The organism is Zunongwangia sp. HRR-M8, from assembly GCF_027594405.1.
Classification (GTDB): domain Bacteria; phylum Bacteroidota; class Bacteroidia; order Flavobacteriales; family Flavobacteriaceae; genus Zunongwangia.
Genome location: NZ_CP115161.1, coordinates 461,371 through 519,041, shown reverse-complemented (window position 1 = coordinate 519,041; position 57,671 = coordinate 461,371). Strand labels below are relative to the sequence as shown.

Sequence of the window (57,671 nt, the reverse complement as noted above, 5' to 3'; positions counted from 1 at the left end):
ACTTATCACCTGGTAGACTCTTATTTGGAAGAAAGAGGGAAATACCGTGAAGAACATCTAGCAATGGCCAAGAAAGGCGAAGGAAACGGAGAAATCGTAATGGCTGGAGCATTGGACAAGCCCGCTGATAAAGCGATTTTTATTTTTAAATCTGAATCTGAAGCGGCTGCAACGAATTTTGCTAAAAATGATCCTTACTTCAAAAATGGACTCATAAAAGAATATTCCGTTAGAAAATGGAATGTTGTAATTGGCAATTAAAATTTATATACACAGAAATGACACTTAGAAAGATATTATCAGTTTCAGTAATTGCATCAACGCTTTTTATTTCTTGTAAAGATAATAGCAATAAAGATAGCTCTGAGCAACCAGAAAAAGATAAACAAGAGGTTATAGAAAGCGAAAAAAAGCAGGAAACTAAAATAGATTCGGCTACGCTTACAAATAAATTAGAAAGCAATAACGAGCAGCTTCAATATATTTGCTACACTTCTGATAATGATAAAAACAAAAGAATTTGGATAGAACTCGGTGAAGATGGGAAAGCCAATAAAGTTAAGTACGAGGGACAGAAAGAAACTATCGACTTAAAATATACCAAAGAAGAATATTCTGAAGGTGGCGCTCATCCTACAATTACCAAATATTATGATGAGATCTATAAGGGTGAAGTAAACGGTACTTATACGCTCATACATTCTGGCGTTTGGGACTATGTGACTTATACTCGAGGTAGAGATGGGAAAGAGTTTAATTACACTATAGATCACGAGAAAGATCCTTACGGTAACAAACCTTGCTTTTAGTTCTTATCTAGAATAAGAAATGCGGAATAATTGATTTTTAAAGTTATTCCGCTTTTATCACTACTGGCATTTTAAAAGCAGTAGACACCGGGATACCGCGTTTACTGGCGGGATAGATTTTAGGTAAAGAATCGATACTTTCTCGTAACCAACTTTCTATTTTTGGTAATTGATTGGTTACTGTGCTATCGATTACTGAAATAGAATCTATTTCTGGTTTTCCTTTTTTGGTAACTTCAAGATAAATAAAAATAGTATCATCGATACTTTTACTTACTATGGGCTGCTGTTTTTCTAAATATGCATAGATATTTTCTGCAACTTTGGTTTCAAAACATCGCTTAGCGGCAGCAAGTTCGGTTTCTTGCTGACAATTTTCAAAGGCCGGATATTCATCGACTTCTTTCCAATTAAGGGCTCTGGATTCCTGCTCTAAAACCTCTTCAGAAGAGATTTTCTTAGTCTCAAAATTGCAGGAAATAATTAATAATACTAAAACTGGAAGTAATCTTCTTTTCATCAAATCTTCGGCTTGTAACTTCAAAAATAATCAAATTGCGCTTAACCCCAAGATTAGATGAATTTTATACTAATTTTCCTGCGTCGCCAGATCGGTAGATTTGCCCTCTACTTTAGCTAAAGAATCTTTTGTTTCGGCTTTCTCTATTTTTTCAGCTAACATGTGCTTTTTTTCCTTTAAATCGCTAATTCTATTTTTAGTTAAATACAACATATCTTTCGCGAGATAGTTAGGATCATCTCCATAATATTTATTCCAAAACGCCTGATAATAATTTATTTTGGTATCCAGATCTTTAAAATAATTATCGGCAGCAACTGCGCGCTCATACATTGCCCTAATATGGTCTGGATTTTCTTTTAATGCCTTCTGAAACCAATCAAAAGCTTTCTTGTGTTCTTCCAAATTTTTATAAGTCAATGCTAAACTAAAATACTCGGCTTCCATTGGCTGATCTTTAATTTTAATTGCCATAAGAAGATGTAATTCTGAATTTTGAAAATCCCCGTTTTGCGCATATATTTTCCCTAACAGATAGTGCGTACCAGAATTTCCCGGTTCATACAATAAAGCCTGCTTATAATTTTCAATAGCTTTTTCGAAATTACCGTCTTTATAATACGCAAAGGCCAGTTTTGAATGAATAAATTCACTCCCCTGCCCCAATGCTATAATCTTTTCGTAATGCGGAATAGCCTGATAAAATACCGCCATTACAGAATAGGTTTGCCCTATGATAGAATGTAAAGAAACGTTGTTTTCATTTTTTTCCAATCCAATTGTTGCAAATGCGATAGCTTCTTGATATTCCTTATTTTTAAGTCGATCTTTGGCTAATTTGTAAAGTGCATTTTGGTGATATTTATCAAGTTCTTGTGTTTTTGAGAAGTATACCATAGCAATGCTATCATTTTCCATTCTCTCGTTAGCCAATCCTCTCGAATAATAAAATTGTGCATTCTTAGGAAAACGACTGTTTAATTTAGTAAAAAGACTATCTGCTTTTTGAAACTCACCTAAACTCAATAGCGCTTCTCCATAATTTAAAGCAGTTAAAACACGAGTAGAATCTTTATGTAATATCTTCTGATAAGTTTTTAATGCTTCAGTATCATTATTATTTGCTTTGTAATACTTAGCCAAATCTGCCAGTATTCTTACGGAGGAAGTATCTTCTTTTTGCATTAAAGTAATAGCTTCCTCGTATTGACCTACGGCGTATAAACTATCGGCAACTTTGGTATTAGATTGGGCTAAAACACTTATTGAACTAAAAACGAGGAATAATATCAAAATGTGATTTCTCATAACTTGATTTAAAACTAAAGAGCCTCTAATGGAGTTGAGGCTCTTTTGTTATACATATTTATTTAGAATCATCTGACGCTGGCGGTGGCGGTGGAGGCAAATCACTTACTTTTTCAGCAACCCTTCCTTCGGTATCTCCTCCTTTTTGAAAAACTATTGGCAAAGAATAAACAACACCGGCAGGCTTTCCTCTTTGTTTCCCTGGTATCATTCGCGGAATTTCACTTACTACTCTCTTAGCTTCTTCTTCTAATTCAGGTAATGGTCCCCTAGCCTTAATATCTATAATATTCCCACTTTCATCTATTTTAAACTGAACAAGTATTCGAGCGATAGTTCCATCTTCAATTAAGTCTTCTCCAATTTTCGTATCAAAATTACTTGCCACAAATTTTGCTATTTTATCAGACATACATGTTTTACGTGCTTCATTAGTTTTCAAATCCTCGCAATCAGAAAATACGGGAACCTCATCAATAACAGAAAATGGCACATCTGTACCCAATGAAGAATTAAAAGGCTCAACTTCAACCACATCTTTCTTTTGGTTGCTTCCTAACATTTTATCTTCAACTTCTTTCAGTTGGGTAACTAATTGAATCTTCTCATCTGAAGTCAGATCATCCCTACTCTCTATTTTTGAGATTAGGTTATCAATATCATTTGATGGGTTTTGCGATGCCACATCACGATCATCAGAACAGGATACGTAAATAAGCATCATCGCTAATACTGGCACCACCAGTAAAAACTTGAATTTTGCAATTGTTTTTGATTTTGTCTTCTGTAACATAACTATTCGTTTTTTGATTAATGATTGATTAAAAAATTGATTGGTAAATGAAAAATTTTGAGTTTCAAAAGCGCTATTGAGCAACTGATTAAAATAATGCTTTTTAGAGGTTTGTTTTAGAACCTGCTCGTCGGCGATAAACTCATGTAATAGAGCTATTCTATTCTGAAAAACATATACCAAAGGATTAAACCAGAATAGTACTTTTAGCATTTCAAAAAACAACAGATCGAAACTGTGTTTTTGCGATACATGAATAAGCTCGTGTGCTAAAATCTGTTTTCGTTCTTCGACTGAAATTTCGCTTCCTAAAAAAACAGTTTTTAGAAAGGTAAACGCCATTCTGGAATTAGGAATTTCAATAATTCTGAAGTCTTTTTTCTCTTCAGCTTTATACTGAAACAGCTTTCCTAATACGCTCCATCTCTTAAAGAAAAGCAGCAAACTAATTAAAGATCCTAAGCCATACAATACCAACCACCAATTTATTGCTGTTGTCTTTTCAGCTTTAATATGTACCGTAGGTAATTGTTCAACTTGCGGCTGGTTACCTCCTATAAATACCTCGGGTAATTTGATCGTATTATTAATTGCCGTAACGGTAGATGCAGGTAACACTTCAGAAAATACACTAAAACTAGCAAAAGGAAGCGCTAATGATAACACGGGAGTTAGCAAAAGATAGCAACGGTTAGCTGTAAAGAAAGTTTCCTTTTTCAGAAACAATTCATACACCAGCAAAAATGCTAATTGAAATAATATTATTTGTAGTAAATATCTAAGCATCACTATTCCTCTTTATTAATTTCTTTTAAAATGGACTCCAAATCTTTGGTATCCATTTCGTTCTTCTTCATAAAAAAAGAAACCATAGTTTTAAAAGAACCATTAAAGTAATTATTGATGAGCTTGTTCATACTCTGGTCGCTATAAGTCTCTTTCTCGACAATAGGAAAATAGATATATCCCTTCCCCTTTTTTCGATGATCTACAAATTCTTTGTTTTCTAATATTCTAACAATTGTAGATACCGTATTATATGCCGGTTTTGGCTCTGGCATTTCTTCGATGATCGTTGCAACATTGGCTTCTTTTAGTTGCCAAAGAATCTGCATAATATCTTCTTCTGCTTTTGTTAATTGCTTCATCACAAATATTTTAATAGGGTCTTTTAGTAATTGATGAAGCTAATATAAACTAATCATTTAGTTTAAACTAATGTATTAGTTGTAAATTTCAATATTTAACATTTTAGGTGTTTATTATAAGAATAAAATTCAGAATTAACTTTAATAGAAAACTAACAATAATGATTTTAAAATATTCTATATTGAATTGACAAAAATTAGACAGATCCCATTATTATGAAACAGTCTCAGGACCCGAAAAAATTGCCATCAGCAATCGAAAATCTTGAAGTATTAAAGGAAAAATTCAGCACTAACAAACCACTTATTTTTTTGGATTTTGATGGTACTTTGGCGCCCATCGTAGAAAATCACGAAGATGCAGGAATGGATAATGAGACTAAAGAAATTGTAAAGCAACTATCCGAAAACTATGCTATTGCCGTAGTTAGTGGTCGAGGTTTAAGTGATGTTCGCAATAAGGTGGGCTTAAAGGATATTTATTATGCCGGCAGTCACGGATTTGAAATTGCAGGCCCTAAAAATTTTGAAAAGGATAATGAGGAAGCGCAAAAAATGCTTCCGGTTTTTGACAAAGTTGAAGAAAAACTTCAAGAAAAATTGAGTGCTATTAAAGGCGTTCGATTTGAACGTAAAAAGTTTACTTTAGCTATTCATTACCGCCAGGTTTCCGAAGAAAAAATCTCAGAATTTCATTCTATTATTGAAAATGTAGTTTCAAATTATTCGAATTTACATAAAGGTGACGGTAAAAAAGTAGTGGAAATAAAACCTAATATCGATTGGCACAAGGGGAAAGCTGTAAATTTTCTTCGGAAAGAATTAAGTACAGCAACCAATCCTTTTTCTATTTATCTTGGTGATGACACGACAGATGAAGATGCGTTTAGAGAAATGGAAAACGGCTACGGAATTTTAGTGGGAGAGCACGGAAATGATTCTTATGCCGATTATCGTGTTGAGAACATTACAGAGGTTAAACGCTTTTTAAAAGAGTTACTTTAATAGTTTAATAATCATAAAAACTCATGACATTAATCCTTATTACTTTAGCCGTGATTTTACTAATTGTAGGAATCGTTGGCAGTATTTTACCTGTACTTCCCGGTGTACCAATTAGCTGGTTAGGATTATTGGCGTTTTACTTAATCCCTGGTATAGAAATCGATTATTGGTTTCTTGGGATCACATTAGTTGTTGCCGTTACTATCTATATTCTGGAAATGGTGATACCTGCCATGGGCACTAAAAAATATGGCGGTAGCAAAGCGGGAATGATTGGTACAACCGTAGGACTAATCGTTGGAATTTTTACGCCAATCCCCTTTGCGATATTAATTGGTCCTTTTGTAGGTGCATTTATTGGCGAAATCGTAAATAAATCTGATTCAAAAACAGCATTACGTGCTGCTTACGGAAGCTTTATAGGATTTTTAGCTTCTACTTTTATGGAATTTATGGTTGCTCTTATTTTCTTTGTTCTTTTTCTCTATAAAGGTTGGGGGTATCGCGATTTTCTTTTTGGTAATAGTTAGTTTCAGCTTAAATAAAACGGGGAATAGAAATATCAAATTGGGTAGATTTCGTTTCCCTTTCTGAAGTAATTTCTATTTGCCCTCCCATAGACAAAACCAAATAACGCGCTAATTTTAATCCCAAACCGTAGGCATCCACACCAACCAAACTTTCTTTAGCCTTCATGTTCGAGCTCATGATATCTTCAATAGATTCCTTAGAGAGACAAGCACCATTAGCCTGTACCTGAATACTAAATTTTGCCATATCTAAAATACTAGTATTTTTTAATCCCAATACTACTTTTATTGTTGAATGATCACTACTGAATTTTATTGCATTAGATATCAGATTCCCTGCTACCTGAATAATACTCTGTTTCGAGAATTTCAAATTTTGATTTCCTGCCAGTAATTCAATATTTAATTTTATATGTTTTGTATCTCCTAAACCGGAATATAAAGCTATAAGCTTATCCTTCAATGAGGTCAATGTAATACTTCCTTTTTCATAGTGTAGAAAATCACTACTATTCTTCTCTAAAGTATTTCCAATAATATCAATCAGCTCGGAACTGCTTTGACCTGCAAGACTAAAATATTGCTTTAGCATAGATGGATCGTCTTCCCCTTCAGCAAGTTTACTTAAACCTAAAATACTGCTAACAGGACCACGAAGTTCGTACCCAAGTTCTCTTTGTGCAGAATGCATATCATGAAAACGACGATTAATCTCAGTCATTTTCTTTAAACCTTCCAGCTTTTCAATAATTTCAGCACCAATTAGTTTTAACATATAACGCTGGTCTTTTGAAATTTCCTGTTTAACTTCATCGATAACACATAAAGCGCCAATGGCATTTCCTTCAGAAGATTTTAAAGGAAGTCCCAAATAATAGCAATACTTTTCATCTAACGGCACATCAAAACGATCATCATCCCTAAAATTGTCGACTTCAAAAAACCCATCTTGACCTATGGTATATTGACAAACCGATTGCTCTCTTCGCATCACAGCAGTCCCCATGCCTGTGGCTGCAATAGACCATTGCCAATAAGAGTCTAAAATATTCACTAAGCACAAATTGGCCCCAGTAATCTTTGATGCCATATTTGTTAAATTTTCAAACAGTTCCTGAAGGCTCTGATAATCTAGATCAAGTTGAGAAACTTCAAGAACTCTTTTAAACTCCTCTTCGGAAGAATCATTTGGTGCTATCATAATACAAATTAATGAACGCATTAAAGTACACAAAATCAAACATATATACAACCTTAATATCTCGCTCACCCTACAATTCATTAAAATTACACCAATCCAAAACATCTCTATAATTTAAACAATATTGTCTTTCAGATAATTTATGTTAATAGCATAAAATATCCTAACTACATTATTAACAAAGGTTTATAAACTGATTTACGCATCATATTAGTTTGGTTAACTAATTTTACCTTCAAAACCAACAAATACTTTTGTTATGAAAAAGAACCTAATTAAATTATCTGTATTGGCCTTTGGCTTTACAAGTATTATAAGTCTGTCATCATGTAAAAACTCAGAATCAGATTCTAAAGAGAATACTGAAGGAACTGAAGAGATGGATATGCAAAATGAAACAACAGACAACTCTTATCCTACAAATGCTACGGCAGAATATTTAACCTATGTAGAGCGTGGGGGTGATCTTGATGACAATGTGGAACAAAAGCTTTATACCAAAGAAGCACTAAATAAACTAGCTGCTGCTGTTGAGGAAAAATCACAAGATCTTAATGCCAAACCTAATGATAGCTTAAATTCTATTACGGCTGAAATTGATGGCAATACAAATGAAATTGATACTACTATAACTGCAGATAATCTATATAGCAAAGGACAGGTTATTGTAGGAGTGTTAGAAAACTTACAAAAAGACAGCTATCCCGAATTATCGGATGAGGTTATGGAATTAAAAGAAAGTTGGAAAAAGTTAAAAGCCGCCAAAAAAACTGATTATAAAGATGCTAATGTAAGCGCATTTTTTGATGAAGCTGCAGATTTGTTAGAAGATATGGTTACTGAAACTCCTAACGGAAATGTTTCCGCAAGTTATACTGGCAAAGATTCTACTCTTTACAGTAAAAAAGCAGATACCATTGAAGTAAACAAATAATAGAAATATTTCTTAGGAAAAAATTAAAGCCGCCTTTGGTGGCTTTTTTTATTGCTTTAATTTAGAAACCACTCTAAAATATAAGGCGCTAGTAAAGCTGTAATTATACCGTTAATGCACATTGCCAAACCGCTATAAGCTCCTGCAGATTGGTTTATTTCGAAAGCCTTAGCTGTTCCTATACCGTGTGCTGCCGTACCCAAAGCAGATCCAATGGCCTTTTTATTTTTGATTCCTGTTATTTTTAAAAAATATGGACCTATTGCGTTTCCTAAAATACCAGTTGCAATCACAATACCGGCCGTAATTTCTGGTAGCCCGCCTGTTACCTTTACGATTTCAATAGCAATAGGAGTAGTAACAGATTTTGCAACTAACGAACGACTTAAGATTTCAGGAGTATTCCATAAGATTAAAATCGCCAATACACTAAATATCCCTGCAATTCCTCCCACAAAAACAGAAAGTAAAAAAACTTTTAGATCTCGTTTTACTTCTTCTATTTTTTCATAAAGAAATACGCCCAATGCTACTACCGAAGGCCCAAGGAAAAAACTTATATATTTTCCTCCCTTATTATAAGTTTCAAAATCGATATTAAAAACGAACAAAACCGCTACTATTATTAAAACAGAAATGAATACGCGATTAAAAATGACAAAATTGAATTTTCTTCTTACTATTCCTGAAAAAAAATAAGCAATTAGAGTAAGGGTTACGCCAAAAATTGGTTGAATTAAAAATGGCTTCATTTTTTGTCCAATTTTTGAAATAAAAAACCTGTAATATAAATAGAAATTAAAGTACTAAAAACAACCGCAGTTGTGACAGGTATCCAAAAATCAGCAATCAAACCGGTATAAGCCATCAATCCAACACCGTAGGGAATAAAAAAGATTACCATATATTTTACTAACATATCTGAAGCTGGTTTTACATCTTCTAACTTTATGAAATTAAAAAACAAGGCCAAAAAAATTAGCAGCATAGCTATAATATTACCAGCTATGGGTAAACTAAATTGATATTGAATTAATTCTCCTAAAAGTAAAAATCCAAAGATATAAATAAGTGATTTCAGCATTACTCGTATAAATCATTTACATCTGCATGATGCAATTCAATTAAAAAATCGGCTACTTTTTTGGCAACAGCTTCAACAAATTTTTTGCCTTTTTCAGCTGTCGCCTTTTTTGGGTTTCCAACTCCGGTATCTTTAGTAACTTTAGTCCACTTCCTTTGGCTGGTTACCCACCCCTCTTTTAGACCTTTTAGTTTGTAATTTTTAGCATATCCATCCCCGGCTTCCTCAAGTGGCAATACCAATTCAGGCTTAAAATGCATTACTGCTGCAGTTTCAAGCTCTCCTGCATGATCGCCAGGTTCATCAAAATAATCTTTTGCGTCTATCGATTGAAACCAGTTTAGACTGCAAACGAATACCTCTGGAAAATCTAAACTCAGTTCACGAATAATCGGTTTGAAGTTGTTCCCGCCGTGAGCGTTAAAAATAACTAGCTTCTTAATGTTATGTTTGTCCAAAACCTGAAGTGTATCTTTTAAAATAGCATATTGCGTTGAAGGATTGATATTCATACAAAAAGGCACATCCATTTGGCCTGTGTTTACTCCAAACGGAATGGTTGGCAATAAAAGAGGTTTCGCAGCTTGATCCCAGGCAATTTTACAGGTTAATTTTGCAATTTCTTCAGCAAGAATATTATCGGTAGCATAAGGTAAATGATAGTTGTGAGCCTCGGTCGCTCCCCAAGGCAAGATCGCTATTTCGTAATGTTCATCTTTTACGTTTTTGTAATTAGTTTCTGCCAGGATATAGGGACGCATATTTTAAACTTTTCTGAAAGATGAATTTACAATATATAAATTCAGTAACCCAAAATGAAAGATGCAGATTTTTTTATATCATGATTAAGTTTACGAACTTTGGAGGCAACGCTACAAAACAAAGAATGCTGGATTTTATAATAATTGGTGCGGCGCAAGCCGGTCTTGCTATGGCATATTACCTGAAGCAAGCTGGATATAATTTTATTATTTTGGATAAAGAGGAAGAAATTGGCGCTTCATGGCTCAATCGATGGGATTCTTTAAAATTATTTACTCCAACCGAGTTTAATCACCTTCCGGGAATGGATTTCCCCTCAGAGAAAGGACATTATCCTTCGAAAACTGAAGTCGCTAATTACTTTAAATTGTATGCTGAAAAATTCGATTTTCCAATTCAGCTAAACACATTAGTCACTTCAGTTTCTAAAGAAAAATCTACTTTTTTTATCACCACTGAAAAAGAAGAACTTAAGGCAAAAAATGTGGTAATTGCTACGGGGCCATTTCATATACCTTATACTCCGCCTTTTTACAAAAAAATAGACAAATCGGTTTTTCAAATTCATAGTAATTTTTATAAAAACCCCCTTCAATTACAAGAAGGAAATGCATTGGTAGTTGGTGCGGGAGATTCTGGGTTTCAAATTCTGGATGAAATTTCTTCCACCAATCGAAAAACTTATTTCTCTGGGGCAACAGATGTTAAAGTACTTCCGCAGGAATTATTAGGAAAAACTTTGTGGTGGTGGTTTTCTAAAACCGGCTTTCTTAGCTTCAGTAAAGATTCTTGGATCGGAAAAAAAATTAATAATAGTAAACAACCCATTATTGGTACCGATGTGAAGGAAATTTTAAGCCGAACAAATGTAGAAGCTGTTGGTAAAACTTTAGATGCCGAAGGAGAAATTATTTCTACGGAAGAAAAAGAGATTTCTGATATTAAAAATATCGTTTGGGCAACCGGATATCGTCCCAATTTTGGCTGGATTGATGGTTTAGAACTAACCAAAGATGGCTACCCGAAACATAAACGTGGCGTAAGCAACACAAAAGGCTTATATTTTATAGGCCTCCCGTGGCTGCATACCCGTGGATCGGCAACCTTGGGAGGTATAAAAAATGATGCAAAATATCTTTCCGATTTTATTGAAAATCAAATTTCCTGATGTTTGTAATTTTCTGATGGTAAGACCAAAAATGGAATTTTCACATTATAAGCTACCTCATGCACTAAAGAGCTGAATAATAATTTTTCGATAAATGTATGTTTGTTTTTTATCATCACCAGCATTTCAACTGGATTCTGTTTCTGGTATTCTTTTAAAGCTTCCATAACGCTATCCCGGTTTATTCTACCAAAAACATAGCCATTCTCATCAAAATACTGTTGCAATGCTACTTTAGCCTTTTCTTGATTTTCATCTAAATCTTTCCCAAAACTTACATTAAGAATATGTACAGTAGATTGAAATTGATCTATAATATTTTTTAGAAACCATAAATCATAAGATTCAAAGTCTAATTTTAAATCATTTGGAAAGAGAATATTTTTTGGCTCAGAATAAGCTGCACCAGCAGGAATTGCCAATAATGGACATTTAGCAGCTTTTATCGCATGTACCGTATTGGTTCCAAAAAGCATTTCACTGCCATCTTGGGCGCCTTCAGTTCCCATTATAATTAGATCGATTTCTTGTTGGGCTACTCGTTCTTTAATCTCTTCATGTAGCATTTTAAAAGTAGAAACTAATTCAAATTCATGGTATTTATTGTGAAACTCTTCTTCAATCCGCTTTAGAAAACGAGATAGATTTTTAGTAGAGTTTTCTTTATAAACTCCATACAAGCTACTGTAAATTATAAAATCTGCATTATAGAGTGTATTCAGCAAAATAAATTTAGTGCGCGAATTTTTAAATAACTGCAAAGCATATTTGATAGCATTATAGGAATTTTCTGAAAAATCGGTTGGTAAAAGAACAGTTCTCATATCTAATAATTTTCATCTAAATTACGAATATTGAGATTGATGAATTATGATAATTATCAGATTAAAAATAGAATTAACAGTGCGTTGTGAGACTTAGAAAATTTTATAACTATTTTTTGTACCTGTAGTGAAATACTGTTTAAAATGGAAAGAGAGGCAATAGATACAAAAAAAGAACACAATCCTTTTACTCTTAATTTGAAAGGATGGTGGGAGGTGATTAAACAGATTAAAAATGAAATTGGCGAAGATAAGGTAAGCATTGTATCTGCAGGAGTTGCCTTTTATGCATTTTTAGCGGTCTTCCCCGCAATTATGGCACTTATCTCTATCTACGGCCTAGCCACCGATCCCCAGGATATAGAAAGACAAATTAGCGAGCTCTCTGCAATGATGCCCAAACAAGCATTTGAAATTTTACAGCAACGTATCCATGTTTTTCTAGAATCGCATGGTGATAAATTGGGATGGGGAACATTATTTGGAATTTTATTTAGTATTTGGAGTGCAAATAAGGGAACAAATGGATTATTAACCGGTGTAGATATCGCTTATGATACCGAACAAGATCACAATATTTTTAAACAGTATTTAATGGCTTCCATATTTACAGTTGGAGGACTTGCTATGCTAATCTTAAGCATGGTGCTTATCGTTGGATTCCCTGCACTGGTACATAAAATTGGATTACCAGAATATTTAGAAAATATTATTAGTTGGTCGCGATGGTTAATATTAGCTGTTTTAGTCTGCATTTTTTTATGCATGGTATACAAATTTGCACCTGCAAGAAAACAACCCGCACTCCGCTGGGTGATTCCTGGCGCTATATTTTCTACGCTTGTGTGGTTAGCTGCTTCTTACGGTTTTTCTTTTTATGTGAGTAATTTTGGTAATTATGGTGAAGTTTATGGCTCAATATCGGCGGTGGTTGTACTACTACTTTGGCTATATATTACCTGTTTCATAATTCTTCTGGGAGCCGAAATTAATACTGAAATTGTAGATTATCTAATTAATGAAAAATTAAGTAGCGAGGAATAAACTGAGGTTTTTACAGTTAAAGCATTCAATAAAAAGAATTTATTATTTTTTTATGATTTAAAATGAAAATTAACTAAATTTAATAAGAAATATTTATTAAAGCTAGTGATTATGGAAAATGATGCATTCAAAGAAATTAATACTGAATATAGAGTATCCAATTTTGTAGTTGGTAATTGCCTTTCTTACCATAAACACAATCCCAAGAAATTAGTAACCTCTAAAAAGATAGATACCCTAAAATTTAAGGCTAAATTTTTAAAGCTGAAAAAGAAAAAAGTACCTACGCATTCTATTTCAGTAAATCGAATACTTTTTACTTGTGGCTACAAAGTGATCAAAAACACTTCTTACATTCTAAATTAAACCACAATTATTTTCATGTTTAACTTTATCGCTTTATCTTTAAACAAAAGATAGAGTATGAAAATTTCAGAAAAATTTAATCTATCCGAAAGGCAAGTCGATCGTGTGATCGCCATGGCCTGGGAAGATCGCACTACATTTGAAGCGATTGAATATCAATTTGGACTTACAGAAAAGGATGTTATAAAGTTTATGCAAGAACAAATGCACCCAAGAAATTGGAGAAAGTGGCGTGCACGAGTTCAGGGTAGAAAAACGAAACATCAAAAATTAAGAAATTTTGAGTCTGGTAGATTTAAAAGTACTAGACAAAGACATATTACTGGTAACCGACTTGCTAAACCAAAAAAATAATGGCACCAGAAAACGATTATAACCTATCCTCATTAGACTTATTTTTAAGTAAGAAGGATACTAGCTATAAAAACTTAGCTATCCAACAACTTCACCCTCTCACAAGTCTCGATATTTTTGCTAATCATTCCGATAGAATTAGAGATAAAGCTCGTAAGAAAACCGAATTAGCGTCTTTAATTAACTTAAGCAAAAAATATAACTGGAACACCAATTTAGATTTTGTTTTAGAGGAAGATTATGAAGCGATGGTGCTTACCAAAGCAGATCAAACAATTCTTTGGACAAACAAAGGCTTTTCTGCAATGACAGGATATCCCGCAAATTTCGCGAAAGGTAAAAAACCTAATTTCCTTCAGGGAAGCAAAACATCTATAGCAACAAGAAAGAAAATTAGAAAAAAAGTATTTTCTGAAACTAGCTTCTCTGATGTGCTTTTAAACTATCGGAAAAATGGTGAGGAGTATTTATGCAGAATTGATATTTATCCTTTAAAAAACAACACTAAAAAGGTAACGCACTTTTTGGCTTTAGAGAAAGAAATTTATGACAATTGAAGAGCGAATAACCAAATCCAAAACAAGCCTTTTTAAAGCTGTTTTTCCAAACACCACAAATCATTACGACACCCTCTTTGGAGGTACTGCCATGCAAATGATGGATGAAGTAGCTTTTATCACTGCTACTAGATTTAGCCGGCAACGTATGGTAACCGTGAGTAGTGATCGGATTGATTTCCAAAAACCTATTCCTGCTGGCACTATTGTAGAACTTATTGGTAAAGTAGCCCATGTTGGAAATTCCAGTTTAAAAGTAAATGTCGAGATCTTTATTGAAGAAATGTACTCAGATCATAGAGAACAGGCCGTAAAGGGAGAATTTACCCTTGTAGCAATAGACAAAGACAAAAAGCCAGTGCCTTTACAACTATAAAAAAGCCATGATAAAATTGAATCATGGCTTCAAAAATATTCGGGGCAAAAAAGTGAATTATTTAGTTGTAAAATAAACGGCGGGAACATCAGATATCTTCTTTTTATTTCTGATATCCGAAATCTTAAAAAGCTTATTAAATAGAACTAAAAGCTGATTTTAGTAAAGATCAATAAGCGTTTTATATTATTATTCCTCACTATTAAAAAACATGCTCTCATAATATATACGGACTTTTAGATAAAAAGGTTTCAAATTAAATTTATTCAGAATAAAAATCAGGCAAAGACTTAAATCATCCTTAATTCAATAAAATAAACAAAGTTGCTTTTAACTTAGGTTTATCAAAAGATTAAGAATGAATTACATCATAATCGTCAAAAAAATGCCTTCTTTCATAGTAGATTTAAGAAGTGAAACTGAACTAAACGAGCGGGCAAAATATGATACTGAAGGACAAAGTAGCTTTTATTACAGGAGCAAGCAGTGGCATTGGGAAAGCCATTGCTATAAAATTATCTAAGGAAAACTGTAAGATAGTATTAGCGAGTAGAAATATAGAAAAGCTTAAGGAAATCCAGAAGGATATAAAAACCGAAAGCCTTCTAGTTGAAATGGATGTAAGCCAAACCGATAGTGTTGCTAATGGATTTAAAAAGGCAGTAGCAAAATTTAAAACTATTGATATTCTAGTGAATTCTGCAGGCGTAATGCCACTAACTTATTTAAAAAACAGGCATTTAGATGAATGGCTACAAACCATTGAAGTAAATGTAAAAGGAACATTAAGATGTATCCATGCAGTTCTTCCGCAAATGAAAAGTAACGAAAGTGGGCATATTATAAATATATCTTCTGTCGATGGCAAGGAAGTTTACGAAGGTGGTGCTATCTATGGAGCTTCTAAATCGGCTATCATTACATTATCCAGAGCGATGAGAATGGAACTTTCTCCCGATTATAATATTAGAGTAACCTGTATAGAACCAGGAACTGTAGAAACAAATCTTAGAGATAACATTACCGACGAAGAGCTTCTTAATGACAAAAATTACGATAATGACGAAGAACCTAAACTGCAATCTAAAAATATAGCAGATGCAGTAATTTACGCTTTATCTCAACCAGACAGCGTGAATGTGAACGAATTATTAATTAAACCAACAGGAAAATCATAAACAATTTAAATATGAAAGAACAAGTAAGATCAACAGGAAAATGGATAGCGGGATATTTAGCAGCAAAGGCTGGTAAAAAAGTTGTAGCAAAAAGCGGATTAATAGGATTAGGATTTGGAGCCGCAGCCGGTGGTGCTTATATAGGATACAAGCTTCTAAAAAAATTAAAAAGACAAGAAGATATTAGCCACAACAACCACGAAATTAAGGGAGAAAAGAAAATTGTTGTATAACAACCACTTCCTTTTAAAATATAAAAAAAGCCAGATTCATTCTGGCTTTTTTTATGCTTCATTTATAAGAATCAATATATCTAGCTTCAACTAATCATGAACACTTATCACAAAGTCCTTTTACCACCAGATTCGCATCGGTAGCTTTAAAACCGTTAGGCAGACTAATATTGGGTATGGTTTGATCGGTAAGACATTGCGTTTCCCCACATTTAGAACAATGAAAGTGTAAATGCAATTTATCACTAACATTACCTTCTTCTGATGTTTGCAGCGCATATTTTGCTATACCGCTACCGTCTTCAATTTTATGTACCAGACCTTTTTCTTCAAACAATTTCAAACTTCTAAAAAGCGTGGTGCGTTCAGTTTTATCAAAAGCTGCTTCAATATCATTTAAGCTCATCGCTAAAGATTCTTGCGCCATAAATTTATACACCAACAAACGTACTGCTGTCGGCCTAATCCCTTTTGCTTTTAAAATATCTTCTATTTTTTGCATACTATTAATGTTCGTGGCCGCCTTCGCCTTTATTCATTTCTGCCTGCAAATAATAAGCATTATTTAAAGCAAATTTTGCGCCTTTCTCTTCAGGGTTCATAAATGTAATACTTATCCAGTCGCCATCTTCAATACCAGTTTTAACTTCAACAGGAGAAAAGATCCATTTGTCATTATTTTTTTCAGCTTTAAAAATAAAATCTCTACCGTTCTCAGTAAAAATAGCTGCTGTTGGCAAAGCCTCAGTTTCATTATTTTCAGTAATAATTCTTCCCGTAAGATACATTCCGGGAATTAAGTTTTTAGGCTTATTTTCAATTTCAGCATGAATATGAACAGCTTTGGGATTTTCTTCAAACGCCTGCCCTACCGAGATGATTACGGCTTCCATTTCTAAATCGGGTCTTGATTTTAAAGAAATCATCACTTTTTGCCCATTTTCGACATTTTGGATGTCTTTTTCAAAAACCATTAAATCTGCATGAACATCGTTGGTATTTAGTATTTCGAAAAGTTCGGTTTGCGCATCTACATACTGTCCCGTTTTTACATTCACTTTTTCAACAGCACCGTTAATCGGACTAATTATAGGAACTTGTTGGTAAATCTTGCCTTGGATGATCTGCTTTGGATTGATATTTAGCAATTTTAGTTGCGCTTTTAAACCACTCGTAGCTTGTTTTGCATTCTGAAATTCGGTTTCTGTAATCTGAAATTTTTCTCCGGAAGACACCCCGGCATCATAAAGCTTCTTTTGGCGTGCGTATTCTTTTTCTTTAAGTTGAAATTGATTAAATGCATTTAAAAACCGAGTTTGAATATCCACAATTTCAGGATGAGAAATATAGGCTAATACCTGTCCTTTATTTACCGGATGCCCTTCAATCACCTCGATACTTTTAATGTTTGCCCCGTAAACTGTAGTTACCGAAGCCTCATTTTGCGGCGGTACTTCTAATTGTCCATTCGCTTTTACCATCCCTGCCATATTTCGAAGCTTTACTTCACCAATTTCTATGGCTAAAGCATCAAATTGTGAGGCACTAATTTCAACTCCGTTTAATTCTTCATGCGAATTTTCTTCAGCATTAATTTTTGAAGTATTCGATTTCTCTGCAACTTCTTTCGTTTCAGCATTTCCGCAGGCTATTAAAAAGCCCAATGCAAGCAAACTTATAATTGAATATATTTTCATTGATTTTCGTTTTATTTTATTTTCAGCAATTCACTAAAAAACTAATGTGATCAAATCTTGGTTACCAAGTAAAATTTCATTTCAGCATAAGCCAGTACATATTCTCTGGCGGCATCGATAGCATCCAGCTCGGTTTGCAAAGCTTCTTCAAGATTTTGAATAAAAGCTACATAATCTAGTGCGCCTTCATTGTAGGCTATAATTGTTCCTTTTCGCTGTTTTTCAGCAATCAATAAAGCTCCTTGTTCATAATATTCCCAAGAAACTTTCCAACTTTGGTATTTTTGTAAGGCTTGTTTTCGTTGCATCAAAAACTCCTGTTTGGCAAAATTAGAGGCTCGATTGGCAATTTCAGCATCGATTTTTGCTGCTTTTGTATTCCCATAACTCTTTCCGCTTAAAAACGGAATTGAAATCCCGGCTTGATACATCACGTACCCGTCTTCTCCTTCAACTTCCTGTTGACCATATTGCAGATTCAAGGTGGGTAGAAAAGCTGATTTTTCTTTTTTGAAATTTGCTTCTGCTACCTGTTTTTGTTGTTCCGCTGCATCCAAATAAGGATGTCTGGAAGATGTACCTTCAAAACTATTTTCAATTGATTCCATCAATAATGAAGAAGTGACCGTCACATCCTGGCTTTCGCCTAGCCATAAATTCAATTCACTTAACGTATTGATGTAAGCAACTTTGGATTGCCGTGCTTTTACCAGAATTTGATTTACCTTATTCTGAGCGTTCAGTTTCTCTAATTCCGATATTTCTTCAACTTCATATCTCAGGTTAACGGCATCATTAAATTTCCCGTAAATAGAATCAAGCTCTTTATAAAGTTCAAACTTTCGCTTTGCTACATAAGCCTCTCCCCAAAGTTTTCGGATTTTTGTAGCCACTTCGATTTTGGATAAATTCAGCTGATTTTCTGCTAATTTTAATTTCTCTTTCTGAAGCTTTAATGCGGAAGCAATTCCGAAGACATTTATATTTTGCTGGCTAAAACCAATACGAGTGTACACCCCATTTCCGTTATCCAGCTCTTCCACGGCTGTAAAAATGGTCGTTTTCCCGAAATCCCAAGCATTCTTTTTTAGAGCTTCCTCTTTTTCAACTTCCAGTTGCTTATTCTTTAACAGCGGATAATTTTCTAATCCTATTTCTACCGCCTGATGCATAGTTACTTCCGGTAACAGCTCTATTTCCTGAGCATTACTAAAGTTTGGCAAAACCATCAATACAACGAAACCAGCTCCTGCTAACTTTCTGCTATTTATTCTGAAATTAAAGCCACCTTCTTCTACCCATTTATATAAAATCGGTAATACAAAAAGCGTCAATAATGTTGAAGTTATTAATCCTCCAATTACTACTGTAGCTAAAGGACGCTGCACCTCAGCCCCGGCTGAACTTGATATTGCCATTGGTAAAAAACCAAGTACATCGGTTAGTGCAGTTAACAAAATTGGTCGGATTCTTCTTTTTGTTCCTCGTGAAATTCGTTGTTTCAAATTGGTTTCTCCATCTTCTTTCAATTCATTTAAACTACTTATTAAAACAAGTCCGTTTAACACCGCAACCCCGAAAAGCACAATAAAACCAACTCCCGCTGAAATACTAAACGGCATTCCGCGTAACCAAAGTGAAATAATCCCGCCAATTGCGGCTAAAGGAATTGCCATATAAATCATTAGTGTTTGTTTAAAAGATTTTAATGCGAAATAAATAAGAATAAAAATGAGTAATAAGGCTATGGGAACTACAATTTTTAAACGTTCACTTGCCCGTTCTAAATTTTCGAAAGCACCACCATACCGTACAAAATAGCCAGCAGGTAACTCTAGCTCTGCATCTAATTTATTCTGAATATCATGCACGACAGACTTCACATCTCGATCCCGAATATTAATTCCAACATAAGTTCTTCGATTGGTATTATCTCGGCTAATCTGCATGGGTCCCGGCTGATAGCTAATTGTTGCGAGTTCGCTTAAAGGCACACTACTCCCATCTGGAAGATTGATGTACAATTGTTCGATATTCGATATATTTTGACGGTTTTCTTCTTCAAGCCGAACTACCAAATCGAATTTTCGTTCACCCTCAAAAACCACTCCGGCTTTAGATCCTGCAAATGCAGTTTCTATCATTTGGTTTACGCTTTCGATAGTTACACCGTAGCGCGCCATTTGCGATCTGTCGTAATCTACCGTAATTTGTGGTAAACCGGCGGTGGCTTCTACCTTCATATCGGCTACGCCTTCGATTGCTGAAATAAGATTCCCAATTTCCTGAGCTTTTTCAGCAAGGATATTTAAATCTTCACCATATAATTTTACAGCAACATCTTCTCGAATTCCGGTTAACAATTCATTAAAACGCATTTCTACAGGTTGGGTGAACTCGTAGCTTACCCCGGGAATTTCGCTTATAGTTTGCTTCATTTTTTTAATAAGCTCATCCTTTGTTTCCGCAGAAGTCCATTCAGATTTTGGTTTTAGAATAACAAAACTGTCCCCAATATCCATCGGCATAGGATCGGTTGGCACTTCAGAAACTCCAAAACGAGTCACCACTTGCTCTACTTCGGGAAAATGATTTAATAAAAGATTTTCAATTTTAGTTGAAGTTGCTACCCCTTCAGAAAGCGAACTTCCTGGTTTTAAAATTACATGAAATGCGATATCGCCTTCATCTAACTGCGGAATAAATTCGCCTCCCATTCTACTAAAAAGATAACCGGCAAAAACCAACAAAATTATTGCTGAGCAAACAATCCATTTAGAAGCTTTTAATGATTTTTGAAGCAAAGGCTCGTATCTTTGCTGAAGCCATCCTACAAAGCGATCTCCCCATCCTAATTTGTCTGACTTTTTGTTTTTCAGAAATAATGCGGAAATCATTGGCACGTAGGTTAAACACAAGATCATGGCTCCCAGCATTGCAAATATGAAAGTTAGCGCCATCGGTTTAAACATTTTACCTTCAACACCCTCTAAAGCTAAAATTGGTAAAAAGACAATCAAAATTATCGCCTGACCAAAGAATGCAGAATTCATCATTTTTTTAGATGATGCACTCACCAGTTTATCCTTTTCAGTTTGATGGAGTTTATTGGTAATGGATTTTCGACTAAATATAAAAACCGTACTTTCTACAATAATCACCGCGCCATCTACAATAATCCCAAAATCGATCGCACCAAGGCTCATTAAATTGGCCCAAACATCAAAAATATTCATCAAAATAAAAGCAAAAAACAAGGATAGCGGGATGGTGCTGGCAACAATTAATCCGCCTCGAAAATTACCTAGTAAAAGCACCAAAACAAATATTACAATGAGTCCGCCTTCCAGTAAGTTGCTTTTTACAGTAGCTGTAGTATTCGCAATAAGCTCGCTACGATCTAAAAAAGGCTTGATAGAAACTCCGTCCGGCAAAGACTTTTGGATTTGAGCTATTCTATTTTTTACGTTTTCTACAACTTCATTAGAATTTGCTCCTTTCAGCATTAAAACACTTCCGCCAACTGCTTCTCCGTTTCCATTTTTAGTGAGCACTCCATATCTTATTGCATTTCCTTTACGGACCTGCGCTACATCTGCAATGGTAATAGGAAACTTTTCATTTTTAACGACAATATTCTCAATATCCGAAATTGATTTTGTGAGTCCTTCTCCTCGAATAAAATTAGCCTGATGGTTTTTCTCGATATAAGCGCCGCCCGTATTTTGGTTATTGTTTTGTAAGGCTTCAAAAACTTCAGCCATCGTCACCTGCATCGAACGCAGATCGTCGGGATTCACAGCAACTTCATATTGCTTGATTTTCCCACCGATGCTATTTACTTCAACTACACCGGGGACCATTGCAAATTGGCGTTTTACAATCCAATCTTGAATGCTACGTAATTTTGTTGGTGTGTATTCATCTTTAAATTCAGGATCAACTTCTAGGGTATACTGATAAATTTCCCCTAATCCTGTAGAAATAGGTCCCATAAATGGCTCACCAAAACCTTCGGGAATATCTTTTTTCACCTTAGAAAGTTGTTCCGCAACTAATTGGCGTGGCAAATAAGTACCAATATCATCGTTAAAAACGATAGTAACCACAGATAATCCGAATCTGGAAACCGAACGAATTTCTTTAACCTCCGGTAAATTCCCCATTGCAACTTCTACAGGATAGGTTACAAATTGCTCGATATCCTCGGTGCCTAAATTAGGCGCCTGTGTAATTATTTGAATTTGATTATTGGTAATATCGGGTTGTGCATCTACAGGAACTTGTTGCATACTCCAAACTCCGGCGGCAATAAGCACTATGGTAAACAACCCGATGATAAATTTGTTATTGACAGAAAAGTCAATGATTCTATTAATCATCAGAAAATTGATTTAAATTCAGAAATAGGAAATAAGAAGAAGTTTATTGCTGAAAAAATTCAGCCTAAATCTTCTAAAATAAATTGATTTTCACTTCTGAACTAAACCTGCGGAGGCGGTATAAAATGATCTGTAAATGCTGAAGAAGTTGTGATTAAATAACCAAAATGTGCACTTAAAAACGAAGGATTAGAAATTTCAAAATTCGGCAAATTATAGGTCATCATATGATTGTGGCAACATTGGCAGTAACAAAATGGTGTACATAAATCGGCTGCGCCATCATGATCGCTATGACTTTCTACGACATGAGTGCGCTCTTCATTATCACTTGCATCATCTGAACATGGCAAAAAGCTAAGCGACAAGAATAAAACAGCTAATATGATTCCTATAAATTTCACAACTCAAATATAACATTGCATATCTGCAATAGCATTGCAATTATTCAAAATTAGTTGTAGGTCTTCTAAATTCCTAAAATCGACTTAAAGTTTTTATAATTTCCGGCATCTGTTCGCTACTGAAATTCTTCACGCTTAATAATTCTGTATCTTTAAAAGAAAAGACCTAACATGAAGTTTTTTATCAATAAACCAGAGGATGTTGTAAACGAATCTATAGAAGGTTTACTTACCGATCCTAAACTAACCAAATTAGACACTTTTCCTGAAGTTCGAGTAGTTACTAGAAAAGAAATCGATAAATCTAAAGTTGCCATCATTTCAGGTGGTGGCTCTGGACACGAACCTATGCATGCTGGTTTTGTTGCTAAAGGAATGCTTACCGCCGCTGTTTGCGGAGACATTTTCGCTTCGCCTTCTGTAGATGCGGTGCTCGCTGCTATTTTGGCTGTAAGTGGCGATAATGGTTGCTTACTGGTGATTAAAAATTATACCGGAGACCGCTTAAATTTTGGACTTGCTGCAGAACAAGCCAGAGCCATGGGCCATAAGGTAGAAACTGTAATTGTAGGCGACGATATTGCGTTAGGGACAGACACGCAACAGCGTGGTTTAGCCGGAACGCTATTAGTGCATAAAGTTGCTGGACAATTAGCTGAAGAAGGAAAATCTTTAGATGAAGTAACAAAAGCTGCTAAAAAAGTTGCCGAAAGTACGGTGTCTATTGGACTATCACTTACCGAAGGCCAAAAATTTAATAATCCTGAAGAATCAAGATTAGATGATTCTGAAGCCGAATTAGGTTTGGGAATTCATGGAGAACCCGGTGTCGATGTTATCAAAATGGATAAAGCCGATGCGCTGGTAAAAAAAGCCTTAGATGAATTAAAAGAATATCTTTCTAATAAAGATGAAAAATATGTGTTGCTTTTTAATAATCTTGGAAGTGTTACGCCACTAGAGATGAGTTTGTTGGTGCATAGTTTCGATAAAACCGATCTTGCCTCTAAAGTGAAATATTTGGTAGGTCCTACAGCTATGACAACTTCGCTGAATATGAATGGGTTTTCAATCACTTTACTGAAATTAGATGAAGAAATTGAAAAAGCATTATTACAAACTACTGAAACTCCCGAATGGCGTATAAGAGAATATGCTAAACCAAGCAGCATTAAAAGTCCGGAATTACCTAAGACAATGCAGTATGCACCTTCAGAAAATGAGCATAACAAAAAAGTAGTTCAGGAAATCTCAGAACATTTAATCGAGATGGAAAAAGAAATGAACGATCTGGATGAAAAAGTTGGCGACGGCGATGCTGGATCTACTTTTGCCGGTGCCGGTAAAAAATTCAAAAGTATTTCAGATGAATTACCTTATGCTTCTTTACCTGAATTATTTACTACAATTGGCCGAGTATTAGCTAGGGAAACCGGTGGTTCCAGCGGTGTTTTACTATCGATGCTTTTTACCAAAGCGGGCAGCAGTTTGGAAGATGATGATAACGTTGGTAAAGCATTACTAAACGGATTAGATAAAATGAAATCTTATGGCGGTGCAGAAAAAGGCGATCGCACCATGATTGACGCAATGCAACCAGCCTTTGAAGCTTTAAGTGAAGGGAAGTCTATTGATGAAGCTGCAAAAGCAGCCCGTAAAGGAGCAGATGAAACCGCAAATATCACCAATACAAAATCTGGTAGAAGTTCTTATTTGTCTGAATCTAGTTTAGAAGGTATTCCAGATCCTGGCGCTGAGATGATAGCCAGAGTATTTGAAAAATTAGTTGATATTCTATAAAAATTGAAACAAAAAAATCCGTTAGAAGTACTAACGGATTTTTTGTTTTATCCCCTATTGCCACCCGCCACCGAGATTACGGTACAGTTCTACATTGGCAATTAAAAGTTGCTTCTTAATATTAATTAAATTCAGTTCACTTTCTAAAGCATCACTTTGTGCGGTAAGTACTTCAAGATAATTGGCATAACCTCCTCTAAACAACATCCCTGCGTCTTTTAAACCTTTCTGGGTTACTTCAATTCTTTCTTCAGCTATATTATATTCTTCTTTCAGCTTTTCCATTTTTGCTAAAGAATTAGACACATCTGCAATCGCTTCGATAAGATTACCTTTAAAATCCAGTTGCGCAATTTCTTTTTGAGAGAGTGCAACATTATAATTTGTTTTCAGTTTACGATTATTAAAAATTGGCTGAAAAATAGCTCCGTTTAATAATGCAAAACCAGAACTTACAGGATCCAAAAATTCGTCTAATTCAAATGAATTTAAACCCGCAGAAGCGCCAATAGTTAAGGATGGATATCGCAAAGCATTAGCAACACCGGCATCGGCATTCGCGGCAATTAGCTCATATTCAGACATCGCAACATCTGGACGATTTTTAACTAATTCTAGCGGGATTCCTGTGTTATATCTTTTTTGAAATTCGATATCCTCAAAATTAGCTGGTATGGTTATCGATCGCGGAGAACGCCCCAGTAAACGGTTCAATTTATTCTCCATAATTACATACTCTCGCTCTAATTGAGGAATCAAAGTTTTCGCTTTTAATTTTTGTGATTTGGTTTGTTGGATGGCCAGCGAAGTCGATTCTCCTGCATCATATTGCAATTGTACAATATTTAAGGTGCTATCATTTAAAGCATAGTTTTTCTGGGCAACTTCAATTTGGGATTTAAGCATCACAAGATTAAAATAGGTTGAAGCTACCTCAGCAATTAAAGAGGTTTGCACAGCTTTTTTAAATTCTTTGCTTTTCATAAAATCAGCTCTTGCAGCTTCTTTTTGCCAACGCAATTTCCCCCAAAGATCCAGCTCCCAATTTGCCTGTAGCGCAGATGAATACTCTAGCCTTTCAGTATAAAGACTGCTTGGTGGATTTTCACCATGATTTCTACGAGATCGATTAGAACCGTAATTATTGTAATTTTCAGAATAATAATCTCTTCGATAATCTGCAGGCCTTGCATTTAGAGAAGGGAAAAAATTAGCTTTAGATTGCGCTAATTCTTCCATCCCAATTTCCATGTTCTTCATGGCTTTTTTAAGGTCTATATTATTTACCAAAGCCGTATCGATTAACGATTGCAACGTACTATCTTCGATATACTCTTTCCACGGAATTTCAGACATCGGGATAGTATCGGTATCAATTTCAGCAAGATTTAAAGAATCGGTTTTCATCGAATCCAGGTCTTTTTCTCCTGAATAATATTCAGCTGAAATATCCTCCTTAAACTCTGGCCGTGTATATTCTTCTCCTACTTTACAACTTACCACGCTTATCATTGCAAAAATTCCTAATAGCCCTTTAACACAGCTAGTTGAAGGTATAATTCTATTCGTATTTATAGTTGAAAGAAAAGTCATTTTCATCTTCAATTTTTTAGTTGATTTTGGTTTAATCGCCATAACGTTCCAAATTCATTTTATCGTGAAGTTTTTGGAATACATAAGCAAGTAACGGAATAATAAAAATCCCTAGAACAATACCGCTAATCATCCCACCTGCAGTACCAATACTAACCGAATGATTTCCCTGTGCCGAAGAACCTTCAGCAAACATTAATGGAATTAATCCTACAGTAAATGCCAGCGACGTCATAATTATTGGCCGAATTCTGAGTGCACTTGCTTCCACCACGGCATCAAATGCAGAGAAACCAGCTCGTCTTTTTTGAGCCACAAATTCTACAATTAGAATCGCATTTTTTGCTAATAAACCAATAAGCATAATAATACCAATCTGCACATAAATATTGTTATCGATACCCGCTAAATTAATGGCTGTAAAAACGCCAAATATTCCCACCGGTAAGGATAGCATAACGGCTAATGGCAATAAGAAACTTTCGTATTGTGACGCCAGAATAAAATAGACCAATAAAATAATGATTATGAACACAATGATCGTGTCCCCACCAGAATTTTTCTCTTCTAAACTCATACTGGTCCACTCGTAACTTAAGGTTGCAGGAAGCTTTTCAGCAGTAAGATCTTCAATCATATTCATCACATCACCCGTACTATAACCCTCTGCGGGAGTAACATTAATCTTAGCAGCATTGTAAAGGTTATATCGATTCACAACTTCTGGCCCGTAAGTTTGTTTAAGCTTCACAATTGTATTAACCGGAACCATTTCTCCTTTATCGTTTTTAACAAAAATGCTGTTGAATGACTCTGGAGACTCTCTAAACTGAATATCAGATTGCATATAAACTCCGTATTGCCTACTAAACCTATTGAAGTCTCCAGGCTGGACTCTACCAAAGTAAGACTGAATGGTAAACATCATATCTTTGACGCTTACTCCCATACTTTTGGCTTTTTCGTAATCGATATCTAAGCGATATTGTGGGAAATTAGGGTTGAAAGATGTAAAAGCATTTTCAACCGATTCCTGATTATTCAAGGTGTTTATAAATTCATTTACAATTTGCCCAAACTCACCTAAATCGCCATCTGCCCTATCCTGAAGCATAAACTGTACTCCGTCGAAATTACCAAATCCCTGGATAGTTGGTCTTGGATACATATTAAAATCTGTTTCGGGAATATCATCCAGCTTACTTAATAAATTTTTGATTACTGGTTTTATCTCCTGAATTTCACCGCGCTCATCAGCCGACTTTAACTGTACATACGCCAATCCTGATGATGGACTATTTGCATTATCTACCACATTAAAACCAGAAACAGTATTCACACCTTTAACAGCAGGTTGTTCCTGCAAAATAGAATCTGCTTTTCTTAGCGCTGTGTTTGTACGGTGTAATGAAGATCCTTCGGGCATTTTCATCGATAATATCAAGAAATTATCATCTTCCGTAGGGATAAATCCACTAGGTGTTATTTTCGACAAAAATACCGTTGCACCTATAATTACGGCTAATGCTGCCAATCCAATCCATTTGTGATTCAGTGTCCACCGTACAACCCCCAGATATCTCTTAGTAAACCTATCAAAGAAACTATCGAATTTTCTAAATCCTTTGTTTCGTAATATTTTGGCTTTTCTATATTGCCTGTAATTAGATACGGCTTTAGCGATTCCTCGTTTTTCTTTGTTTTTATTTTTGCCATCGAAGAAAATTTTACTTAAAACCGGAGTTAGCGTTAAAGCATTTATCGCTGAAATCAATACTGCAAAAATGATAGTATAAGCGAATTCCTGATAAAAAACTCCAACAGGCCCACTTAAAAATCCTACAGGTAAAAATACTGCGGCGATCACTACGGTTATCGATATAATTGCCCCGGTAATCTCGTCCATAGCAGCGCTTACCGCTTCTTTTACCGGCATATTATGATGTGTCATCTTTTCGTGAATAGCTTCCATTACTACAATGGCATCATCTACTACAATACCAATAGCCAGCACTAAAGAGAACATACTAAGGACATTCATCGAAGCACCAATAATATTCAAGAAAAAGAAGGTTCCTAATAAAGAAGCAGGGATTGAAATTGCTGTAATTAGCGTCGCCCTAAAATCCTGAAGAAAAATAAAAACTACTAAAAACACTAGGATAAAGGCTTCTACGAGTGTATGTTCTACCTGACTCATCGACTCGTCTATTTGATCGCGAACACTATAGGTGATTTTATAATGAACATCCTCTGGAAATAATCGTGATTGCTGTTCTAATATTTCTCTAATTTTACCATCAATTTCCATGGCATTTGCACCATTTTGTTGCACAACATCGATTGTAACCGATGGTTTACCATTTAGCCGATTCTCACTGGTATAATTAGAAGCACCAAATTCTACTCTGGCAATATCCCTTAAATGTAGTACTGTCTCATCTTTGGTTTTAATAACCAGATTTTCGTAATCCTCGGGTTGATTAAAACGGCCATCATGCTTCATTATAATTTCAAAAAGCTCTTCAGAGTTTTCACCAAATTTACCCGGTGCAGCTTCAAAATTCTGATCTTTAATCTGATCGAACACATCACGCGGAGTTAACTGGTAGGAAGCCATTTTTTGAGGGTTTAGCCATATTCTCATAGCGTAATCCCGCTGCCTCAAAATCGAAGCCTGTGCTAATCCATCTACACGTTTTAATTCTCGTCGTATGTTTATTCTGGTAAAGGCGTTTAGAAATGTTTCATCGTACGTAGGATCATCACTATAAATATTTATCGTCATGATACTACCCTTCATTCTTTTTGTTACCGAAATACCAGCTTCAGTCACTTCCTGAGGGATCATAGATGTGATGGTTGATATTCTATTCTGAATATCTACAGCAGCTAAATCTGGGTCTGTACCCGGTTTAAAGTAAACAGTAACCCGACCTCTACCTGAGTTTGTTGCAGTAGAATTGGCATAAGACATATTCTCGGTCCCATTAATAGCTTCTTCGATTGGCAATAAAACAGACTTAGCAACAGTTTCTGCATTCCCCCCGGGATAATAAACCTGAACACTAACACTTGGAGGTGCAATTTCAGGAAAACGTTCTACGGGTAAAGAGGCAATACTTGCGGCCCCGGCAATAACCAATATGATAGTAATGACCAGTGTAAGTACGGGCCTTTTTATTATTTTCTTAAACATGTAAATCTAGGTTTGGTTTGGCTAAAAAGTGGTGATTTATAGTTGGACCTGAGATAGTAAACGCCCGCGTTCGATTGGTTTTACTTTAATGCCGTTGGCTAATTTATCTAAGCCAGAAAGCACAATACGATCCTTTGGAGACAAACTTTTGGAACTAACAATATAATTATCACCAGATCGTCCTTCTGTAATTATTTCTTTTCGCTGTGCTATATTGTTTTCATCTAAAACAAAAACGAATTTTTTATCCTGAATAAAGGTTGTAGCACTTTGAGGTACCAAAATCGCTTTTGGATAAATTTCTTCCATTAAAATTTTACCCGTATTACCAGATCTTAATAAGGTATCGGGATTTTCAAATCGAGCTCTTAAAGTAATAGATCCGGTAGTTTTATCGATTTGCCCAGAATTCGCATCGATTTTTCCGGTATGCTCATAAACAGACTCATCGGCAAGAACCAGTTTTACTTTATTATTCATTTTATTAGAAAGCGTATCGTTCTTCGCTCTTTCGTAGTATAAGTAATCTGACTCACTCATCGAAAAATAGACGTAAATATCATCTACTTTGGATAATACGGTAAGAGGTTTCTCGTCGGTTTGCTTTACGACATTACCAGGTGATTTTGGGATTCTGCCCATAAAACCGCTAACAGGTGCTTTTATAGTAGTAAAATCGAGATTGATTCTCATATTAGCTGCCTGGGCTTGTGCTCTTTGAAGTGAAGATAGAGCTACCTGATAATCGGCCTCAACAGATTTTTTTCGAACTTCAGAAATTACTTCGTTATCAATAAGTGGTTGCAAACGTTCTAAATCACTTTTTGCCTTTTCGACTTTGGCTCTTTCTAAAGCAACATTGGCTCTCGCATTTTTATAGTCTTCCATATACGGTTGACTATTTACTTTGAATAAATCCTGTCCTTTTTCTACAAAATCGCCTTCATCTACATAGATCTCTTCTAAAATTCCATCTACCTGTGGTCTAATTTCAATAGTTTCTACTCCTTCAATAGATCCTATATATTCAAATCCTTTGGAGGCATTTTGTTCTTGCAAAGAAATTACTGGTAAAGGGATACCTTCATCTTCTTTTTCTTCTTCTTTGCAGGACGTTGCTAAACCTAACGAACAAATGGTGATTAATAACCACGCAAAACGTGCTAAAACGGATAGATTATATTTATTGCTCATGCGTTATATTTTTTCTGATTATCATTTAAGCAATTTGCATACCGCTACATTTCAAACGTTTTAGAAGCTCAATTTTAAGGCTATTTTAAGAATTTATGGGGTTTTGAACGTTTATGTTCACCACACAATCTGTTGATTAGTGCCACACTTTTGAAAATGTAGCGATGAAGATTTTTAATAAAAATGCTCTTAGCAATTCTTAAATATAACCTAAGTGATCTTTGAAGTTATAATAAAACAAAAAAGCCTCTTCCCGAATTAACGGAAAAAAGCTTCTCATTGGTATCCTTCAATTATTGAAAGGCTACCTACAAGTTCCAATCACTTGGAACAAACAACACAACTAAATTTTTACTTCAACAATAAATTCATTTTGAAGCTTTATGTTCTAACTCAATAGTATATTCTATAGCTTCTATGAGCAGGAATATAATTAAAAATTAATATTCCTTAAAAGAAGATTGCAATAGCTTTTAAATACGCCCTAAAAAAAGGCTGACAAATCTACAATCTAACTTTTAAAATTACAAATTAGATTTTCTAAGTTTGCACCGGTAAATTTCAAATGAATTTAATTAAGATAAATTCGATCGTTCAAAAAAATTATGCTACTCGTATATTATAAGGTAATCCTTATCGTTTAATAGCTATAATTAGCTCTTACAGAAGTAATGAAAAGTAACAGGAAAACAATTCAGCAATTAAAATTGAGGAATACCAAGACCTTTAAAGAGGTATATGTAGCGTATTATGACAAGTTATTTCATATCTGTAAAAAATTTCAGTTTAAATTCTTGACTCCAGAGGATTTTATTCAAGAGGCTTTTGTGAAAATTTACAATAACAGAAGTTTGCTTAAAGAGGATATTGCATTAGAAGCTCAGGTAATCGTAATATGTAAAAATATTGTTTTTAACCATCTTAAACGAGAAAATAAGATTATTCCATTAGATCCAGATTTTCTAAAAAGCCAAAATCCTTCAGAAATTTCTGAATTTGATGAGACCGCAAATAGAAAGGAAAATATTTCTAAACTAATTGATCAACTTCCCGTTCAGCAAAAAAAAATTTTCAAACTCCATAAGCTAGAGAATTATTCTTATAAAGAGATATCGAGCATGACTCAGCTTTCTCATAAAACCATTGCTAACCATATTTATCTGGCAAATAATTTTATCCGAAAAAAAATAAAAAAGGCTTAGGAACTTTTACAATCTCGATTGTATACTATAAAAAGATAAGCTAAAATGATTGTTGAAATTTACAAACTCGATATCCTAGAACGCGACCAATTGATTTATCTTCTAAAAATTCTTGCCTTCAATTTTTATGACTGCGAAATACATCCTTACGAAATGGATAATCATATTTTAATTATTGTTTCTTCGCAAGCAGCAATAGCAGGAAATTTTATTACAAGCGTACAAAAAGAGGGCTTTAATTGTGAGTTATTGCAAGCATCATGATAGATAAAGACCAAATTGATGCCCAGTTTGACGAATATTGGAAAGAAACACCTTTAAAACAATCGCCTTACACCAAATTGGAATCTTGGAAAGATTTCCATCAAAACACGATAAAAAAGAAACGCAGCAAAAAATCTATTTATCTAAAATATGCTGCAGCTGTATTAGTATTGATTTTGGGCGGGAGCTTTTATTTTCTCAAGCTACCACAGCAAAGTAAAGTTTCTATTGTAAATATTTCAAATCCTAGCGATAAAACGAAATTGGTTTATTTACCCGATAGCACCGAAATTAGGATGTATAACCATTCTAAAATATCTTATCCCCAAAATTTTAATAAGAACAGAAAAGTTTACTTAGAAGGCAATGCATTTTTTCAGGTAACAAAAGATAAACATCATCCTTTTAAAGTTCATAAAGGCAGTCTTATTACAACGGTTCTTGGAACCACTTTTACCATAATTACTGGGCAAGATAAGCATACGAAAGTAAAGCTTTATGAAGGAAAAATTAAAATGAATATCAAAGGGCAATCTGAAAGCTGGATACTCTCGCCAGGCGAAGAATTTAGTTACCAAAAAAATACTCCAAAGATCCACCATATCAAAACATATGTTGATTTTGAAAGTAAAAAATTAAAAACCATTATTGATTATTTAGAGGAACAATATGGTTTTGATATACAACTAGAAAAGAACTTTTTAAATAAAGAGACCTCATTACGAATCAATAAAGAAGATGATCTTGAAACACCTTTAAAAATTATTACTGAAATCCATAATCTAAATTACGAGATAGACAACTCGAAAAGAAAAGTTATCCTAAAAGAAAAATTTTAAAAACCATTTTTCAAAACCTCATCAACGCATGAAATATCTTTTTTTCTCCTATTTATTTATTTGTAGCTTAAGTTTAGTTAGCCAAAACTTAGCTATAAATATTGAAAAAGGGAATACAATCAATAATTTAAAAGATCAGATTGAAAGTCAATCGCCTTATAAATTAGCCTATACTGAAGATCTTAAATCTAAGGTATCCTTTGCCCAATCGTTTAAATATGACAACATAGAAATAGACGAATTAATTCGCAATTTAAACACGCAACTTCCGCAGGAATTCAAACTTTTAGGCAATAATATTACCGTAAAACAGCGAATCTCTAATGACAGCCAAAAGGAATTTTTGCTTTCGGGCACTATTTACGATGAAAAAAATGTTCCCCTATTAGGAGCTACTATAAACATCCCAGAACTTCAAAAAGGAACTACATCTAATTTTGATGGTGAGTTTTCTATTAAACTTCCGCGAAACACTTATCAAGTAAGCTTTAGTTTTTTAGGCTATCAAACCATTACAAAAACTGTTAATTTAGATCGTGATCGCAATCTAAAAATTCAATTGGAAGAAGGAGGAGAAACATTAGATGAAGTAGTGATCGAACAAAACGGGAAAGCGGTGAATATCAAGAAGCCGCAAATGAGCATGAATAGCCTGACGATGAATGAAATTAAACAAATCCCGGTAGCTATGGGGGAGCCCGATCCTTTAAAATCGCTTCTTACGCTTCCTGGGGTTACCAATGCTGGTGAAGGTTCTTCTGGTTTTAACGTTCGTGGTGGTGCTGCCGATCAAAACTTAATCTTACTGGACGATGTTCCTATCTATAGCGATTCGCATTTATTCGGTTTTTTCTCGGTTTTTAATGCCGATGCCGTACGTTCCTTAGATCTTTACAAAGGTGGAATACCTTCTAAATATGGTGGTAGAGTTTCTTCGGTTTTAGATATAAAACAAGCTAACGGAGATTATAAAGATTACAAACTTGAAGGAGGGATTGGATTGATCTCTAGCCACCTTAAAGCCGAAGGACCGATAATTAAGGACAAAGCTTCATTTATGATCGCCGGTAGATCTTCCTACGCTCATATTTTCTTGGTTGATAATTCTGCACAGTTTTATGACTTAAATGCAAAACTGAATTACCGCTTAAATAAAAATAATACACTGAGCTTTTCAGGATATTTTGGAAACGATCTTTTTGATATTGGCGATAGCTTTGCAACCACGTATGGAAATACCATGGGAAAACTTAACTGGAAGCATCGCTTTAATGAAGATATAAATACAGATTTATCGATTTTTTATAGTGATTATCAATTCAACTTAAATCTTGATAGTCAAAGTTTCGATTGGGATAGTGCCGTAACAAGCTATGGTTTAAAATATGATTGGAACCATTATCTTTCTGAAGCTATTCAATTAAATTATGGATTGGAAGCCACTTATTACGAAACTAATCCTGGTACGCTCTTACCTAAAGACGAAAGCTCTGCGATCAATTTTTTACAATTAGATAAGAAATATGCGTTTGAGCCATCTGCTTATATCGATGTAAATCATAAGATTTCTGAAAAACTAAACTTAAGATATGGATTACGTTATAGCATGTTTTATCGTTATGGCCCGCAGGTCGTAAACACTTATGCCAATAACAATCCCGCGATGTACAATCCAGATTTCAACATTTATGAAGATGCTCCAATTATAGGAAGCACCAATTATGATAGTGGCGAAGTAATAAAGGACTTTTCTAATTTAGAACCTCGTGCTGCATTGTCTTATGCATTAAACGACGAAACTTCTTTTAAAGCCAGTTATAATCGCATGGCGCAGTATATGCACATTATTTCCAACAGCCAATCGCCAACTCCTGTAAATATGTGGACGCCTAGTGGACCATTTATCAAACCTCAACTTTTAGATCAATATGCTTTAGGTTATTTTAGAAACTTCAGTAACAAAAAATATTCGTTGGAAACTGAAGCTTTTTATAAAGACATTAAAAACCGTGTTGATTACGTAGATGGGGCAGATCTTATAGGCAATAATAATATTGAACAAGTATTGCTTAGCGGTAAAGCCAGAGCGTACGGGATGGAGTTTTTATTCAGAAAAAACACAGGAAAACTAACAGGTTGGCTTTCTTACACCATATCGAGAGCAGAACAACGTACCACAGGAAACACTCCTGAAGAACCTGGGATTGCAGACGGAGATTGGTACTTTTCTCCTTACGATAAATTACACAATTTGAGCTTTGTGGCAAATTATGAGCATACTAAAAAATGGTCTTTTAGTGCTAATTTTTCTCTGCAATCGGGACAACCGGTAACTTATCCTAATGGTTATTATGAGCTGGGAGGCATTCATGTTCCTAATTATTCTAAAAGAAACGAGAACCGTTTACCTACTTATCATCATTTAGATTTGGCTGCCACATACACGCCAAAACCAGATAAGAAAAAAGGCTGGCAAAGTTATTGGGTTTTTAGCTTATATAATGCTTATAACCGACAAAATGCAGCTTCGGTTAGATTTACAACTAATGAAGACACTGGCTTCAACGAAGCGCGACGCCTTTCAATTTTTGGAGCAATCCCTAGTGTTTCTTACAATTTCAAATTTTAATAAGCTATGAAAACTTTATATAAATTCACTAAAAGAACCTGGTTATACGCTATTCTTTGCAGTTTAATCTTTACATTTTATTCCTGCGAAGAAGTAATTGAAGTAGACCTAGAGCCTTCTGACAATCGATTAGTTGTTGATGCTGAAATTTTATGGGAAGCCAATACACCCGGAAATGTTCAGCAAATTTATCTAAGCCGACTTACAGATTATTACGAAACAGAAACGCAAAAAGTAAGTAATGCTGAAGTTGAAATTAGCAATACTAACGGTGATATTTTTATTTTTGAAGAGACCGAAGAAGCCGGAACTTACCAATGTAATAATTTTTCACCAGAGCTAAACGCCAGCTATCAGTTAGAAGTAATTGTAGATAATGAAACCTATACGGCTACAGAACGTATGGTAAGCACCCCTGAAATTACAAAAATTGAACAGTCCGATGATGGTGGTTTTTCAGCTGACAATTATGAAATCACCTATTATTTCAATGATCCTGAGGAGGAAGAAAATTACTATTTAGAAACTTATCGAACCGATTTTTTAATTTATCCTGTATATGGAGTTGGTAGTGACGAATTCATAAATGGTAATGAAGTTGACTATGGGTTTTCTGATGAAGATTTGGAAGTAGGATCTACAGTTAATACCACTTTTAGAGGTATTTCTGAACAATTTTATGAATACATAAGTCTTATTATACAAAGTACAAGCGGCGATCCTTTTAGCACTCCTCCTGCAAACATAAGAGGTAATATTATCAACAATACAAATGGAGATAATTATGCCTTTGGTTATTTTAGTTTGTCGCAGTCTAGAAGTTTCGATTATACGATCGAATAATAATAATTTTTTTCGCAATTTTAAAATAGTTCAAAAGAAGCCTCTAAATATTTAGAGGCTTCGTTATTTTTTGGAAAGCTCTTTGGCAGATTAATTATATCGATGTTTTACTAGTAGCACCTGTTTTAAATTCTGAAGGATTGCTACCGTATTTTTCTTTAAAAATCTTTCTAAAATATTTGATACTACTAAAGCCTACCGCATACGAAGCTTCAGTAACCGAATAATTTTCACGGTATATAAGATCGGCTGCCTTTCTTATTCTAATATCCCTTATTAATTCGTTTATATTAAAACCTGTTAGCGCTTTAATTTTTCTATAAAGCGGGGTTCTACTCATTCCCATCTTTTTTGCTAGAAACTCGGTATTCACTTTTTTCAAATGATCTGGATCCAAAATAATTTCTTCGATTTTCTTTAAAAACTGTTTTTCAGTTTCGATTAATTTTGAATTTTTTTCCTGACTAATAAATGATTCGGTTTTATCAGATTGTGAAAAATGAATACGTAATTTCTCTCTATTTGCTAACAGACTCTTCACCTGTAGCTTCAACACTTTAGGTTTAAAAGGTTTGGTTATATACAAATCTGCCCCTTCCTGATACCCTGAACTTACACTCTCTGTATTTGATTTGGCTGTTAGCAATATCACCGGGATATGACTAGTTATAGCATCTGCCTTAAGATCGGCACAAAGATCGATACCGTTTTTGATTGGCATCATAACATCAGATATAATAACATCTGGCACATATTTGGTCGCCTTATTTATACCTTCCTGCCCATCTTCTGCAAAAAGCAAATCGTAGGATTCCTTAAAAAGATTCTCTAGAAAAAGGCGAATCTCGGGATTATCATCAATAATCAGCATAATTTTCCTGTTCGCGTCTGCAGAAAGACTCTTTTGATGTTCAGAACTAATAAGCGCTGAAACCTCAGTATCCTCTGCAATTTCTTCAGTTATAATTACTTGCTCTTTATTAGCTAAATCTTGATTTTCAGAAACCAATAATTTTTGTGGAAGACAAAGTGTAAAACTTGTCTCGCTTCCTGGAGTACTATTTACTTCAATAGTACCTTCGTGCAACTCTGCGAAGCTCTTCGATAAAGCGAGTCCTATCCCAGTTCCTGTTTTTTGTTGATGATCTGCACGGTAATACCATTCAAAAATATGATTTATTTCTTCTGAGCTGATTCCTTCTCCCCGATTGGTAACTTCGATTTTAAGAGCTGCACCCTCACAATAGACTTCAATTTTTACCGCTGTATTCTTATCAGAATATTTTAAAGCATTAGATAATATGTTATTGATAATTACGCCAATTTTATCAATGTCACAATTAAGTTTATTTTGATCGAGATTATAATTTAAGCGAAATTGAATATTTTTTTCCTTTGCTAGAGGCTGATAATTTTTCACCCATCTCTTTAAATATTCCTTTAAATCATGATTATTACAGTTTAACTGACTTAAGCCTTCTTCAGATTTTCTAAACTCTAATAATTTATTGATTGCTTGCTGTAAACTCTTTGCATTTCTTCGAATAAATTTGAGATCGTCACGAGAATCTTTCTGTTTCACTCTTTCTAATAAACTTTCGATAGGCGCAAGAATTAAAGTGAGAGGCGTCTTAAGCTCATGTGAAAAGCCAGTAAAAAATCGCAGTCGCTCTTCGTTAAGCTGATGCTCTAACTGATAGCGCTTTTGTTCTAAAACAATTGAATTTTTGAGTTTTAATCGCTCACTATAGTATCTTGATATTAGATAAATTATTACTAAAATTGAAATAAGATAAAGCAGATAAGCTGGCCAGGTGCTCCAAAAAGGCGGGGTAATCGTAATACCCAATTGCGCTTTGCTTACACTATTTAATCCAGATTTAGTTTTTACAATAAGTTTATAATCTCCGGGAGGAACTTTTGTGAAATTGGCGGTGTTAGCGCCGTTCGTTTCTATCCAAATATCACTATACCCATCTAATTTGTAGACGAAATCGGTATTTCTGGCAAATGGAAAATCTAAATTATGAAAGTCTACCGAAAAAGAATTTTCATTATACGCCAAGGTGATATCATTTTTATAAAAAAGAGAGCTATCTAAAACAGCATCAGGGCTATTTTCAACAGAAACTTTTTCATTTAAAATCTTAAGATTATCAAAATATATTGGCGTATTTTTTTCGTTTTGTTGAATTTCTGCTGGATCAAAAAAGTTTAATCCCTTATTTCCGCCGATATAAATTATACCATCTCCAGATTTGCTAATGGCACCAACATTAAATTCTCCAGTCTGTATATTATTTAAGGTTGAAATATTTACAATTTCCCGAGTTTCGACATTATAACGATTGATTCCGCTAAAAGTACTAAGCCAAACATATTGATCGTCTTCTTTAATTATTCCTACTATCGAATTATTACTTAATCCATCTACTTCGGTCACTCTATCAAAAGAGTTATTTTCGGTATTTAAATGAACAAGACCTTCATAACGTGTTCCCGCCAAAAGTTGACCTTCTCCTAAATAAAGTACACTAAAAATAATGTCACTGGGGAATTGGAGATCGTTATTTAAAGAATAGGTTATGGTTTCTTTTGTTTTTGGATTGTATTTTTTAAGTCCTGAACCATAAGTTGCAAGCCACAAATTACCATTTTCATCTTCAGAAATATCACGGATATCAAGTTTTTCTAAAGCAGTCACGTTTTTGAAATCTCCTATGTTTTCGTCAAACCAAAATAAGCCACCTCTATTTGTACCTATCCATAATTTATTATTTATAGCTTCAAAAATGACTCTTACATCACTACCTTCTGCCGGAGATCCTTGTAAATAGTTTTTAAACTGACCATTTTTGTAAAGATTTATACCACCTCGAAAGGTACCTATCCACAGACGTTCATGAGAGTCTTCAAGCAATGACAAAATATAATTACTGCTTAAACCATTTTTGAAAGAATTCTTTGATAAATGCTTAAAACTCCCCTTTTCGGGATCGAAATAATCGAGACCTCCCCCATCGGTCCCCACCCAAACTCCATCAGATTTAGAGATCGCAATTGCTCCCACTCTATCATGACTTAAACTCTGATTATTATTCTCTACATGTTTCCTGAACTGAACAATTTCACCAGATGTTTGGACAAAATTAATTCCAGTGGAAGTTCCTATCCACATGTTTTTATCGCTATCTAAAAAAAGAGAGGAAACAGTACGATTAGTAACGCTATTTTCATCTTCAGACGGCAGATACCACTCGACTTCTAAAATTTGATTTTTGATAATATTACTGATGTTCAATAAATTAAGTCCTCCATTTCTGGTGCCAATCCACATAAAACCATTTTCATCTTCCTGAAAACATAAAATATCACTATCACTCAAGCCTTCTTGTGGATTAGCAGCTTTGTTAATGCGAATAATTTTATCTTTCTTAGTAAATATTACTAAGCCATTTCGAGTTCCTATCCATAGATTATTGTTGCTATCTTTATAAAGACTGTTAATAGCTCCAAGATCAAAAATATTGGCTTCTACGGTATTGGTATTTAGGTCAATTCTATTAAGACCATTATCAAAAGTTCCAACAAATAAGCTATTCTCTATTTGAACGACTGAAGAAATTTCTTTGGATGATAAATTACTGTTCAATTTTGAGTTAACACTAAACACTTCTTCGGAAGAAGACAGCCACTGCAAACCACCTCTGTAAACTCCCAAAGCGATACTGTCGCCTGCTAACTTTCTAATCGCGCTTATACTATTACCTAATAGGCTGTCCTTTTTTTCGTTATAGATAGCCATAGATTCATTTTTATTATCATAAATAGACAAACCTCCATCGGTACCTATATAAATTTTACTACCAACTACCTCAATGCTCTGCACATAATTATTAGATAAATTATAATTAGGTTTGCCGCTTTTAAAAATTTTAAAATCTGTCCCGTTATACCGATTAAGTCCGTCACTTGTTGCTATCCAAATAAAACCAAGAGAATCTTGCGTTATATCATTAACAAAATTACTGGAGAGCCCATCCTCTGTATTAATTTCATAAAAATGTAAAGATTCCAATTTTTGTGCTAAAACTGGGTTACAAAATGTAATTATAGTTATGAGATTGATTAATAAAAATACAGACTTACAAATTCTCATTAAGTAATAGATATTGTTATTGATTATACAAATTCTAGCGCTAAAAATAAGCAAAATAGCATATTGAGTCATTTTAAACCACTCATTAAACCATTTAGCACCCGATACAATCCTTATAAAATTAAGAAAATTGTAACAAGGAAAATTGACGAAATCGTTTTCAACACAATTCGGCATGCAAATCTAACTTTTATTTAAAAATTAACTAAAATCAAAATGTATGTTTACATTTCTACTCAATCTGGGAAAATCAAAACCCAATATTTTATTTCTCTTTTTGATCATGGGCACATCACTTTTTGCCCAACAAAAAGAAATTACGGGAGAAGTTCTAGATGAATCTGGATTACCATTACCAGGAGCTACTGTCTTAATTAAAGGCACATCAAATGGAACGGTAACCAATATGGACGGAGAATTTTCACTAGAAGTGAAAAATCCTGAAAACGCAGTATTGGTAGTTTCTTTTGTAAGCTTCCAAACTAAAGAAATTGAAATTGGAGAAAAAGATATTTTCTCTATAACATTATTAAACGATACCGAATCTTTAAATGAGGTTGTTGTGGTCGGATATGGCACCAAAAAAAGAAAGGATTTAACCGGTGCTGTTAGTGTTATTAAATCTGATGAAATTTCAAGAACTACATCTACCACTACTGCAGGCGCCCTAGCGGGTAAAATACAAGGTGTAGCTGTACGTGCACAAGATGCCAGACCGGGAAGAGGCGCTAGATTAGAAATTAGGAACATGGGGAGTCCTCTTTTTGTAATTGATGGTGTACCCTACGGAGGAGACTCGGGTCGCGATTGGCTACAATCTACAGGAAATGCGGGTGTAAATATGTTTAATTCGCTTAACCCAGAGGATATCGAAAGTATTTCTATTTTAAAAGATGCTTCTGCCGCAGTATACGGTATGCGTGCAGCGAGTGGTGTGGTGCTAGTAACTACTAAAAAAGGTAGAAAAGGGGATAAACCTAAAATTAACATCAACAGCTATTACGGATGGCAAAACTTAACACGTTTCCCAGAATTAGCTAATGCTGCACAATACACAAGAGGATTAGTTGAGGCTGCTCAAAACGAAGGACGTGATCCCAATGCTGTTTACACACCAGAAGAGTTACAAAAATGGCAACAGGGAACTGAGCCTGGTTATCAAAGCTATGATTATTATGACTTTTTAATGAGGGATAATGTACCTCAATATCACCTAAATGCAAGTGTTGCCGGAGGTACAGATAAAACCAACTACTATCTATCTATAGCTAATACTCGCCAGGAAGCATTATTAGATGATTTTGGTTACGAAAGAACTAATCTGCAGGTAAATATTGAATCTCAAATTGCAAAAAGATTAACAGTAGGAACCCAAATTAGCGGAAAATTAGAAGAAACTAATGATGTTGGGTTACCTGGAGGAGACGGTTATTACTCAGCAATATTAGGTTTATTCAGCAATATCCCTACAACTCCTCCCTACGCCAACAATAATCCAGAATATCCTAATCATACACGTGATTACTCAAGAAACCCAGCTCTATTTAAGAGAGACATCGTAGGATATAAGGATAATTTTGTAAGAAACTTAAACACAAATTTGTATGCAGAATATAAATTTGATTTTGGTCTAAAAGTTAGAGGAACCTATTCTTACAACTTCAGCAATAATAAGTTTGATGGTTTCCAATATAGTTATGATGTATTTTCTTATGATGAAGCAAACGATACTTATAATCCAACCGGTGGCACAGATAGTGGATGGAGATATCAAACTGAAAGAGAAGATATAAGTACTTTTTCCCAGATCAAACTAGATTATGCTAAGAAAATTGGAAAGCACTCTTTTTCTATCATGGGTGCTTACGAGCGTAATGATTTTGAGCAGGATTACCAGCAAATTGGTAGCAATCCTTCAAATAGATACCTCCCATTATTGCAGTTCGATGAGCTTAATTCTTTCGCAGATTATTGGAGCTATCAGGCAAGAGTTGGATATATTGGGAAACTTAATTATAGTTATGATGATAAGTATATTGTTGAGATTTTAGGACGATATGATGCCTCATTTAAATATATTGAAGACTATCAATGGTCGTTCTTCCCGGGTGTTTCATTAGGCTGGAGAATTTCAGATGAAAAATTCTTTGAGCCATTATCTGATGTGGTGAATGATCTTAAGATTCGTGCTTCAACAGGACAAACAGGTAAAGAAGCCAATATAGAAATGTTTGATTACCTAGCTGGCTACACCTGGAAAGAGGGGGGTGCTGTATTGAATAATAATTATACAACTGGATTAAAACCTAGAGGTTTACCTATCAGAAATTTATCTTGGATTAAAAATAAAACATCAAATATAGGAATCGATCTCACCATGTTCGATAACAAACTAAGTTTTACTGGTGATATTTTTAGAATAAGAAGAACAGGAGTACCTGCTGGGCGATATGATGTATTGCTTCCAAGCGAAATAGGTTATAAACTTCCTCCTGAAAACTTAAACGAGAACGGATACAATGGCGCTGAAGCTATTTTGACTTATAAAGGAAATATAAATGATTTTAATTATTCGGTAAGTGGCAATTTCACCTATTCAAGATATAAAAGTATCTCTACTTACAAGCCACGCTTTGGTAACTCTTATAATGAATACCGATATTCTGCAGAAAATCGCTGGGGCGGTGCTTGGTGGGGTTATCAGGTAATTGGCCAGTTTGAGTCTGAAGAACAAATTAGAAATTACGATGTCAATATTGATGGTCAAAACAACTCAACATTACTCCCTGGAGATTTAATTTATAAAGATGTTAACGGTGACGGAGTTATAAACGGGATGGACGAACGTCCCATAGGTTATGCACGAGATTGGTCTCCTATCTTATCTTACGGTGGAACTATTGCGATGAATTGGAAAAATATCGATTTAACTATAGATCTTGCAGGTGGTTCAATGCAATCTTGGTTTCAGGAATACGAATTAAGAAACCCATTTCATGCCGGCGGAAATTCTCCAGCATATCTACTTGAAGATCGTTGGCATAGAGCAGATCCTTACGATCCTGAAAGTGAATGGATACCAGGGCGCTATCCTGCTGTAAGAAACGGCAATGTAGGACCTAACCATCGCAACAGCGACTTTTGGCTTACTAATGTATGGTTCTTAAGACTAAGAAATATTGAGTTAGGTTATACTTTTCCTAAAAGTATAGTTTCAAAAATTAATGCTGATAAATTAAGAATTTATGGCACAGCTTCTAACCTGGTTTCTTTTGACAATGTAAACGGTTTTGGTATTGATCCTGAAATTTCTGCCGGCGGCGGCGTTGTTTATCCACAACAAAGTACCATCGTAATAGGGGTTAATCTTTCACTTTAATGAATACAAAAATTATTATTATGAAATATATCACACTTAGAATCCTGATTATTTCTTGCTTTTTAACTTTATTAAGTTGTAATCACGATGATTTTTTACATCGAGATCCAAAGAATATAATTACCGATGAACAACTTTGGAACGATCCAGAGTTAGTCACATCTCTTTTAGCCAATTATTACGATCGCCTTCCTCATTTACATGGTGTATTTAACGCCGGCGGGATGGCAGAAATCGACGACGCTATGTGGTCTGGCCATCGCGATGAAAACTGGAGAAATGATTTTCAATATGCGTATGATTATGGTAGATATTGGGATTATACCTTTATCAGAGATATTAATCTTACTTTAGATAATCTAGAAGAATACAGTACTGAACTTGATGAAGATCAAAAAAATCTTTTTAATGCTGAATTAAGGTTTATCAGAGCCTTTGTTTATTTTGAATTGGTTAAACGTATGGGAGGTGTTCCTATTGTAACCGAACAACTGATTTATGATTTTAGTGGCGACCCAGAATATCTACAAATCCCAAGAGCCACTGAAGCTGAAGTTTACGATTTTATATACGAAGAACTAGAAGCTATAAAAAGCAACTTATCCGGTAATAACGGTAGTAATACACGTGCTAATACTTTTATTGCATTAGCATTGGAAAGTAGAGCTATGCTGTACGCTGGATCTCTGGCTAAGTATAATAACTTGATGGAAAACCCAATTACATTGCCAGGCGGAGAAGTTGGAATACCTGCTGGACGTGCAAGCGAATTTTATGATCGCTCTTTAGCTGCTTCACAAGAAATTATACAAAATGGGGGCTATACTCTATATGACGAAAACCCAGACAGAGGAATGAATTTTTACGAAATGATAACCAGCAAAAACAGTAAGGAAATCATATTCGCTAAAGATTTTGTTACGGAATTAAAACCGCACAGATTTACATTTGAAAACATTCCTAGAAGTTTAGGAGAAGATAATGAATTTTACACCAATCTAACTCCTTCTTTAAATCTGGTTGAAAGTTTCGAATACCTGGATGGTAGTAATGGAGAATTGCGTTTGAATGATGAAAATGGAAATCCTATTATTTATGATGAACTTACCGATATTTTTGATAATAAAGATGGTAGATTATACGGAACGGTAATGTATCCCGGTACTACTTTTGGTAATTCTCCTGTACAAATGCAGGCGGGTGTAGCAGTTTGGGATGGCTCTAATTATTCTTATCAAACATCACAAAATTTGGGTAGTAATTATGAAGATGGCGATTTGTTTACCGGTGCTGATGGACCACAGGATAATGCCCAATTTGTAAGTAATACCGGTTTTTATATGAGAAAATTTTTAAGTGACGCACCGGGAGCAAGCCTTCGAGGTGTAGCGGCTGAAAACTGGTGGCCTTGGTTCCGCTTAGGTGAAATTTATCTTAACGCAGCTGAAGCCGCATTTGAATTAGGCCAAACTGAAATTTCAACAAACTACGTAAATACAATTAGAGAACGAGCAGGATTTCCGGCAAACAGTATAGAAAATATCACGATCGAGGATATTCGCAAGGAACGCCGAGTTGAATTAGCTTTTGAAGATCATCGTTTCTTCGATTTAAAACGCTGGAGAATTGCTCATCAAATCTGGGATGGTGACGAGAATAGTGAGCAGGCAGTGGTTTATGGTCTTTACCCTTACCGTGTAGTTCGGCCGGGGCATCCCGATAATAACAAATACATCTATAATAAATTAAGACCAACGAGATTTAGAAGAGCACGCCTGTTTCGCTTAGGTAATTATTACTCTTCTATAGAACAAAGCGTACTTAATAATAATCCAAAACTAGTAAGAAATCCATTTCACTAGAATCTATTAATTCTAAGATATCATTGTGATGAAAAAATCTATTATATATACACTAATAACTATTTTTAGTTTTATCATAATTAGTTGTGAAAAAGATAATTATGATCCTCCAAAGGCAAGATTAGAAGGCCGAATAATGTATCAGGATCAGCCTATAGGAGTAAGATCTAACAGCGCTGAATTAGAGTTGTGGCAGGATGGCTATGCTTTAAATGAGTTTATCCCTGTATATATCGCACAGGACGGCACGTACTCTGCCGCTTTGTTTGATGGGGAATATAAAATGGTACGTAAAAACGGTAACCCTTGGCTTCCACAGCTAAACGATACAATAATAGTTCAAGTAAGCGGTAATACGCAACTTAATGTTCCTGTTACACCTTATGTGACTATTACTAATGAAAGTTTTCAATTGAACGGACAACAGCTAAATTCCAGTTTTCAAATAAATCAAATTGTAGAAAATAGTGAATTACAAGAACTAATCGTGATCTTAGATAATTCTATTCTTTTAGACAATAACATCAACACAAGTACAAAAACTGTAGACTTAGAAAATTTCGAGTTTGGTGATAATTTTTCAGTAGATATGGAAATCCCTGAAAATCTAAAAAATGAAGACTATATTTTTGTACGTATTGGAGCCAGATCTTCGATGTCGAATGAATTTATATACACCAATGTACAAAAGATTGAACTATAATTTATTCATAATTTTATCGATACTACAGCTTTCAGCTATAGGTCAGACGAATAACTTAATGTTAGATACGTCTGTAACCTATCAGACTATAGATAATTTTGGTGCTTCAGATGCCTGGTCAACACAGTTTGTAGGATTATGGCCAGAAGCCAAAAAAGAAAAAATCGCCTCCCTTCTTTTTAGTAGGGAGGTTGATATCAAAGGAAATCCTAACGGTATTGGTTTATCCTTATGGCGTTTTAATCTTGGTGCAGGCAGTACAGATAACGATAATATTCAGGATGAATGGAGAAAAGCTGAATCTTTTTTGCAGCAGGATGGATCTTATAATTGGAATAAGCAAAAAGGCCAGGTATGGTTTGCCAAAAAAGCACAAGAATATGGCGTTAACGACCTTCTTATTTTCTCTAACAGCCCGCCGGTAAAGCTTACCAAAAATCAAAAAGCATACACTTCCTCTGGAAATCATGCAAATTTAGATAAAGGTAAGATTGATCTATATGCAGCATATCTTGCAAATTCAATAGAAGGCTTGCAAAAAATGGGGTTAAAAGTCGACTATATTAGTCCCATAAACGAGCCGCAATGGGACTGGGAAGATGGCAGCCAGGAAGGCACACCTTTTTGGAATGATCAGATTGCAAATTTAGCGAAGTCTTTAGATTCAGAATTTGAAAAGAAAGGAATAGAAACTAAAATTGATCTTGCTGAAGCGGCACAAATCAACTATCTTTTTGAAGATGATAATAAACCGGGAAGAGGCAACCAGATTTATGAGTTTTTCAATCCAGATTCGCAAAATTATATAGGCGATTTATCGAATATTAGCCAAACGATATCTGGGCATAGTTATTTTACTACTTCTCCAGAATCTAAATTGATAGATGAGCGTGAAGCTTTAGCAGAAAATCTTAAAAATTACCATTCTCTGAAATATTGGATGTCAGAATACTGCATACTTGGTGATAACGATGGTGAAATAAACGGTAATGGTCGTGATTTAGGAATCGATTCCGCACTATATATGGCTAAGGTAATACATAATGATTTAACTATAGCTCAGGCTTCTGCCTGGCACTGGTGGTTAGCAATTTCGCCTTATGATTATAAAGACGGACTTATTTATATTGACAAGAACAAGAAAGGCGGTAATTTTTATGAAAGTAAAATGCTGTGGGCTTTGGGAAATTATAGCCGGTTCATAAGACCAGGAAGCAAAAGAATAAAGGTTTCTGTAGCTGATAAAAGCAATACTCTTTTATGCTCGGCCTATTTCAATAAAAATAAAGATGAAATTATTACGGTGATCGTTAATAATGGAGCAAAAAATGAATTGTTAACTCTTAGCTCAGCAAATAGTTCTATGGAAAACCTGAAAACTTACACAACCTCTTCAGATAGCAATTTAGCTTTCGAAGAAGTTTCAGGTTCACAAGTAGAAATCCCTAAGAAATCTATAGTAACTATAATTCAGAATATTAAAAGTTAGTCGAAAAAACCAAACCCCAATGAAAAAAACTATTTTCAATCTAATTTTTGCGGTATTTGTAACCGCTACCTATGCTCAGCAAAACGAGTGGGAAGATCCTACAACTTTAGATCGAAACAAGCTTGAAGGGCGTAGTGATTTTGTGCTCTATTCTTCCGTTTCTAAAGCCTTAAAAAACGAACCTAAATCTTCGGATTTATACCAAAGTTTAAACGGAACCTGGAAATTTAATATCGTTCAACATCCTAGCGAGCGACCAAAGGATTTTTATAAAAACGATTTTAGCGATAAGGATTGGGACGATATCAAGGTTCCTTCAAATTGGGAACTGGAAGGTTTTGATTTTCCTATCTATACCAATATCACCTATCCGCATCCTAAAAATCCGCCTTACATAGGATTTCCTTCAGAAGAAAAAACGGAGAGTGGAGAGATCATCAACAAAAACTCCAAAGATGGTGATGAAGAAATTTATAATCCGGTAGGAACGTATCGCAGAACTTTTACTGTTCCGCATCAGTGGGACAACCACGAGATCATTCTTCGATTTGGATCAATCTCGGGTTATGCTCGAATTTTTGTGAACGGTGAAGAAGCGGGAATGACCAAAGCTTCTAAAACCCCGGCTGAATTTGATATTACTGAATTTTTAAAAGATGGCGAAAATGTATTAGCTGTTCAGGTGTTTAGATGGCACGATGGTAGTTATCTGGAAGATCAGGATTTTTGGCGTTTAAGCGGACTTGAACGTGATGTGTATTTACAGGCCGTTCCTAAAACCACGATATGGGATTATTTTGTAACCAGTGGTTTGAGCAATGATTACCAGAATGGAGAATTAAATGTGAATGTGAAACTGAAAGATTTTGATAAAGGAAGCATCAAAAAGCCAAAAATAAAATTCACATTAATGGATCCTTCTGGTAAAGAAGTCTATACTGAAACCAAATCTTTTGGGAAAAAAGAACTGGAAACTACATTTTCTAAAATACTTAAAGATGTTGAAAAGTGGAGCGGAGAATTTCCAAATCTTTATAAATACGGTATAAGCCTGTTAGACAAAAAAAACAATGAAGTGGCTGCAATTTCAGGAAAAACAGGTTTCCGCGAAGTGGAAATCAAGAATGCGCAGCTGATGGTAAATGGACAGGCTATTACGGTAAACGGTGTCAATTTACATGAACATCATCCTGATAAAGGACACACGCCAGATCGTAAAATGATGCGCAAAGATATCGAGTTGATGCAGAAAAATAATGTCAATGCGATCCGAATGAGTCATTATCCACATGATTCTTATATCTACGAATTGGCTGATGAATACGGAATGTATGTTGTAGATGAAGCCAATATTGAAACGCACGGAATGGGCGTAGCTTTCAATAAAGATTTAGACACAACAATACATCCAGCTTATTTAGAAGAATGGGCACCAGCTCATATGGATCGAATTCAACGTATGGTTGAATTTCATAAAAATCATCCTTCAATCATTGTTTGGTCTTTGGGTAATGAAAACGGAAACGGACAGGTATTTTACGATGCCTACGATTGGATTAAAGAGCGTGATACCACTCGTAAAGTTCAATTTGAACAGGCTGGTGAAAATCGAAATACAGATATCGTATGCCCAATGTATCCAAGTATTGACCACATGCAAGAGTATGCCAACGATAACAGCAAAGAGCGCCCATTTATAATGTGTGAATATTCTCATGCCATGGGAAATAGTAACGGAAACTTTCAGGAATATTGGGATATTATCGATAATAGCGAGCATATGCAAGGTGGCTTTATCTGGGATTGGGTAGACCAGGGATTACGTACTGAAACCGAAGATGGTCGCGAGTTTTGGGCTTATGGAGGAGATCTTGGTGCAGCGCATCTACAAAACGATCAGAACTTTAATGCTAACGGACTCGTAACTGCGGATCGTGAACCTCACCCGGCTTTGGAGGAAGTGAAAAAAGTATATCAAAACATCAAATTTGAGTTTACTGGAAATGATCTTTCGATAAAAAACAAGTTCAATTTCACGAATTTGGATGCTTTCGATTTCAAATGGGAATTACTTGCCGATGGAGAAGTTGTAAAAACCGGAAAGTTTACCGTAAATATTGCTCCAAATTCAACAAAATCGGTTAGTATTTCTTTGCCAAAAACCGGTGATAAAGAATATTTCCTAAGTGTATACGCTTATACTAAACAGGCGAAAGCAATGGTTCCTGCGGGGCACGAAATTGCTCGAGAACAATTCAAAATTGGTGAGAATACATTTTTTACTGAAGCCAAAACTGAAACTTCTGGTAAGTTAAAAATTAAAAAACAAGGTGATAAACTTCAATTTTCAAATGATATGGTTGAAGGTGTTTTTAATACTGAAACCGGAAGCTTTGAAGCTTATCATTTAAAAGGCAGTGAAAAATCACCAATATCTGTATTTCCACAGCCATATTTTTGGAGAGCGCCTACCGATAATGATTTTGGTAATCACATGCCACAAAGATTAAAAGCATGGAAAGAGGCGACGCATAATTCAGAAGTAACAAATGTTGAGGTTGCTAAAAAAGATAAAGACGGTCAGTTAATTACAGTGACTTATCAATTAGCTGGAGTCGATGTTCCATATACGGTTGAATATCATATTCAAAACAACGGAGACATTAGAGTAACCGCAAGCTTAACTTCTGAAAAAGATTTACCTGAAATTCCACGTTTTGGAATGCGCATGATCTTATCTGGCGATTATGAAAATTTAGAATATTACGGTCGTGGTCCATGGGAAAACTATTCCGACAGAAATACTTCAGCGTTTTTAGGAATCTATGAAGACAAAGTAGAAAATCAGTTTACTTGGGGCTATATTCGCCCGCAAGAGGCCGGTTACAAAACCGACGCGCGTTGGATTCAGCTTCAAAATAATAACGGGTCTGGTTTAAAAATCATCGGTGAACAGCCATTAGGATTTAGTGCTTTAAACATTGCTACCGAAGATTTAGATCCGGGAGAAGAAAAAGCACAGCGTCATACTACTGATATTAAAGTTCAGGATAAGGTATTTTTGCACGTAGATTATAAACAACGTGGACTGGGTGGTGATGATTCTTGGGGTCGTTATCCACATAAACAATATCGTTTAGAGAAGAACAGCTATAGTTATTCTTACATTATTTCGCTGTTGAATAATTAAGTAAACTAGCTCAGGGTAAGCCTAGGAGCATCTAATCTCGATTATCGAGTAAGTTATAAGTGTGAGTTGAAATTGTCTCCAGGTTTAATCAGCCTGGGGATAATTTTTTTAAGTCTTAAAAAAACCAATTAGTATTCTACTATTTTTAAATGTATTTTTAACGTTTAAAAGCTGAAGATAACTGAAAATCAACAGAAATGACTATAAAACTATGAAACTTACCTGCATAACTTTAATCTTTGTTTTGTTTTCAGCCGTTACCCAGCCTCAGAAAAAAAATGTTCCTTTAGAATCCATTCGGTTAAGTGATCCTTATATTCTTGCAGATAAAGACAGTCAAACTTATTTTATGACTGGTACTGGTGGCAAACTCTGGAAAAGTAAAGACTTAAAATTTTGGGAAGGGCCCTTTACCGTAGTTGAAACCGATCCTGAATCTTGGATGGGAGAAAACCCTATGATTTGGGCAGCAGAGCTTCATAAATATCAGGATAAATATTATTATTTCGCCACATTTACTAATCGTGATATCATTATCGATACGGTAGCCGGAAATGAAATTGAACGCCGCGCCAGCCATATTCTGGTAAGCGACCAGCCGCAAGGACCATATAAGCCCATGGAAGATGATATTTATCTCCCGGCAGATAAACCTACTTTAGATGGCACATTTTGGGTAGACAAGGATCAAAACCCATACATGATTTACTGCCACGAATGGTTGCAAAACGGGAACGGAACGATAGAAAAAATTCAACTAAAACCCGATTTAAGTGGATCTATAGGTCAGGGAGAAATTCTATTTAGAGCTAAAGATTCTCCTTGGAGCAAAGAGCGTAATGAAAAGGGTGAAGTAGTTGCCAATAAGGTTACAGACGGACCATTTTTATTTAAAACCGAAACCGGAAATTTAGGAATGCTTTGGACAAGCTGGGTCTTTCAAGACTATGTTCAGGGTGTTGCATATTCTAAAAGCGGTACACTAGATGGCCCTTGGATACAAGAAGAAAAACCTATTACCCCGCCTAACTTTGGTCACGGTATGATGTTTAAAACTTTTGATGAAAAACTGGTCATGGCACTACACAGCCACCGGGTAGGACCGCAAGGAAATTATATTAGAATTCCAAACCTACTAAAGGTAGACGACAGCCAAGACAAAATCTATATAACCGGAAAATTTAATATTAATAACTAATGAAAATTTTAAAATCCAATTCAAAATTTCTGATTCTCTCCATCTTTTGCAGCTTATTATTCGCATGTGCGACAGAGAATAAAAAAACTAACGAAAACACCGCTTACCTGTTCACCTATTTCACTGGGAACGGCGCCGGAGAAGAAGCGATTCGCTACGCAATTAGTAGCGATGGCTATAACTTTCATGCTTTAAATAATAACGAACCTATTGTCGCTTCAGATTCTATAAGCCGTACAGGCGGCGTTCGTGATCCTCATATTTTACGAAAAGAAAATAACGACGGATTTTATATGGTGGTAACCGATTTGCTTACCAAAAACGGCTGGTCGAATACCGCGATGACCTTATTAAAATCTGATGATTTGATAAACTGGTCCAGCAGCGTAATCGATATTACCGAAACTTTCCCAGAATTTTCAGATGTTACCCGCGTTTGGGCACCACAAACTATTTATGACGCGAATAAGAAAAAATACATGGTTTATTTCTCGATGTTACAACCGGGAAGCTACGATAAAATTTATTACGCCTATGTAAACGACGATTTTACTGCTTTAGAAACCACGCCAAAACAGCTGTTTTTTAATCCTAACGAAATGGCTTCTATAGATGGTGATATTATAAAAAAAGGCGACAAGTTTTATTTGTTCTACAAAACCGAAGGCGATACCGATAAAGGAATTAAAGTAGCGATTTCAGATTCGTTAACCTCTGGATACAAAGCGGAGTCTGGAAATGTAGATCAAACTGATAAAGCGGTAGAAGGTTCTGGTGTTTTTAAGTTGAATAATTCTGAAGATTATATTTTAATGTACGATATGTACACTAGCGGGAAATATCAGTTTACCAGAAGTAAGGATCTTAAAAATTTTGAAGTTGTCGATGAAGATATTTCGATGAACTTTCATCCAAGACATGGTACAGTATTGCCAATTACTTCAGAAGAATTACAACGCTTATTAAAAGAGTTTCCTTCCGAAGATTTAACGGAAATTACCGGCGCTGAAAATGAAGCGATAAAAACCAACAATATCGTCATCAAACGTTCAGAAAAAACAATTTATTTACCAGTAAAATATGGTACTGATTTATCGAATTTCGATCCTCAATTCGAATTGCTTCCGGGTACTGAAATCGCACCAAAGGGAGCTCAGAATTTTTCTAACGGAGCGGTAACTTATGAAGTTAAAAACGGAGAAAATAAAACCAGCTATCAGGTTAGTGTTGAAGTTGCTAATAACCCTGTGGTAGAAGGCTACTATGCTGATCCTGAAATTATTTATTCTGAAAAAGACAGCAAATATTATCTGTATCCAACCAGTGATGGATTTGATGGATGGTCCGGAACATACTTTAAAACTTTTTCTTCGCCAGATCTAGTAAACTGGACCGATGAAGGCGTTATTTTAGATCTTGAAAAAGATGTAGAATGGACTAGCCGAAATGCCTGGGCACCAACAATGGTTGAAAAAGAAATTGATGGAGAATTTAAGTATTTCTATTATTTCACGGCTGCACAACAAGTAGGAGTAGCTACTTCAAATAACCCAAAAGGTACTTTTAAAGATAGTGGAGCGCCTTTAATTTCAGAAAAACCGGAAGGAATAAAAGGCGGACAAAATATCGATCCTGATATTTTTGTAGATCCGAAAACCGGAAAAAATTATTTGTATTGGGGGAATGGCTTTTTAGCCGTGGTAGAATTAAATGATGACATGGTTTCTATTAAAAGTAAAAAGCCTAAAGTACTTACACCAGATGAAACTTTTAGAGAAGGAGTTGAAGTATTTTTTAGAAACGGCAACTATTACTTTTTATGGTCTGAAGATGATACCCGAAGCCCAAATTATAAAGTGCGTTATGCCACTGCTAAAAGTCCGCTTGGCCCTCTTACTATTCCGGAAAATAATATCGTAATTCAGAAAGATGAGAGCCAGGATATCCTGGCTACCGGACATAATTCAGTAATTAAAGTACATGATAAGGATGAATTTTATTTGGTGTATCACCGATTTACTAGACCTAAAGGAGAAGCTATGGGTGGTGCTGCAGGTTTCCATCGTGAGGTTGCTATCGATAGATTAAACTTTACTGAAGATGGATTGATTGAAGAAGTAAAACCAACTTTGGAAGGAATTGAGCCAATTAATTAAATTTTAAAAAAATCGAGCAACAAAACACTTTATGTCAACCATATTAAAAACAGCTTTTTCATTAATCGGAGGAATCCTTCTTTCTCAATCGATTAGTGCACAAAAGACAGAACAGCTTAAAAGTCCTGATGGTAATATTTCCGTAGAACTAAAAAATAATAGCGGAAAAATCTCTTACGATATTCGTTATAAAAATGAAGTATTTTTAGAAGATTCTCCGCTTGGCCTGGAAACTTCTATTGGGGATTTCTCTAAGAATTTAGAAAATAGTTCTTTTCAGAAGGATCATATCGAAAGCTCTTATGAGCTTAAGAAAGCCAAAGTAAGCCATGTAGATTATATAGCTAACGAATTGGTTGGAAAATTTCTGAATAGCAATAAGGATACGCTAATTGTGAAATTTCGGGTTTCTAACCGTGATGTTGCTTATTCATATCAATTAAAATCTCATGAAGGGAAAAATAGCCTGAAGATTTTAAATGAAAAATCTGGTTTTAAACTTCCAGGTGAGGCTACAAGCTACATTAGTCCGCAGGCGACACCTATGATAGGCTGGATGGGTACCAAACCTTCATACGAAGAAGAATATACGTTAAACGAAAAACTAAGTACGCCCTCAAAATATGGCGTTGGATACACCTTCCCTGCACTATTTAAAATTTCAGATAAAGGATGGCTTTTAATTTCTGAAACCGGAACCGATAGTCATTACCCGGGTTGTCGCTTAGGTGAGGCTACTGAAAACGGACTTTTTGAAGTTGAATTTCCGCAGGAAGGAGAAAATAATGGGATTGCTGAAACGTATGCAATTCAATCGCTACCGGCAAGTACACCATGGCGAACTATTACACTAGGGAGCACTTTGAAGCCTATTGTTGAATCTACTGTAGCTTTCGATTTAGTCGAGGAAAAATACGAGGCTTCTATTGATTATAAAATGGGAAGAGCCAGTTGGAGCTGGATTGTTTGGCAGGATCCAAGTATAAACTACGAAGACCAAGTTGAGTTTATAGATCTGGCTGCCGATATGGATTGGGAATATGTCTTGATCGATGCCAATTGGGATCGCAATATTGGTCGAAAAAAAATGAAAGAATTGGTGAATTACGCCAATTCTAAAAACGTTGATATTTTGCTGTGGTACAATTCAAACGGACTTTGGAATGAAGCGCCGCAAACGCCAAAAGATAAAATGAATAATACCATCCAGCGCCAACAAGAAATGGCCTGGTTACAAAAAATTGGCGTTAAAGGATTGAAAATTGACTTTTTTGGTGGAGATAAGCAGGTAACCATGAAGTTGTATGAAGATATTTTAACCGATGCTAACAATTATGGTTTGGCAATCACTTTTCATGGCTGCACGTTGCCACGAGGATGGGAGAAAATGTATCCAAATTATGTAACTTCAGAGGCAGTTTTAGCTTCAGAAAACCTGGTTTTTCAACAGGAATCTTTAGATAAGCATGCTTTGAATGCGACTTTGCTTCCATTTATTAGAAACGCTGTTGGTGCAATGGATTTTTCTCCGGTATTTTTAAATAAACGTTTATCCAGAACTCAGGAAAACGGAACTGTAAGAAGTACGACCGAAGCCTTCGAATTAGCGACTTCAGTATTATATTTTTCTCCAATTCAACATTATGGTTTAACCCCGAATAATCTTGATGAGCAACCTGATTATGTACTTAACTTTTTAAAAGAAGTGCCCAGCGTTTGGGACGAAACACTTTATATTGGCGGAGAACCAGAAGATTATTGCGCTTTGGCTCGTAGAAAAGGAGACCAATGGTATATTGCTGTGGTTAATGCTAAAAAAGAAAAACGTCAGATTTCTTTAGAATTACCAATGCTTGCCGGAGAAAAAGTGAATCATATTTATGATTCAAAAAATACAAAGGCCAGCTTCAAAGAAGAAAAAATAAAAAAAAGTGGAAAGATAAAACTTACTCTTGCCGCTGAGGGCGGAGCGGTTTTATTTACAAAGTAACCTGCTCCCAATAATTAAATAAGGCCTGTAACAGAAATGTTATGGGCTTTCTATTTTATTTCAATTTTTATCAGCATTTTTGCTGAATGCAATAACTAATTCAGCTTTCTAAAAATAGACTGAACTTATAATTATAACCATGAAAAACTGTTTACTTGCCATTTTAGTTTTATTTTTTATTTCCTGCGGAAGTGATGATAATAATGAAAATTGCCTAACTAAAGATTATACTGAAGATAATGATCAGGAAATACAAAACTACTTGGAATCTAATAATTTGGAGGCCGAAAAAACAAATTCTGGCCTGTACTATATTGTAGAAGAACAAGGTATAGGTGCTCAGCCTTCAAGTTCAAGCAGAGTTCGAGTAAACTATAAAGGTTATTTTCTAAACGGTAATGTATTTGATCAAAATAACGATATCACTTTTGGATTGGGACAAGTAATTCCTGGATGGACGGAAGGTTTTACTTATTTTAAAGAAGGTGGTAGCGGTAAACTATTAATTCCTTCCAATTTAGCCTATGGACCATGTAAGTACAGTACAATCCCAGGTGGCTCAGTTTTAATTTTCGATATTGAACTTTTAGAAGTTATAGAATAGTTAGCGATAAACCTTTCTAGAAATAATCTTAAGCTCTCCTTTTTTCTCTAATGACTTCATGGCTCTAATCACCGTTTCTACCCGTAAACCGGTAAGATCTGCAATTTGCTGGCGGGTTAGATCTACTTTAAAACTAAGGGGAACTTCCTTTTTATGTACATGTTTTTTAAAATAATCTAGAATTCTTAAAATACGATGTTCCGGCTCTTGACTAGAAATTTCTGAAACCATAATTGCCTTGTAAAAAAGTCTTTTAGCCAGTGTTTGAGTAACTTTTAAGTGAATTTCCGGATTAGAGGCAAGTAATTCGAGAAAATGATTTTTGGATAATTTAAAAACAATGGAGTCGACAATAGCTTCAGCATTAGCAGGATATTTTACATCTGCAAATAAGGGAGGTTCCCCAAAACTTTGCCCATCTTTAAAAATTCCTTGGATAAATTCTTTTCCGTCTAAATTATAATTGTTCATTTTAATTTCTCCAGAGATCACCTGGTAATAGTTTTGCGCCCTCTCTCCTTCGCCAAATAACCGATCTCCTTTATTATATTCGCATTTTTGCGCGCCAAATTTTAAAAGTACCTCTGCCTCGATCATTTTTTAGTTTCTTATAAAAATAACTTGTTTATAGTATAAAATTGCATCTTAATACTGATCATTTCAGATTACTTTTCTTCTTAAATTCTGAAATAAAAGAATCC

At 35.0% G+C, this 57,671-nt stretch carries 46 protein-coding genes (1 of these 46 running past the window's edge); 28 read left to right on the top strand and 18 right to left on the bottom strand.

Annotated features, from left to right (window positions below; translation table 11 throughout):
- A protein-coding gene (locus PBT89_RS02320; protein ID WP_270063224.1) for a YciI-like protein crosses the window boundary here: on the top strand, window positions 1-261 show its 3' portion. Its footprint begins 18 nt before the window's first position; the window shows 261 of its 279 coding nt (coding positions 19-279); its start codon lies off the left edge, out of view; it ends in the stop codon at window positions 259-261.
- 17 nt (window positions 262-278) lie between these two features.
- Window positions 279-809: a hypothetical protein gene (locus PBT89_RS02315; RefSeq protein WP_270063223.1), complete on the top strand. Its 531-nt coding sequence runs from the start codon at window positions 279-281 to the stop codon at window positions 807-809.
- A 43-nt stretch (window positions 810-852) separates the two neighbouring features.
- Here the strand turns inward: PBT89_RS02315 and PBT89_RS02310 are convergent, their stop codons facing one another.
- The 4 genes from PBT89_RS02310 to PBT89_RS02295 form a co-directional block, all read right to left on the bottom strand.
- Complete coding sequence (locus tag PBT89_RS02310) at window positions 853-1,329, bottom strand: hypothetical protein (RefSeq protein ID WP_270063222.1); 477 nt, start codon at window positions 1,327-1,329, stop codon at window positions 853-855.
- A gap of 69 nt (window positions 1,330-1,398) precedes the next feature.
- Window positions 1,399-2,637, bottom strand: coding sequence for a tetratricopeptide repeat protein (locus PBT89_RS02305; protein ID WP_270063221.1), 1,239 nt, complete (start codon window positions 2,635-2,637; stop codon window positions 1,399-1,401).
- 58 nt (window positions 2,638-2,695) lie between these two features.
- Entirely contained in the window at window positions 2,696-4,216 is a 1,521-nt protein-coding gene (locus tag PBT89_RS02300; RefSeq protein WP_270063220.1) for a M56 family metallopeptidase, read from the bottom strand.
- Between the two features lie 2 nt (window positions 4,217-4,218).
- Window positions 4,219-4,578, bottom strand: coding sequence for a BlaI/MecI/CopY family transcriptional regulator (locus PBT89_RS02295; RefSeq protein WP_270063219.1), 360 nt, complete (start codon window positions 4,576-4,578; stop codon window positions 4,219-4,221).
- A gap of 216 nt (window positions 4,579-4,794) precedes the next feature.
- On the opposite strand from PBT89_RS02295, the gene otsB reads away from it, so the two are divergent.
- Window positions 4,795-5,583: a trehalose-phosphatase gene (gene otsB, locus PBT89_RS02290; RefSeq protein ID WP_270063218.1), complete on the top strand. Its 789-nt coding sequence runs from the start codon at window positions 4,795-4,797 to the stop codon at window positions 5,581-5,583.
- A 23-nt stretch (window positions 5,584-5,606) separates the two neighbouring features.
- Window positions 5,607-6,113 (top strand): DUF456 domain-containing protein, encoded by a 507-nt coding sequence (locus tag PBT89_RS02285; RefSeq protein WP_270063217.1) that lies wholly within the window; start codon window positions 5,607-5,609, stop codon window positions 6,111-6,113.
- A gap of 7 nt (window positions 6,114-6,120) precedes the next feature.
- Here the strand turns inward: PBT89_RS02285 and PBT89_RS02280 are convergent, their stop codons facing one another.
- The gene (locus PBT89_RS02280) at window positions 6,121-7,314 is read right to left on the bottom strand and encodes a GAF domain-containing sensor histidine kinase (protein WP_270063216.1); all 1,194 of its coding nucleotides are present in this window, start codon (window positions 7,312-7,314) and stop codon (window positions 6,121-6,123) included.
- A 259-nt stretch (window positions 7,315-7,573) separates the two neighbouring features.
- On the opposite strand from PBT89_RS02280, the gene PBT89_RS02275 reads away from it, so the two are divergent.
- Window positions 7,574-8,248, top strand: a complete 675-nt coding sequence (locus PBT89_RS02275; RefSeq protein WP_270063215.1) for a hypothetical protein — start codon at window positions 7,574-7,576, stop codon at window positions 8,246-8,248.
- A 56-nt stretch (window positions 8,249-8,304) separates the two neighbouring features.
- Here PBT89_RS02275 and PBT89_RS02270 read toward each other — a convergent pair whose 3' ends face one another.
- From PBT89_RS02270 to PBT89_RS02260, 3 genes are read right to left on the bottom strand one after another with little or no spacing between them, the layout of a single operon-like run.
- Complete coding sequence (locus PBT89_RS02270) at window positions 8,305-9,000, bottom strand: LrgB family protein (RefSeq protein WP_270063214.1); 696 nt, start codon at window positions 8,998-9,000, stop codon at window positions 8,305-8,307.
- Window positions 8,997-9,332: a CidA/LrgA family protein gene (locus PBT89_RS02265; protein ID WP_270063213.1), complete on the bottom strand. Its 336-nt coding sequence runs from the start codon at window positions 9,330-9,332 to the stop codon at window positions 8,997-8,999. The genes PBT89_RS02270 and PBT89_RS02265 overlap by 4 nt, the downstream gene beginning before the upstream one ends.
- Window positions 9,332-10,093, bottom strand: coding sequence for a creatininase family protein (locus PBT89_RS02260; protein WP_270063212.1), 762 nt, complete (start codon window positions 10,091-10,093; stop codon window positions 9,332-9,334). The genes PBT89_RS02265 and PBT89_RS02260 overlap by 1 nt, the downstream gene beginning before the upstream one ends.
- Before the next feature lie 125 nt (window positions 10,094-10,218).
- On the opposite strand from PBT89_RS02260, the gene PBT89_RS02255 reads away from it, so the two are divergent.
- Window positions 10,219-11,262, top strand: coding sequence for a flavin-containing monooxygenase (locus PBT89_RS02255; protein ID WP_270064291.1), 1,044 nt, complete (start codon window positions 10,219-10,221; stop codon window positions 11,260-11,262).
- Here PBT89_RS02255 and PBT89_RS02250 read toward each other — a convergent pair.
- Window positions 11,250-12,086, bottom strand: a complete 837-nt coding sequence (locus PBT89_RS02250) for a universal stress protein (protein WP_270059369.1) — start codon at window positions 12,084-12,086, stop codon at window positions 11,250-11,252. The two genes, PBT89_RS02255 and PBT89_RS02250, sit on opposite strands and share 13 nt — an antisense overlap.
- 144 nt (window positions 12,087-12,230) lie before the next feature.
- On the opposite strand from PBT89_RS02250, the gene PBT89_RS02245 reads away from it, so the two are divergent.
- From PBT89_RS02245 to PBT89_RS02215, 7 genes are all read left to right on the top strand, one after another.
- Window positions 12,231-13,130: a YihY/virulence factor BrkB family protein gene (locus PBT89_RS02245; protein ID WP_270063211.1), complete on the top strand. Its 900-nt coding sequence runs from the start codon at window positions 12,231-12,233 to the stop codon at window positions 13,128-13,130.
- A gap of 111 nt (window positions 13,131-13,241) precedes the next feature.
- On the top strand, window positions 13,242-13,496 hold the full coding sequence (locus PBT89_RS02240; RefSeq protein ID WP_270063210.1) for a hypothetical protein: 255 nt from the start codon (window positions 13,242-13,244) through the stop codon (window positions 13,494-13,496).
- Window positions 13,497-13,553: 57 nt separating this feature from the next.
- On the top strand, window positions 13,554-13,850 hold the full coding sequence (locus tag PBT89_RS02235; protein WP_270063209.1) for a TIGR03643 family protein: 297 nt from the start codon (window positions 13,554-13,556) through the stop codon (window positions 13,848-13,850).
- A complete protein-coding gene (locus PBT89_RS02230) occupies window positions 13,850-14,407 on the top strand; it encodes a PAS domain-containing protein (protein WP_270063208.1) in 558 nt (185 codons plus the stop codon). The genes PBT89_RS02235 and PBT89_RS02230 overlap by 1 nt, the downstream gene beginning before the upstream one ends.
- Window positions 14,397-14,783: an acyl-CoA thioesterase gene (locus tag PBT89_RS02225; RefSeq protein WP_270059374.1), complete on the top strand. Its 387-nt coding sequence runs from the start codon at window positions 14,397-14,399 to the stop codon at window positions 14,781-14,783. Before PBT89_RS02230 ends, PBT89_RS02225 begins: the two co-directional genes overlap by 11 nt.
- Before the next feature lie 443 nt (window positions 14,784-15,226).
- Window positions 15,227-15,961, top strand: coding sequence for an SDR family oxidoreductase (locus PBT89_RS02220; RefSeq protein ID WP_270063207.1), 735 nt, complete (start codon window positions 15,227-15,229; stop codon window positions 15,959-15,961).
- An 11-nt stretch (window positions 15,962-15,972) separates the two neighbouring features.
- Window positions 15,973-16,194, top strand: a complete 222-nt coding sequence (locus PBT89_RS02215; RefSeq protein ID WP_270059376.1) for a hypothetical protein — start codon at window positions 15,973-15,975, stop codon at window positions 16,192-16,194.
- A 94-nt stretch (window positions 16,195-16,288) separates the two neighbouring features.
- Here PBT89_RS02215 and PBT89_RS02210 read toward each other — a convergent pair whose 3' ends face one another.
- From PBT89_RS02210 to PBT89_RS02195, 4 genes are all read right to left on the bottom strand, one after another.
- A complete protein-coding gene (locus tag PBT89_RS02210; protein ID WP_270059377.1) occupies window positions 16,289-16,696 on the bottom strand; it encodes a Fur family transcriptional regulator in 408 nt (135 codons plus the stop codon).
- Window positions 16,697-16,700: 4 nt separating this feature from the next.
- Window positions 16,701-17,891, bottom strand: coding sequence for an efflux RND transporter periplasmic adaptor subunit (locus tag PBT89_RS02205; protein WP_270063206.1), 1,191 nt, complete (start codon window positions 17,889-17,891; stop codon window positions 16,701-16,703).
- Window positions 17,892-17,941: 50 nt separating this feature from the next.
- Window positions 17,942-22,273: a CusA/CzcA family heavy metal efflux RND transporter gene (locus PBT89_RS02200; protein WP_270063205.1), complete on the bottom strand. Its 4,332-nt coding sequence runs from the start codon at window positions 22,271-22,273 to the stop codon at window positions 17,942-17,944.
- A gap of 101 nt (window positions 22,274-22,374) precedes the next feature.
- The gene (locus PBT89_RS02195; protein WP_270063204.1) at window positions 22,375-22,677 is read right to left on the bottom strand and encodes a DUF6660 family protein; all 303 of its coding nucleotides are present in this window, start codon (window positions 22,675-22,677) and stop codon (window positions 22,375-22,377) included.
- Window positions 22,678-22,848: 171 nt separating this feature from the next.
- On the opposite strand from PBT89_RS02195, the gene PBT89_RS02190 reads away from it, so the two are divergent.
- Window positions 22,849-24,477 carry a dihydroxyacetone kinase subunit DhaK gene (locus PBT89_RS02190; RefSeq protein ID WP_270063203.1) on the top strand — a complete coding sequence of 543 codons (1,629 nt, stop codon included), beginning with the start codon at window positions 22,849-22,851 and terminating at the stop codon, window positions 24,475-24,477.
- A gap of 54 nt (window positions 24,478-24,531) precedes the next feature.
- Here the strand turns inward: PBT89_RS02190 and PBT89_RS02185 are convergent, their stop codons facing one another.
- Genes PBT89_RS02185 through PBT89_RS02175 form a run of 3 tightly spaced genes read right to left on the bottom strand, consistent with a single transcriptional unit; the run spans window position 24,532 to window position 30,463 of the window.
- Complete coding sequence (locus PBT89_RS02185) at window positions 24,532-26,076, bottom strand: TolC family protein (RefSeq protein ID WP_270063202.1); 1,545 nt, start codon at window positions 26,074-26,076, stop codon at window positions 24,532-24,534.
- Window positions 26,077-26,101: 25 nt separating this feature from the next.
- Window positions 26,102-29,269 (bottom strand): efflux RND transporter permease subunit, encoded by a 3,168-nt coding sequence (locus PBT89_RS02180; RefSeq protein WP_270063201.1) that lies wholly within the window; start codon window positions 29,267-29,269, stop codon window positions 26,102-26,104.
- 36 nt (window positions 29,270-29,305) lie between these two features.
- Window positions 29,306-30,463, bottom strand: coding sequence for an efflux RND transporter periplasmic adaptor subunit (locus PBT89_RS02175; protein ID WP_270059384.1), 1,158 nt, complete (start codon window positions 30,461-30,463; stop codon window positions 29,306-29,308).
- A gap of 671 nt (window positions 30,464-31,134) precedes the next feature.
- On the opposite strand from PBT89_RS02175, the gene PBT89_RS02170 reads away from it, so the two are divergent.
- From PBT89_RS02170 to PBT89_RS02150, 5 genes are read left to right on the top strand one after another with little or no spacing between them, the layout of a single operon-like run.
- Window positions 31,135-31,665 (top strand): RNA polymerase sigma factor, encoded by a 531-nt coding sequence (locus PBT89_RS02170; RefSeq protein WP_270063200.1) that lies wholly within the window; start codon window positions 31,135-31,137, stop codon window positions 31,663-31,665.
- A 45-nt stretch (window positions 31,666-31,710) separates the two neighbouring features.
- Window positions 31,711-31,929 carry a hypothetical protein gene (locus PBT89_RS02165; protein WP_270063199.1) on the top strand — a complete coding sequence of 73 codons (219 nt, stop codon included), beginning with the start codon at window positions 31,711-31,713 and terminating at the stop codon, window positions 31,927-31,929.
- The gene (locus PBT89_RS02160; RefSeq protein WP_270063198.1) at window positions 31,926-32,768 is read left to right on the top strand and encodes a FecR family protein; all 843 of its coding nucleotides are present in this window, start codon (window positions 31,926-31,928) and stop codon (window positions 32,766-32,768) included. The genes PBT89_RS02165 and PBT89_RS02160 overlap by 4 nt, the downstream gene beginning before the upstream one ends.
- A 28-nt stretch (window positions 32,769-32,796) precedes the next feature.
- Entirely contained in the window at window positions 32,797-35,397 is a 2,601-nt protein-coding gene (locus tag PBT89_RS02155) for a TonB-dependent receptor (RefSeq protein ID WP_270063197.1), read from the top strand.
- Window positions 35,398-35,403: 6 nt separating this feature from the next.
- A complete protein-coding gene (locus PBT89_RS02150; protein ID WP_270063196.1) occupies window positions 35,404-36,240 on the top strand; it encodes a DUF4249 domain-containing protein in 837 nt (278 codons plus the stop codon).
- Between the two features lie 94 nt (window positions 36,241-36,334).
- Here PBT89_RS02150 and PBT89_RS02145 read toward each other — a convergent pair whose 3' ends face one another.
- Window positions 36,335-40,318 carry a hybrid sensor histidine kinase/response regulator transcription factor gene (locus tag PBT89_RS02145; protein ID WP_270063195.1) on the bottom strand — a complete coding sequence of 1,328 codons (3,984 nt, stop codon included), beginning with the start codon at window positions 40,316-40,318 and terminating at the stop codon, window positions 36,335-36,337.
- 301 nt (window positions 40,319-40,619) lie between these two features.
- On the opposite strand from PBT89_RS02145, the gene PBT89_RS02140 reads away from it, so the two are divergent.
- The 9 genes from PBT89_RS02140 to PBT89_RS02100 all read left to right on the top strand — a co-directional run bounded on the left by PBT89_RS02140 (window position 40,620) and on the right by PBT89_RS02100 (window position 56,970).
- The gene (locus PBT89_RS02140) at window positions 40,620-43,778 is read left to right on the top strand and encodes a SusC/RagA family TonB-linked outer membrane protein (protein WP_270063194.1); all 3,159 of its coding nucleotides are present in this window, start codon (window positions 40,620-40,622) and stop codon (window positions 43,776-43,778) included.
- Window positions 43,779-43,798: 20 nt separating this feature from the next.
- Window positions 43,799-45,640: a RagB/SusD family nutrient uptake outer membrane protein gene (locus tag PBT89_RS02135; protein ID WP_270063193.1), complete on the top strand. Its 1,842-nt coding sequence runs from the start codon at window positions 43,799-43,801 to the stop codon at window positions 45,638-45,640.
- Window positions 45,641-45,668: 28 nt separating this feature from the next.
- Window positions 45,669-46,343 carry a DUF3823 domain-containing protein gene (locus PBT89_RS02130; RefSeq protein WP_270063192.1) on the top strand — a complete coding sequence of 225 codons (675 nt, stop codon included), beginning with the start codon at window positions 45,669-45,671 and terminating at the stop codon, window positions 46,341-46,343.
- Window positions 46,255-47,832, top strand: a complete 1,578-nt coding sequence (locus PBT89_RS02125) for a glycoside hydrolase (protein WP_270063191.1) — start codon at window positions 46,255-46,257, stop codon at window positions 47,830-47,832. The genes PBT89_RS02130 and PBT89_RS02125 overlap by 89 nt, the downstream gene beginning before the upstream one ends.
- A 19-nt stretch (window positions 47,833-47,851) precedes the next feature.
- Window positions 47,852-51,022, top strand: coding sequence for a glycoside hydrolase family 2 TIM barrel-domain containing protein (locus PBT89_RS02120; protein WP_270063190.1), 3,171 nt, complete (start codon window positions 47,852-47,854; stop codon window positions 51,020-51,022).
- Window positions 51,023-51,233: 211 nt separating this feature from the next.
- Entirely contained in the window at window positions 51,234-52,220 is a 987-nt protein-coding gene (locus tag PBT89_RS02115) for a glycoside hydrolase family 43 protein (RefSeq protein ID WP_270063189.1), read from the top strand.
- On the top strand, window positions 52,220-54,376 hold the full coding sequence (locus PBT89_RS02110) for a family 43 glycosylhydrolase (protein ID WP_270063188.1): 2,157 nt from the start codon (window positions 52,220-52,222) through the stop codon (window positions 54,374-54,376). Before PBT89_RS02115 ends, PBT89_RS02110 begins: the two co-directional genes overlap by 1 nt.
- Window positions 54,377-54,407: 31 nt before the next feature.
- The gene (locus PBT89_RS02105) at window positions 54,408-56,366 is read left to right on the top strand and encodes a glycoside hydrolase family 97 protein (RefSeq protein WP_270063187.1); all 1,959 of its coding nucleotides are present in this window, start codon (window positions 54,408-54,410) and stop codon (window positions 56,364-56,366) included.
- A gap of 139 nt (window positions 56,367-56,505) precedes the next feature.
- Window positions 56,506-56,970, top strand: a complete 465-nt coding sequence (locus PBT89_RS02100) for an FKBP-type peptidyl-prolyl cis-trans isomerase (RefSeq protein WP_270063186.1) — start codon at window positions 56,506-56,508, stop codon at window positions 56,968-56,970.
- Here the strand turns inward: PBT89_RS02100 and PBT89_RS02095 are convergent, their stop codons facing one another.
- The gene (locus PBT89_RS02095) at window positions 56,971-57,567 is read right to left on the bottom strand and encodes a Crp/Fnr family transcriptional regulator (RefSeq protein ID WP_270063185.1); all 597 of its coding nucleotides are present in this window, start codon (window positions 57,565-57,567) and stop codon (window positions 56,971-56,973) included.
- Window positions 57,568-57,671: the final 104 nt, after the last annotated feature.

What these genes read in the sequence shown, in the direction of transcription:
- PBT89_RS02315 (WP_270063223.1), top strand. Translation starts at nt 279, where the DNA reads ATGACACTTAGAAAGATATTATCAGTTTCAGTAATTGCATCAACGCTT.
- PBT89_RS02310 (WP_270063222.1), bottom strand. Translation starts at nt 1,329, where the DNA reads ATGAAAAGAAGATTACTTCCAGTTTTAGTATTATTAATTATTTCCTGC.
- PBT89_RS02305 (WP_270063221.1), bottom strand. Translation starts at nt 2,637, where the DNA reads ATGAGAAATCACATTTTGATATTATTCCTCGTTTTTAGTTCAATAAGT.
- PBT89_RS02300 (WP_270063220.1), bottom strand. Translation starts at nt 4,216, where the DNA reads ATGCTTAGATATTTACTACAAATAATATTATTTCAATTAGCATTTTTG.
- PBT89_RS02295 (WP_270063219.1), bottom strand. Translation starts at nt 4,578, where the DNA reads ATGAAGCAATTAACAAAAGCAGAAGAAGATATTATGCAGATTCTTTGG.
- otsB (WP_270063218.1), top strand. Translation starts at nt 4,795, where the DNA reads ATGAAACAGTCTCAGGACCCGAAAAAATTGCCATCAGCAATCGAAAAT.
- PBT89_RS02285 (WP_270063217.1), top strand. Translation starts at nt 5,607, where the DNA reads ATGACATTAATCCTTATTACTTTAGCCGTGATTTTACTAATTGTAGGA.
- PBT89_RS02280 (WP_270063216.1), bottom strand. Translation starts at nt 7,314, where the DNA reads ATGATAGCACCAAATGATTCTTCCGAAGAGGAGTTTAAAAGAGTTCTT.
- PBT89_RS02275 (WP_270063215.1), top strand. Translation starts at nt 7,574, where the DNA reads ATGAAAAAGAACCTAATTAAATTATCTGTATTGGCCTTTGGCTTTACA.
- PBT89_RS02270 (WP_270063214.1), bottom strand. Translation starts at nt 9,000, where the DNA reads ATGAAGCCATTTTTAATTCAACCAATTTTTGGCGTAACCCTTACTCTA.
- PBT89_RS02265 (WP_270063213.1), bottom strand. Translation starts at nt 9,332, where the DNA reads ATGCTGAAATCACTTATTTATATCTTTGGATTTTTACTTTTAGGAGAA.
- PBT89_RS02260 (WP_270063212.1), bottom strand. Translation starts at nt 10,093, where the DNA reads ATGCGTCCCTATATCCTGGCAGAAACTAATTACAAAAACGTAAAAGAT.
- PBT89_RS02255 (WP_270064291.1), top strand. Translation starts at nt 10,219, where the DNA reads ATGCTGGATTTTATAATAATTGGTGCGGCGCAAGCCGGTCTTGCTATG.
- PBT89_RS02250 (WP_270059369.1), bottom strand. Translation starts at nt 12,086, where the DNA reads ATGAGAACTGTTCTTTTACCAACCGATTTTTCAGAAAATTCCTATAAT.
- PBT89_RS02245 (WP_270063211.1), top strand. Translation starts at nt 12,231, where the DNA reads ATGGAAAGAGAGGCAATAGATACAAAAAAAGAACACAATCCTTTTACT.
- PBT89_RS02240 (WP_270063210.1), top strand. Translation starts at nt 13,242, where the DNA reads ATGGAAAATGATGCATTCAAAGAAATTAATACTGAATATAGAGTATCC.
- PBT89_RS02235 (WP_270063209.1), top strand. Translation starts at nt 13,554, where the DNA reads ATGAAAATTTCAGAAAAATTTAATCTATCCGAAAGGCAAGTCGATCGT.
- PBT89_RS02230 (WP_270063208.1), top strand. Translation starts at nt 13,850, where the DNA reads ATGGCACCAGAAAACGATTATAACCTATCCTCATTAGACTTATTTTTA.
- PBT89_RS02225 (WP_270059374.1), top strand. Translation starts at nt 14,397, where the DNA reads ATGACAATTGAAGAGCGAATAACCAAATCCAAAACAAGCCTTTTTAAA.
- PBT89_RS02220 (WP_270063207.1), top strand. Translation starts at nt 15,227, where the DNA reads ATGATACTGAAGGACAAAGTAGCTTTTATTACAGGAGCAAGCAGTGGC.
- PBT89_RS02215 (WP_270059376.1), top strand. Translation starts at nt 15,973, where the DNA reads ATGAAAGAACAAGTAAGATCAACAGGAAAATGGATAGCGGGATATTTA.
- PBT89_RS02210 (WP_270059377.1), bottom strand. Translation starts at nt 16,696, where the DNA reads ATGCAAAAAATAGAAGATATTTTAAAAGCAAAAGGGATTAGGCCGACA.
- PBT89_RS02205 (WP_270063206.1), bottom strand. Translation starts at nt 17,891, where the DNA reads ATGAAAATATATTCAATTATAAGTTTGCTTGCATTGGGCTTTTTAATA.
- PBT89_RS02200 (WP_270063205.1), bottom strand. Translation starts at nt 22,273, where the DNA reads ATGATTAATAGAATCATTGACTTTTCTGTCAATAACAAATTTATCATC.
- PBT89_RS02190 (WP_270063203.1), top strand. Translation starts at nt 22,849, where the DNA reads ATGAAGTTTTTTATCAATAAACCAGAGGATGTTGTAAACGAATCTATA.
- PBT89_RS02185 (WP_270063202.1), bottom strand. Translation starts at nt 26,076, where the DNA reads ATGAAAATGACTTTTCTTTCAACTATAAATACGAATAGAATTATACCT.
- PBT89_RS02180 (WP_270063201.1), bottom strand. Translation starts at nt 29,269, where the DNA reads ATGTTTAAGAAAATAATAAAAAGGCCCGTACTTACACTGGTCATTACT.
- PBT89_RS02175 (WP_270059384.1), bottom strand. Translation starts at nt 30,463, where the DNA reads ATGAGCAATAAATATAATCTATCCGTTTTAGCACGTTTTGCGTGGTTA.
- PBT89_RS02170 (WP_270063200.1), top strand. Translation starts at nt 31,135, where the DNA reads ATGAAAAGTAACAGGAAAACAATTCAGCAATTAAAATTGAGGAATACC.
- PBT89_RS02165 (WP_270063199.1), top strand. Translation starts at nt 31,711, where the DNA reads ATGATTGTTGAAATTTACAAACTCGATATCCTAGAACGCGACCAATTG.
- PBT89_RS02160 (WP_270063198.1), top strand. Translation starts at nt 31,926, where the DNA reads ATGATAGATAAAGACCAAATTGATGCCCAGTTTGACGAATATTGGAAA.
- PBT89_RS02155 (WP_270063197.1), top strand. Translation starts at nt 32,797, where the DNA reads ATGAAATATCTTTTTTTCTCCTATTTATTTATTTGTAGCTTAAGTTTA.
- PBT89_RS02150 (WP_270063196.1), top strand. Translation starts at nt 35,404, where the DNA reads ATGAAAACTTTATATAAATTCACTAAAAGAACCTGGTTATACGCTATT.
- PBT89_RS02140 (WP_270063194.1), top strand. Translation starts at nt 40,620, where the DNA reads ATGTTTACATTTCTACTCAATCTGGGAAAATCAAAACCCAATATTTTA.
- PBT89_RS02135 (WP_270063193.1), top strand. Translation starts at nt 43,799, where the DNA reads ATGAAATATATCACACTTAGAATCCTGATTATTTCTTGCTTTTTAACT.
- PBT89_RS02130 (WP_270063192.1), top strand. Translation starts at nt 45,669, where the DNA reads ATGAAAAAATCTATTATATATACACTAATAACTATTTTTAGTTTTATC.
- PBT89_RS02125 (WP_270063191.1), top strand. Translation starts at nt 46,255, where the DNA reads ATGAAGACTATATTTTTGTACGTATTGGAGCCAGATCTTCGATGTCGA.
- PBT89_RS02120 (WP_270063190.1), top strand. Translation starts at nt 47,852, where the DNA reads ATGAAAAAAACTATTTTCAATCTAATTTTTGCGGTATTTGTAACCGCT.
- PBT89_RS02115 (WP_270063189.1), top strand. Translation starts at nt 51,234, where the DNA reads ATGAAACTTACCTGCATAACTTTAATCTTTGTTTTGTTTTCAGCCGTT.
- PBT89_RS02110 (WP_270063188.1), top strand. Translation starts at nt 52,220, where the DNA reads ATGAAAATTTTAAAATCCAATTCAAAATTTCTGATTCTCTCCATCTTT.
- PBT89_RS02105 (WP_270063187.1), top strand. Translation starts at nt 54,408, where the DNA reads ATGTCAACCATATTAAAAACAGCTTTTTCATTAATCGGAGGAATCCTT.
- PBT89_RS02100 (WP_270063186.1), top strand. Translation starts at nt 56,506, where the DNA reads ATGAAAAACTGTTTACTTGCCATTTTAGTTTTATTTTTTATTTCCTGC.
- PBT89_RS02095 (WP_270063185.1), bottom strand. Translation starts at nt 57,567, where the DNA reads ATGATCGAGGCAGAGGTACTTTTAAAATTTGGCGCGCAAAAATGCGAA.